Annotated in this window: 52 protein-coding genes (1 of these 52 only partly in view); 21 read left to right on the plus strand and 31 right to left on the minus strand. The window is 69.6% G+C overall.

Features of this window, described 5'->3' with window-relative positions; translation table 11 throughout:
* Window positions 1-454: 454 nt before the first annotated feature.
* The 3 genes from tyrS to GVY64_RS23920 form a co-directional block, all read right to left on the minus strand.
* Entirely contained in the window at window positions 455-1744 is a 1290-nt protein-coding gene (tyrS, locus tag GVY64_RS23910) for a tyrosine--tRNA ligase (RefSeq protein ID WP_159845475.1), read from the minus strand.
* A 660-nt stretch (window positions 1745-2404) separates the two neighbouring features.
* Window positions 2405-3046 carry a DNA-3-methyladenine glycosylase gene (locus GVY64_RS23915; protein WP_159845478.1) on the minus strand — a complete coding sequence of 214 codons (642 nt, stop codon included), beginning with the start codon at window positions 3044-3046 and terminating at the stop codon, window positions 2405-2407.
* Between the two features lie 213 nt (window positions 3047-3259).
* The gene (locus tag GVY64_RS23920; protein WP_159845481.1) at window positions 3260-4405 is read right to left on the minus strand and encodes a low temperature requirement protein A; all 1146 of its coding nucleotides are present in this window, start codon (window positions 4403-4405) and stop codon (window positions 3260-3262) included.
* A gap of 204 nt (window positions 4406-4609) precedes the next feature.
* Here GVY64_RS23920 and GVY64_RS23925 point away from each other — a divergent pair, with 204 nt between their 5' ends.
* The 4 genes from GVY64_RS23925 to GVY64_RS23940 all read left to right on the plus strand — a co-directional run bounded on the left by GVY64_RS23925 (window position 4610) and on the right by GVY64_RS23940 (window position 8375).
* Entirely contained in the window at window positions 4610-6124 is a 1515-nt protein-coding gene (locus GVY64_RS23925; RefSeq protein ID WP_159845488.1) for a multicopper oxidase family protein, read from the plus strand.
* An 87-nt stretch (window positions 6125-6211) separates the two neighbouring features.
* Window positions 6212-6943: an ABC transporter ATP-binding protein gene (locus GVY64_RS23930; protein WP_159845491.1), complete on the plus strand. Its 732-nt coding sequence runs from the start codon at window positions 6212-6214 to the stop codon at window positions 6941-6943.
* Window positions 6940-7734, plus strand: coding sequence for an ABC transporter permease (locus tag GVY64_RS23935; RefSeq protein WP_159845494.1), 795 nt, complete (start codon window positions 6940-6942; stop codon window positions 7732-7734). Before GVY64_RS23930 ends, GVY64_RS23935 begins: the two co-directional genes overlap by 4 nt.
* On the plus strand, window positions 7731-8375 hold the full coding sequence (locus GVY64_RS23940; RefSeq protein ID WP_159845497.1) for a TetR/AcrR family transcriptional regulator: 645 nt from the start codon (window positions 7731-7733) through the stop codon (window positions 8373-8375). Before GVY64_RS23935 ends, GVY64_RS23940 begins: the two co-directional genes overlap by 4 nt.
* A gap of 31 nt (window positions 8376-8406) precedes the next feature.
* Here GVY64_RS23940 and GVY64_RS23945 read toward each other — a convergent pair whose 3' ends face one another.
* The 6 genes from GVY64_RS23945 to GVY64_RS23970 all read right to left on the minus strand — a co-directional run bounded on the left by GVY64_RS23945 (window position 8407) and on the right by GVY64_RS23970 (window position 14917).
* Entirely contained in the window at window positions 8407-8841 is a 435-nt protein-coding gene (locus GVY64_RS23945; RefSeq protein WP_228830084.1) for a L,D-transpeptidase, read from the minus strand.
* Between the two features lie 283 nt (window positions 8842-9124).
* Window positions 9125-9352 carry a Trm112 family protein gene (locus GVY64_RS23950; protein WP_159845503.1) on the minus strand — a complete coding sequence of 76 codons (228 nt, stop codon included), beginning with the start codon at window positions 9350-9352 and terminating at the stop codon, window positions 9125-9127.
* Between the two features lie 9 nt (window positions 9353-9361).
* Complete coding sequence (locus GVY64_RS23955) at window positions 9362-9835, minus strand: GtrA family protein (protein ID WP_328820997.1); 474 nt, start codon at window positions 9833-9835, stop codon at window positions 9362-9364.
* A gap of 98 nt (window positions 9836-9933) precedes the next feature.
* Entirely contained in the window at window positions 9934-12186 is a 2253-nt protein-coding gene (locus tag GVY64_RS23960) for a hypothetical protein (protein ID WP_159845509.1), read from the minus strand.
* Between the two features lie 71 nt (window positions 12187-12257).
* Entirely contained in the window at window positions 12258-12749 is a 492-nt protein-coding gene (locus GVY64_RS23965) for a GtrA family protein (protein ID WP_236567115.1), read from the minus strand.
* Entirely contained in the window at window positions 12746-14917 is a 2172-nt protein-coding gene (locus GVY64_RS23970) for a YfhO family protein (protein WP_236567147.1), read from the minus strand. Before GVY64_RS23970 ends, GVY64_RS23965 begins: the two co-directional genes overlap by 4 nt.
* A gap of 269 nt (window positions 14918-15186) precedes the next feature.
* Here GVY64_RS23970 and GVY64_RS23975 point away from each other — a divergent pair, with 269 nt between their 5' ends.
* Both GVY64_RS23975 and rffA read left to right on the plus strand, forming a co-directional pair.
* A complete protein-coding gene (locus tag GVY64_RS23975) occupies window positions 15187-16287 on the plus strand; it encodes a glycosyltransferase family 2 protein (protein ID WP_159845512.1) in 1101 nt (366 codons plus the stop codon).
* Window positions 16277-17416 carry a dTDP-4-amino-4,6-dideoxygalactose transaminase gene (rffA, locus tag GVY64_RS23980; RefSeq protein WP_159845515.1) on the plus strand — a complete coding sequence of 380 codons (1140 nt, stop codon included), beginning with the start codon at window positions 16277-16279 and terminating at the stop codon, window positions 17414-17416. The genes GVY64_RS23975 and rffA overlap by 11 nt, the downstream gene beginning before the upstream one ends.
* On the opposite strand, the gene GVY64_RS23985 is transcribed toward rffA, so the two are convergent.
* Both GVY64_RS23985 and GVY64_RS23990 read right to left on the minus strand, forming a co-directional pair.
* Window positions 17417-18016: a class I SAM-dependent methyltransferase gene (locus GVY64_RS23985; RefSeq protein WP_159845517.1), complete on the minus strand. Its 600-nt coding sequence runs from the start codon at window positions 18014-18016 to the stop codon at window positions 17417-17419.
* Between the two features lie 57 nt (window positions 18017-18073).
* Window positions 18074-21025: an acyl-CoA synthetase gene (locus GVY64_RS23990; RefSeq protein WP_159845520.1), complete on the minus strand. Its 2952-nt coding sequence runs from the start codon at window positions 21023-21025 to the stop codon at window positions 18074-18076.
* A gap of 782 nt (window positions 21026-21807) precedes the next feature.
* On the opposite strand from GVY64_RS23990, the gene GVY64_RS23995 reads away from it, so the two are divergent.
* The 5 genes from GVY64_RS23995 to GVY64_RS24015 all read left to right on the plus strand — a co-directional run bounded on the left by GVY64_RS23995 (window position 21808) and on the right by GVY64_RS24015 (window position 26880).
* Window positions 21808-23214, plus strand: a complete 1407-nt coding sequence (locus tag GVY64_RS23995; RefSeq protein WP_159845523.1) for a family 2B encapsulin nanocompartment shell protein — start codon at window positions 21808-21810, stop codon at window positions 23212-23214.
* A 14-nt stretch (window positions 23215-23228) separates the two neighbouring features.
* Window positions 23229-24743 (plus strand): family 2 encapsulin nanocompartment cargo protein terpene cyclase, encoded by a 1515-nt coding sequence (locus GVY64_RS24000; RefSeq protein WP_159845526.1) that lies wholly within the window; start codon window positions 23229-23231, stop codon window positions 24741-24743.
* Between the two features lie 55 nt (window positions 24744-24798).
* Window positions 24799-25671 (plus strand): geranyl diphosphate 2-C-methyltransferase, encoded by an 873-nt coding sequence (locus GVY64_RS24005; RefSeq protein ID WP_159845529.1) that lies wholly within the window; start codon window positions 24799-24801, stop codon window positions 25669-25671.
* A complete protein-coding gene (gene idi, locus GVY64_RS24010) occupies window positions 25668-26243 on the plus strand; it encodes an isopentenyl-diphosphate Delta-isomerase (protein ID WP_159845532.1) in 576 nt (191 codons plus the stop codon). The genes GVY64_RS24005 and idi overlap by 4 nt, the downstream gene beginning before the upstream one ends.
* 286 nt (window positions 26244-26529) lie before the next feature.
* Window positions 26530-26880 (plus strand): hypothetical protein, encoded by a 351-nt coding sequence (locus tag GVY64_RS24015; protein WP_159845535.1) that lies wholly within the window; start codon window positions 26530-26532, stop codon window positions 26878-26880.
* A gap of 7 nt (window positions 26881-26887) precedes the next feature.
* Here GVY64_RS24015 and GVY64_RS24020 read toward each other — a convergent pair whose 3' ends face one another.
* The 3 genes from GVY64_RS24020 to GVY64_RS24030 form a co-directional block, all read right to left on the minus strand.
* A complete protein-coding gene (locus tag GVY64_RS24020) occupies window positions 26888-27616 on the minus strand; it encodes an aspartate/glutamate racemase family protein (protein ID WP_159845538.1) in 729 nt (242 codons plus the stop codon).
* Window positions 27616-29103, minus strand: a complete 1488-nt coding sequence (locus GVY64_RS24025) for an NCS1 family nucleobase:cation symporter-1 (RefSeq protein ID WP_159845541.1) — start codon at window positions 29101-29103, stop codon at window positions 27616-27618. The genes GVY64_RS24020 and GVY64_RS24025 overlap by 1 nt, the downstream gene beginning before the upstream one ends.
* An 87-nt stretch (window positions 29104-29190) precedes the next feature.
* Window positions 29191-29913, minus strand: a complete 723-nt coding sequence (locus GVY64_RS24030; RefSeq protein ID WP_159845544.1) for a GntR family transcriptional regulator — start codon at window positions 29911-29913, stop codon at window positions 29191-29193.
* Between the two features lie 187 nt (window positions 29914-30100).
* Here GVY64_RS24030 and GVY64_RS24035 point away from each other — a divergent pair, with 187 nt between their 5' ends.
* Together GVY64_RS24035 and ilvA are read left to right on the plus strand one after the other, a co-directional pair.
* A complete protein-coding gene (locus GVY64_RS24035; protein WP_159845547.1) occupies window positions 30101-31270 on the plus strand; it encodes a serine hydrolase domain-containing protein in 1170 nt (389 codons plus the stop codon).
* 30 nt (window positions 31271-31300) lie between these two features.
* On the plus strand, window positions 31301-32521 hold the full coding sequence (gene ilvA, locus GVY64_RS24040) for a threonine ammonia-lyase (protein ID WP_159845550.1): 1221 nt from the start codon (window positions 31301-31303) through the stop codon (window positions 32519-32521).
* A 97-nt stretch (window positions 32522-32618) separates the two neighbouring features.
* On the opposite strand, the gene GVY64_RS24045 is transcribed toward ilvA, so the two are convergent.
* Complete coding sequence (locus GVY64_RS24045) at window positions 32619-32942, minus strand: DMT family transporter (RefSeq protein WP_159845553.1); 324 nt, start codon at window positions 32940-32942, stop codon at window positions 32619-32621.
* Between the two features lie 122 nt (window positions 32943-33064).
* Here GVY64_RS24045 and GVY64_RS24050 point away from each other — a divergent pair, with 122 nt between their 5' ends.
* On the plus strand, window positions 33065-34327 hold the full coding sequence (locus GVY64_RS24050; RefSeq protein ID WP_159845556.1) for a hypothetical protein: 1263 nt from the start codon (window positions 33065-33067) through the stop codon (window positions 34325-34327).
* Between the two features lie 36 nt (window positions 34328-34363).
* On the opposite strand, the gene argH is transcribed toward GVY64_RS24050, so the two are convergent.
* From argH to GVY64_RS24095, 9 genes are all read right to left on the minus strand, one after another.
* Window positions 34364-35773 carry an argininosuccinate lyase gene (gene argH, locus GVY64_RS24055; protein ID WP_159845559.1) on the minus strand — a complete coding sequence of 470 codons (1410 nt, stop codon included), beginning with the start codon at window positions 35771-35773 and terminating at the stop codon, window positions 34364-34366.
* 483 nt (window positions 35774-36256) lie between these two features.
* Window positions 36257-37459 carry an argininosuccinate synthase gene (locus tag GVY64_RS24060; protein ID WP_159845562.1) on the minus strand — a complete coding sequence of 401 codons (1203 nt, stop codon included), beginning with the start codon at window positions 37457-37459 and terminating at the stop codon, window positions 36257-36259.
* A 284-nt stretch (window positions 37460-37743) separates the two neighbouring features.
* Complete coding sequence (locus GVY64_RS24065) at window positions 37744-38259, minus strand: arginine repressor (protein WP_051020632.1); 516 nt, start codon at window positions 38257-38259, stop codon at window positions 37744-37746.
* Between the two features lie 241 nt (window positions 38260-38500).
* Window positions 38501-39445, minus strand: a complete 945-nt coding sequence (gene argF, locus GVY64_RS24070) for an ornithine carbamoyltransferase (protein WP_159845565.1) — start codon at window positions 39443-39445, stop codon at window positions 38501-38503.
* Entirely contained in the window at window positions 39442-40644 is a 1203-nt protein-coding gene (locus GVY64_RS24075; protein ID WP_159845568.1) for an acetylornithine transaminase, read from the minus strand. Before GVY64_RS24075 ends, argF begins: the two co-directional genes overlap by 4 nt.
* Window positions 40641-41576 (minus strand): acetylglutamate kinase, encoded by a 936-nt coding sequence (gene argB, locus GVY64_RS24080; protein ID WP_159845571.1) that lies wholly within the window; start codon window positions 41574-41576, stop codon window positions 40641-40643. Before argB ends, GVY64_RS24075 begins: the two co-directional genes overlap by 4 nt.
* Entirely contained in the window at window positions 41573-42790 is a 1218-nt protein-coding gene (argJ, locus tag GVY64_RS24085) for a bifunctional glutamate N-acetyltransferase/amino-acid acetyltransferase ArgJ (protein ID WP_159845574.1), read from the minus strand. The genes argB and argJ overlap by 4 nt, the downstream gene beginning before the upstream one ends.
* Window positions 42787-43845, minus strand: a complete 1059-nt coding sequence (gene argC / locus GVY64_RS24090) for an N-acetyl-gamma-glutamyl-phosphate reductase (RefSeq protein ID WP_159845577.1) — start codon at window positions 43843-43845, stop codon at window positions 42787-42789. The genes argJ and argC overlap by 4 nt, the downstream gene beginning before the upstream one ends.
* A gap of 124 nt (window positions 43846-43969) precedes the next feature.
* Window positions 43970-44677, minus strand: a complete 708-nt coding sequence (locus GVY64_RS24095; protein ID WP_159845580.1) for an ArsR/SmtB family transcription factor — start codon at window positions 44675-44677, stop codon at window positions 43970-43972.
* 64 nt (window positions 44678-44741) lie between these two features.
* On the opposite strand from GVY64_RS24095, the gene GVY64_RS24100 reads away from it, so the two are divergent.
* The 4 genes from GVY64_RS24100 to GVY64_RS24115 all read left to right on the plus strand — a co-directional run bounded on the left by GVY64_RS24100 (window position 44742) and on the right by GVY64_RS24115 (window position 47857).
* Window positions 44742-45560 (plus strand): isocitrate lyase/PEP mutase family protein, encoded by an 819-nt coding sequence (locus GVY64_RS24100; RefSeq protein ID WP_159845583.1) that lies wholly within the window; start codon window positions 44742-44744, stop codon window positions 45558-45560.
* A 113-nt stretch (window positions 45561-45673) separates the two neighbouring features.
* Window positions 45674-46258 (plus strand): dihydrofolate reductase family protein, encoded by a 585-nt coding sequence (locus GVY64_RS24105; protein ID WP_159845586.1) that lies wholly within the window; start codon window positions 45674-45676, stop codon window positions 46256-46258.
* A 12-nt stretch (window positions 46259-46270) separates the two neighbouring features.
* Entirely contained in the window at window positions 46271-46609 is a 339-nt protein-coding gene (locus GVY64_RS24110; protein ID WP_159845589.1) for a YciI family protein, read from the plus strand.
* Window positions 46610-47857 carry an RNA polymerase sigma factor gene (locus GVY64_RS24115; RefSeq protein ID WP_201298134.1) on the plus strand — a complete coding sequence of 416 codons (1248 nt, stop codon included), beginning with the start codon at window positions 46610-46612 and terminating at the stop codon, window positions 47855-47857.
* A 10-nt stretch (window positions 47858-47867) separates the two neighbouring features.
* Here the strand turns inward: GVY64_RS24115 and GVY64_RS24120 are convergent, their stop codons facing one another.
* Window positions 47868-48611 (minus strand): SDR family oxidoreductase, encoded by a 744-nt coding sequence (locus GVY64_RS24120; RefSeq protein ID WP_159845592.1) that lies wholly within the window; start codon window positions 48609-48611, stop codon window positions 47868-47870.
* Between the two features lie 106 nt (window positions 48612-48717).
* Between GVY64_RS24120 and GVY64_RS24125 the strand changes: the two genes are divergently transcribed.
* Window positions 48718-49626 carry a LysR family transcriptional regulator gene (locus GVY64_RS24125; protein WP_159845595.1) on the plus strand — a complete coding sequence of 303 codons (909 nt, stop codon included), beginning with the start codon at window positions 48718-48720 and terminating at the stop codon, window positions 49624-49626.
* A 13-nt stretch (window positions 49627-49639) separates the two neighbouring features.
* Here the strand turns inward: GVY64_RS24125 and GVY64_RS24130 are convergent, their stop codons facing one another.
* Window positions 49640-50131, minus strand: coding sequence for a pyridoxamine 5'-phosphate oxidase family protein (locus GVY64_RS24130; RefSeq protein ID WP_159845598.1), 492 nt, complete (start codon window positions 50129-50131; stop codon window positions 49640-49642).
* Window positions 50132-50195: 64 nt separating this feature from the next.
* Here GVY64_RS24130 and GVY64_RS24135 point away from each other — a divergent pair, with 64 nt between their 5' ends.
* A complete protein-coding gene (locus GVY64_RS24135; protein ID WP_159845601.1) occupies window positions 50196-51167 on the plus strand; it encodes a helix-turn-helix transcriptional regulator in 972 nt (323 codons plus the stop codon).
* Window positions 51168-51191: 24 nt separating this feature from the next.
* Here the strand turns inward: GVY64_RS24135 and GVY64_RS24140 are convergent, their stop codons facing one another.
* Window positions 51192-52376, minus strand: coding sequence for an epoxide hydrolase family protein (locus GVY64_RS24140; RefSeq protein WP_159845604.1), 1185 nt, complete (start codon window positions 52374-52376; stop codon window positions 51192-51194).
* A gap of 62 nt (window positions 52377-52438) precedes the next feature.
* On the opposite strand from GVY64_RS24140, the gene GVY64_RS24145 reads away from it, so the two are divergent.
* A complete protein-coding gene (locus GVY64_RS24145) occupies window positions 52439-53407 on the plus strand; it encodes a helix-turn-helix transcriptional regulator (RefSeq protein ID WP_159845607.1) in 969 nt (322 codons plus the stop codon).
* A gap of 7 nt (window positions 53408-53414) precedes the next feature.
* Here the strand turns inward: GVY64_RS24145 and GVY64_RS24150 are convergent, their stop codons facing one another.
* The 4 genes from GVY64_RS24150 to ppc form a co-directional block, all read right to left on the minus strand.
* Window positions 53415-54518, minus strand: coding sequence for an FAD-dependent monooxygenase (locus GVY64_RS24150; protein WP_159845610.1), 1104 nt, complete (start codon window positions 54516-54518; stop codon window positions 53415-53417).
* A gap of 163 nt (window positions 54519-54681) precedes the next feature.
* Window positions 54682-54912: a hypothetical protein gene (locus GVY64_RS24155; RefSeq protein WP_159845613.1), complete on the minus strand. Its 231-nt coding sequence runs from the start codon at window positions 54910-54912 to the stop codon at window positions 54682-54684.
* A gap of 44 nt (window positions 54913-54956) precedes the next feature.
* Window positions 54957-56249 carry an amino acid deaminase gene (locus tag GVY64_RS24160; protein ID WP_442939626.1) on the minus strand — a complete coding sequence of 431 codons (1293 nt, stop codon included), beginning with the start codon at window positions 56247-56249 and terminating at the stop codon, window positions 54957-54959.
* A gap of 41 nt (window positions 56250-56290) precedes the next feature.
* Window positions 56291-57309, minus strand: partial view of a phosphoenolpyruvate carboxylase gene (ppc, locus tag GVY64_RS24165; RefSeq protein WP_442939622.1) — the 3' portion only. It continues 1753 nt past the right edge of the window; the window shows 1019 of its 2772 coding nt (coding positions 1754-2772); its start codon lies off the right edge, out of view; it ends in the stop codon at window positions 56291-56293.

Genomic DNA, 57309 nt, shown 5'->3' on the forward strand with positions numbered 1-57309 from the left:
GAAAATTAGCTGACAAAAAATGTCCGACCCTCCACACGGGGAGCGGAAGAGCCGGAACCAAAATAATATTTGGCACTGACATTCATCGACACACTATTGAGTTCTCAAAGAACACACGCACACACATCCGGGCCAGTATCGACCAGACCTTCCGTGAGGCAACTTTCCCAGTCTAACCAAGCAGTCAACCGAAGTCAAGACTATCGGAAGATCCGCGTTGGACTGGGCTACCAGGCGCTCCTCGTCCTACCTCGTTTCCCGGTCCCGCTTGGCGTCTCCGCCTCGCTTCGGCTCCGGGTTGGTGTCCGTGTCGCTCTGACTTGGACTAAGTTACGCGGCGGAAAACGCTACGTCAAATCGCCTGGACCACCCGGCGTTTCCGCTGGTCAGAGGCCCGCGATCGCTGTGAAGGCCGGCTTGAATCACACGGATGTGATTCAAGCCACCGCGATCGTCACACGCCTGCCCGCAGCACCCCGGCGAGGTTCTTCTTGCCGCGCCGCAGCACCAGCCAGCGTCCGTGCAGGTAGTCGGCGTCTTCCGGGGTCCACTCGATATCGGAGATCTTCACGTTGTTCACCGCGGCGCCACCTTCGTTCACCGCGCGCCTGGCGGCGCCGCGGCTCTCGGACAGGCCGGTCGCGACGAGCAGGTCCACGATGGTGTTCGGCTCGCCGGCCTTGATCTGCGCGACCTCACCGTCGATCGCCGCTTCGCGCAACGCCGCGCCGAGGGTCGCCTCGTCGAGCTCGCGCAGTTCGCCGCGACCGAACAGCGCCTGACTGGCCAACTGGACCGCGCGGGTGTGGGACTCCCCGTGCACCAAGGTGGTCATCTCGGCGGCGAGCCTGCGCTGCGCTTCCCTGGCGTGCGGGCGCTCCGCGGTCGCGCGCTCGAGCTCGTCGAGTTCCGCGCGCGACAAGAAGGTGAACCAGCGCAGGTAGCGCACCACGTCGGCGTCCGCCGTGTTCACGAAGTACTGGTACCAGGCGTATGGGCTGGTCATCTCGGGATCGAGCCACAGGCTGCCGCCGCCGGTGGACTTGCCGAACTTCTTGCCGTCCGCGGAGGTCACCAGGGGAACGGTCAGGGCATGCACGGACGCGCCGTCCACCCGGCGGTTGAGTTCGACCCCCGCGATGATGTTGCCCCACTGGTCGGAGCCGCCGACCTGCAGGGTGCAGCCGTACTTGCGGCGCAACTGCAGGTAGTCGTTGGCCTGCAGCAGCATGTAGCTGAACTCGGTGTAGGAGATGCCCTCGCCGTCCAGGCGCCGCTTGACGGTGTCGCGCGCCAGCATGACGTTCACCGAGAAGTGCTTGCCGACATCGCGCAGGAAGTCGACGGCGCTCAGCGGGCCGGTCCAGTCCATGTTGTTCGCGATGACCGCTCCGGTCGGCGAGTCGTCCAGGTCCACGAAGCGCTCCAGCTGGGAGCGAATGCGATCGGCCCAGCTCGCGACCGTGTCGGTGGAGTTCATGGTCCGTTCGCCGACGTCGCGCGGGTCGCCGATGAGGCCGGTGGCCCCACCGGCCAGCACGATCGGGCGGTGGCCGGCGCGCTGGAACCGTTTCAGCGCGAGCAACGGCACCAGGTGACCGGCGTGCAAGCTGGCCGCGGTGGGATCGAAACCGGCATACAAGGTCAGCGGCCCGGCGGCCGCCGCCGCACGCAAGGCATCCAGGTCGGTGGACTGCGCGATCAGACCGCGCCAGGTCAGTTCGTCGATGATGTCGCCGCTCACGATGTCCTATCTTTCCGCACGAGGTCCGGGGCCTCGTGTGCACCTCAGTGTCACGGTGCGGTGCGGGTGGGTCGAACGATTTCGGCGAGTCGGTCCGCGATGTCGGCGGGAATCGTTCGCACAGTCGACACGGGGGGCGATCGCGGTCGAGTACCGCTGTCGAGACGGCGCAAGGCTGCCTACGAGCGGCACAGCAGCGATCAGGACGTCGGGGCACTGTCGCGCGAGCCGAAGTTCGCCGGTGAACGAGAACCTCGGTCACCGGTGGCGGCCCCGGCTGGGCTGGTCGCGGGCCATGAGCTCGCCCGGGTTCGATACGACCGAGCGCCGACCAGCGAGCGCGGCGCACGACCTCCACGAGTGCTCGGCAGGCGCACCGATCCGAACGGCCCAGGTGTCTGCGGATCGCCCCAACGCCGGTGACCGAAGTCCACCGGCCGTCCGCGTTGCACGTGCGGTCAGCTCGACAGCGTTTCTCCACCGCAGAGAGGCCACAGGGTGCGATCGAGCACCTTGCCCGGACGAACTACTGCGATGCGTTTCCGGCGATGGCGGTCATCCCTCTGTCCTTCAGCTCGATCGCGCCGGGTCGATGGCACGTTCCTCCGATGGGACGAGCCGCCGCGCACGTCGAGCGGCGGCGGAACTTCCTCCGCCTCGTCAGGCCGACTTCGTCGCGGGCAGCGGAGCACGCGGGCTGCGCCGGTAGACCGACACCGCTCGCGACTCCGGCAGCCAGAAACGCCACGGCACATCCGCCGCGCTGCTGACGCCGACCCGCGGACCGCTCGCGATCTCGGCCGTCCGCACCGGACTGCGCAGCTCCAGCCGGATCGATGACGACGGGTCGAACAGGCGAGTTCCGTAGTCGTTCAAAGTGATTCCCAGCGCGCTGCCGAGATTGCCAGGGCCCCGGGCCAAGTCGAGATCGGATCGAGCCCCCGGCCGCCGCGCGCGCACTGCTTCGAGGCCCTCGATGACCTCGCCGGAGCGGATCAGCGCAGCACTGGCGACTCCGTCCGGCCCGCTCGTCACATTGATGCAGGTGTGCATGCCGTAGCTGAGATAGACGTACAGCACACCGGCCGGGCCGAACATCACGTCATTGCGCTTGGTCCGCCCGCGACCGGAATGCGAAGCCGGATCGGGCCACGGCCCCGCCGGGTCTCCCCCGTAGGCCTCTACTTCGACGATCCGCACACCGACCGGACCCGACCACAAGGTCGCCCCGAGCAAGCGCCGGGCGGCGGCCGGCGGTTCGACGGCAAGTTCCTCGACAGAGTGGGCACACACAGCCGCCATTCTCCTCGACGGCTACGACAAGGGTTCGCCCAGCCGCTCGGCGACCGCTCCCCTTTCGGCGTGGCCGGTCGCGCCACGAGAAGCGACACCGAGGTACGCCACACCCGTGGTCGCCCTTTTGCTGTCGGCATGACCGGTAGCGCCACGAGAAGCCACACCGACGTACGACGCATTCGTGTTCGATCTCGCTATCGGTACATCGACCGAACGCGGTCAGAAGTACGCGCTGTGCTCGCCGGACCGCAGGGTGAGCAGATCGTCGGCGATCACGGCGACGTAGCCCACGACGACGATCGCGGCCAATTGCGCCCAGGACACCCAGTAGACGCCGATCGGCGTGGTCGCCGCGACCGCGAGCGCCGCGAGCAGGCGTGCCCAGGGGCGCGGCAGTCGCAGGACGAGACGGAACGAGAACTGGCCGAGGAAGTACAGCGCGACGCCGCCGGAGAGCGCCGCGGCCACGGCGACCGAGGTCGCTTCGTGACCGTGGGCGATGCTCATCTGGATGCCCGCCGCGGCCACGATGACGCCGACCAGCAACGGGTACAGGGCATAGCCGTAGGCCAGCACGGCAGGCCGGGAGCGTTCCCGGTCCGGCACCGCGGCCAGGGCGTGCTCCCCTCGCTCGTCGTCGACGCCGAAGTACGCCCACCACAGGACGTAGGCCAGGCCGAGGCCCAGCCCCACGGTGGCGATGAGCTGCACGGTGATCTGTTCACCGGCCAGACCGGCGCCGATGGCGACGATGGATTCGCCGATCGCGACGATCACGACCAGGCCGTGGCGCTCGCAGAAGTGACTGGCGCGGACCACGAAGTCCCCGGTGTCGACGAGGTAGGGGCTGATCACCTGGACCACGAAGGCGGTCCCCCAGCACGCGTACTGCGCCCAGCCGTGCACGAATCCGCCCGCCAGCACGAGGGCGGCGGCCACCGCGTTCAGTGGACCGATCCGCCGGATGGCGTTCGTCGCCGATGCGCCGCCCGCCGAGGCGAACAGCGCGGTGTGCACGGCGTTGACCAGGACGTATCCGAACCCGAAGGCGATGCCGGTGCCGTGGAACGCGTCGGGGATCGCCAGGGCCAGCACGAAGAACGCGAACATGCCGACCAGCAGCCAGGTGCGCCGGGTCGTGCTGTTCGGCGCGACCTCGTTGGTGAGCCAGACGTAGCCGGAGTACATCCACCAGATCAACCCGAACAACAGCGCCACCTGGGCGAGCGCCTGCCAGCCCGGATGGTGTGTGTAGACGTGCGACAGCTGAGTGATGGTGAGGACGAAGACGAGATCGAAGAACAGTTCGAGCGTCGAGGCCCGCACCTGGCCGCCGTCGGCGGACAGGGCGCTCTGGTTGGTCACGGCTGGGAGCCTAGAACGGCCGTCGCCGCGCCGCTGGAAGACCGGCCAGTCTGTTCCATTCGGCAGGAGATGGACCGAGGGCGCCGATGGTTCGACTGCCGGCACACCCCGAAAGGTCACGCCACCGGCCTCGGGGGCGTATCGGGGAGGAAATCGGGATGGTTCCGGATGTGGTGCGGGAGTGCGGATTTCTACCGTCGGTCCATGTCTTCGGATGCCCGGCCGCGCAGGCGGCTGCTCGTGGTTGTCGTCTGCCTCGCGACCTTGCCGATCCTGATCATCGGCGGCGTCGCCTGGATATACGCCGGTGCGGTCGTATCCACCGTCGGCGAGACGGAATTCCGGAACGAACTCGCCATCCCTCCGCTGGCTCCGTCGCGGGTCGGCGCCGACGGCACGCGCACGTTCGAACTCGACATGCGCGCCGGGCAGCGCGAATTCCTCCCCGGCCGCGCCACGCCGACCTGGGGGTTCAACGGCGACTACCTCGGTCCGACGCTGCGGGCGCGGCGCGGGGAGACGGTAGCGGTCACCGTGCGCAACACGCTGCCGGAGGCTTCCACCGTGCACTGGCACGGCATGCACCTGCCCGCGGCGATGGACGGCGGGCCGCACCAGATGGTGGCGCCCGGCACCACTTGGACGCCGCAATGGACCGTCGACCAACCCGCCGCGACGCTGTGGTACCACCCCCATCCGCACGGCGCGACCGAAGCCCACGTGCGCCGGGGACTGGCGGGCATTTTCCTGCTCGACGACGACGTGTCCAGCACGCTCGCCCTTCCCTCGCATTACGGCGTGGACGACCTGCCGGTGATCGTGCAGGACGTGAAATTCGACGGCGCGGCCTTCGACTCCGCGCATGAGATATTCCGCGACGTCGGGTTCCTCGGCGATCGGACCATGGTCAACGGAACGTTCGCGCCGTACCGGAACGTCGGCGACGAGCTGGTCCGGCTGCGCCTGCTCAACGCATCCACCGCACGGGTCTACACCTTCGAATTCGCCGGCGGGCGACCGTTCGCGCTCGTCGCCACCGACGGCGGCCTGCTGGAACGACCGAGCACGCAGGATCGGTTGCGGCTGTCGCCGGGTGAGCGGGCCGAGATCGTGGTGCGGATGCGGCCGGGCGAGCGCACCGTGCTCCGCAGCGGCGAACTCGACGCCGGACTCGACTTCTGGACCCAGCGTTTCGCCGGCGGCGACGACACCTTCGACGTCCTCGAATTACGCGCGGCCGATACGCTGCGGCCGTCACCGGAACTGCCCGCGCTCTTGGCCTCGTCCGCGCCGCCGGACGGCGGTGACGCGGTCCGGGAACGGCAATTCGACCTGAATCTGGCCGGGATCAACGGCACCCCGATGGCCATGGATCGCATCGATTTCGCGGTCACGCGCGGCGCCACGGAGATCTGGGTGGTGCGCAACAACGACGGCATGCCGCACAACTTCCACATCCACGACGTGCAATTCCGTGTGCTCGCGGTGGACGACGGCCCGGTGCCCGCGGCATCGACCGGTCCGAAGGACACCGTTTTCCTGCCGCCGAACGGCACGGTGCGACTGGCCATGCGGTTCGACGGCCCGGCCGATCCGGACGCCCCGTACATGTACCACTGTCATCTGCTCTGGCACGAGGACCTCGGAATGATGGGCCAATTCGTGGTCGTGGAGCCCGGACAGACCCCGGGAACGCCACCCGCGCACCACGGCCACTGATTCCGCGCACATCGCTCTTGCCTGTTCCGCGCGGGCGCGCTAAATTCATCGCATAGTGAATTCAACACTCGATGAATTGAGGCGACCGTGTCGCAAGCCACCCCATCCCCCGCCGTCGAGGTGAAGAATCTGCGGGTCCACCGCGGCGGCCGCGAAGTACTGCACGACGTCTCGCTCACCATCCCGCGCGGATCGATCACCGGCCTGCTCGGCCCGTCCGGATGCGGCAAGACCACGCTGATGCGTGCCATCGTCGGCACTCAGATCATCGAATCGGGCGATGTCAGCGCACTCGGGCGCCCGGCGGGCTCGGCCGCCCTGCGCCACCTGATCGGCTATGTCACCCAGGCGCCGAGCATCTACAACGACATCAGCGTCCGCGAGAACGTCGCGTACTTCGCCGCGCTCTACGGCCGCGACCGCGCCGACGTCGACGACGCGATCACGGCGGTCGGCCTGACCGACCACGCCCAGCAGCGCGGTGACGAGCTGTCCGGCGGGCAGAAGACCCGCGCGTCCCTGGCCTGCGCGCTGGTCGCCCAGCCGCAACTGCTGGTGCTGGACGAGCCGACGGTCGGCCTGGATCCGGTGCTGCGCGTCGAATTGTGGAAGCAGTTCCACGAGCTGGCCGCGAACGGGACCACGCTGCTGGTGTCCAGTCACGTCATGGACGAGGCCGAGCACTGCGACCGGCTGCTGCTGATGCGCGAGGGGCAGTTGCTCGCCCAGCTCAGTCCCGACGAACTGCGCACGCAGACCGGTGAGCAGAACCTCGAGACCGCCTTCCTCACCCTGATCACGATGGGACAGAACGCATGACCGCCCTCTCCGAAGCCGCGCCCCGGCGGACGCCGACGGTGCGCCCCTACGCCGCGACCACCGGCCGCATCCTGCGGCAGCTGCGCAACGACCACCGCACCGTCGCGATGATCCTCGTGGTCCCCGCACTGCTGATGGCGCTGCTGTATTTCATCTACAAGGACACGCCGACCAATCCGCTGAACCCGGTCTCGCTGTTCGATCGGGTGGGCATCAGCATGCTGGGCATCCTGCCGTTCATCGTGATGTTCCTGATCACCGCGATCGCCATGCAACGCGAGCGGACCTCCGGCACGCTGGAGCGGCTGCTGTCCACGCCGCTGACGAAACTCGACCTGCTCGCCGGATACGGCACCGCGTTCTCGCTGGCCGCCGCCGCGCAGGCGGTCGTCGCCTGCCTGGTTTCGTTCGGCTTGCTCGGGCTCGACGCGGCGGGCAGCCCGAGCTGGGTGGTGCTGATCGCGGTGATCGACGCGGTGTGCGGTGTGGCGCTGGGGCTGCTGGCAAGCGCCTTCGCGCGCACCGAATTCCAGGCCGTACAGTTCATGCCGGTCGTGGTCGCGCCGCAAATCTTCCTGTGCGGCTTACTCGTTCCCCGCGGCCAGCTGCCCGATTGGCTGGAGGTGATCAGCAACGTGATGCCGCTGAGCTACGCGGTCGACGCGCTGCAACAAGTTTCGACGCATCCGGAGGTCACCGGCGAGATGTGGCGCGATCTGGCCATCGTCGCCGGATTCGCGATCGTCGCCTTGTGCCTGGGCGCGGCCACGCTACGACGGCGGACCACATGACGGCAGGCCATGGTTCCGGCGGCGCCGAGCGGCCTGCCCGCACGGGCCGCCGACCGGGGCAATCCGGCGCCCGCGAGGCCATCCTCGCGGCCGCCCGCGCGCGTTTCGCCGACGTGGGCTTCGACAAGACGTCGGTGCGCGCCGTCGCCACCGACGCCGGGGTGGATCCTGCGCTGGTGCACCACTACTTCGGCACCAAACAGCAGCTCTTCGCCGCAGTGGTGGACTTCCCGGTGGACCCCGAGGCGACACTGCGCACCATCGAGGCCGCGCCGTTGGACAACTTGGGCGAGACCATCATTCGTGCGGTGCTCGGGGTGTGGGATTCGCCCGCAGGGCCGGGTGTGGTCGCCGTGGTGCGCAGCATCCTGGCAGGCAACGACGACCCGTCCCTGGCCAGGAGGTTTCTGTTGGAGGTCGTTCTGGAACGCGTCCGCGTGCGCATCGCCACCCCGCAGGACGACGGCCGGGTCCGGATCGGCCTGGTCGCGTCCCAGATGATCGGCGTGCTGGTGGGACGCAAGATCGTCGGGGTGGAACCCCTGGCCTCGATGCCCGCCGCCGACCTGGTCGCGGCGGTGGGCCCGACGCTGCAGCGCTATCTGACCGGCGACATCGGCGCGGAGTCGACACCCCGCTGACCGCGCCGCTCACCGTGGCGCGCCGGGGCCGTTACTCCACGACTTCGACGACGTCACCAGGCCACAGGTACTCGTAGAACGCCTTGGCTCCCTCGTGGGTCATCCGGACGCAGCCGTGCGACTTCTTTTCGATCGGGCCGACGTGGAAGGCGATGTCACCGTTGAAGAAGGTCGCGTACGGCATCGGAGCGTTGTGCATCGTGCTCCAGTGGAACTCTTTCTTGAACGACACGTGGAAAACCCCGGGCGGCGTCTCGTATCCAGGCATTCCGTGCGAAATCGGCGTGGGGCCGTAGACCACCTTGCCCTCGTCCATCAGCCAGGCCTCGTCGGTGGACAGCCGCATGCACGCACGGGCCGCCGTGGAGCACGGCGCGACGGGAGGCGGGGGCGGAATCAACGCGGGCATACCGGGGATGTCCGGGCCACCGGGCCAGAGCGGTTCGGCCTGGGCGGGCACCGCCATGGTGAATCCCGCCGCCGCGACTCCGAAGGCAATCGCACATCGAGCTGTCCAGTTACGTAAACGCGTATCGCTCATTACGTTCCCGACCTCTCTCCCATCGCCACTCGTGCCGCTCGTCCGACCGGCCGCGTCACCCCTTCGCTTGAGCGAGCGGACCGTTCCGAGGTGCAAATGATCATGGCGGAGCCGGTTCGGAACGGTCAATGGACGCAAAACGACCGTGACGGATCCGTTGCCGGGCGACGGGCGAGTCGTGAGCGAAGCCGGACGGCAGGGCGGTGGGTCAGGCGTCGGCCTGCGCGGTGAACGCGTCGTGCTCGGCGTCGGTGACATCCCTGGCTTCGTCGACGAGCAGGACCGGGATGCCGTTCTCGATCGGGTATGCCCGGCGCAGGCGCGGGTTGTAGAGCAGCGCGCTGCCGTCGGCGGCACGGACCAGGCGCAGCGGGCCTTTGTCCTGCGGGCAGGCCAACAGGCTCAGCAATGTGGCATCCAAGGTGTGCTCAGGCATACGAGAAACCTACCTTCCGGCCGGGCCGGTCCGAGAACCGTCCGTATCGACCGCGGGTGTCCGGCGGAACGAGATGTGGCGATGACCGAAGAAGCTCGCGCCCGCCACCAGCGCCATCACCGCGACCGCCGACGGGATGCTCGGCAGATGCAGTAGCGAGACCCCCAGCTGGAGCAACACCATGTTGAGCGCCAAGCCGCCGGAATTCACCGCGACGAACGCGAGGAAATCCCGCACCAGGCGCCCGCGCACCCGGAACACTAGGGTTCGGTGCAGGACGAACGCCACGACCACGCTGATGCTGTAGGCCAGGGCGGGTGCGAGCGCGGCGGGCGCCCGGTTGCCGAGCACCGCCAACCACAGCACCGTCAGGGCCATGCCCAGGCCGGTGTTCACCATGCCGACGATCGCGAACGCGATCTCCTGGCGATGCACCATGCGCAGCAGCGGGCCGGGGTCGGCGGGAAGCGCCGCGGGCTCCACGCCTTCGGCATCCGTCTCGAAGGCCCGGGCCGCACCCGGGCTCCCGGCATCGGACCGCCGGACAGCCGGCGCACCCGGTCGATCCGCCGCGCCCGCGCTCATCGGACGGCGTCGGCCAAATGGGTGTCCGGGGTCGCGGCCGTGTCGCGCGGCGACGGCGCGTCACTCGCTTCGGCCGACCCGTCGAGCCGCCGCCTGCCGCGCAGGTAGGCCCACTCCAGCACACCGACGCCGAGCAGCCCGACCAGGGCCGCGGCGACGCCGATCCGCCAGCCCGGCGGTTGCCAGGACAGCACCAGCTCACCGGACGTACCAGCCGGAACATCGACGGCCACAAAGGTTTTGGCGACCAGCGCGGAAGGGATCGCTCGGCCGTCGATGGTCACCCGGTACCCGGGCCAGCCGAGCCGGGCGAACACGATCCGCCCGCCTTCCGGGGAGCTCACCCGCACCCGGCTGGTCGTGTCCGATTCGGCGACCGACGTGGCCGTCACGCCCTGGGTGGCCGCGATCCGGCCGTCCCGGCCCGAGATCGGACCGTCGACGCGTTCGAGCACGGAGATGTACTTCTCGTGCCCCGGGTAGTCGACCCATCTCCAGCCGGACGGCGCGGATTGGTCGCGCGCGTCCGGGTAGAGAGCGCGCTGCAGCACGACCCGGTCGACCTTCATCAGATCGACGATGGTCCGGCCGGTAGTCGGTTCGGTGCCGAACGCACGCCGGTAGGCATCGGGGCAGACGCTGGTGTCCCAGCGCATGCACAACGTCTCGCCGAACCAGTAGTGGCCGTTGGGGGTGTACCCGCTGACGTAGGTCAGCTCGAGATCCTTGGCGTAGTTGCCGAAGACCAGCGATCCGTACGCGCCGGAAAGGGTGCGTTCCGCAGGCGGAATCAGCATGCGGTCCGCCAGTTGCAGCGTGGTGCCGGGAAAATCGGGGAACGCTGCCTTCATCTCCGACCGGTTCTCCGGGAGATTCCAGCCCATCGGAGTCGGTTGCGCCGCCCATACCTGCAGATACGCGATCGGGAATACCGAAACGACGATCAGCGCACACGCGGCGGCCGCGCCACGGCTGCGCCCGAGCCGGACGGCGGCGGCGCCGAGCGCGGCCACACCCAGCGCCGCGACGACATGCCGGATCACCTCGTGGGGCGCGGCCGAGAAGGAACGCGCCCACAACAGACCGATGAGCACCGCGGCCGCGACGCCACGCCGCCGCCAGTCCTGGACGGTGGCGAAGCGGCCCAGCAGCACGCACACCAGCACCAGCAGGCCCAAAGCCACCATCGGGAGCACCCGCGCAGGCCAGCGCAACGGGCCGACAGCGCCGGGACCGGCCGTCCACATCAACGCCATCACCGCGAACAGCGCGGGCGCGACGAGTTCGCGCGCCGCGCCGAGCGCCTTGCGCCAGTCGACGAAGGCCAGCGCCGGAACCAGGAACCAGGCGATGTAGACCACCGGCATCGGCTGCACGTAGCCCCACCAGGAGCTGAACGCGGGCAGCGTGCTGGGCAGACTGGCGTTCAGCGACTCCGACCACGGCACGGTGAGGAACTGATCGTTGTTGATCTGCGCGGTGCCACGCCAGGTCACCTTCGCCGACAGCATGCTCGGCAGGTAGGTCGCCAACCCGGCCAGCGCGGCACACGCGGCGACCGCCAGCAGGCGCAGCGCCGGACGCCACGCCTTCTGATACACGAGTTCGCCGACAGCGACGGCGCCCACCATCAGACCGGCTTCCACCGCGGGGAAGATGTACTGCACCGAGATGGCCAGATAAAGGAAGACGAAGGTGGGAATCGGCCCGCCGCGCCCGCGGGCGTACCGCACGCCGGAGGCCCACGCGTGGGCCATCCACGCGGTGCCGGTGAAAGCGGTCATCCAGCTGGCTTCATCGAAGAACAGCAGCCAGCCGGTGAACGGGATGGCGGCGCCCGCGACCGCCGCCCAGGGCGCCTTCGCGCCGTAGGCCAGGCAGATCCGGTAGACGCCGAGCGCGAGGACGATGGCGAAGATCAGTTTCACCACGGTGGCGTACAACGCGAGGTTGTCCACCGACGGCGCGATCAGATCGATCAGCAGCTGCGGCGGATTGAGCAGTCCGGCTTCTTCGATGGTGTAGTTGCCCGCCATCCAGTGTTCGGGGACGAGCGCAGGCAGCCGCCCTTCACGCAGGTACCGGCCGAGCATCACCCATAGCGGCGCGTACTGCGATTCCGTGTCGTCGGTGTAGAAATGCCGGACGTTGGCGGCTAGCACCGCACCGTATCCCGCGACCACCCCGAGCGCCGTGATGACGCCCCATGTCCAGACTTCGCGGGAAGGAAAGGTGCTACGTTCGGCCACGAGTCCCAGACCCTACCGTCAACGCGGTGCCGCACGGGCAAGCCAGTGCCGGAATGCCGTCCTGGAAGGCGCTATCGCGCAGCGCCTCGGGTCCCGGCCTCCGGCTCACGGTGAAACGAGATGTAGCGGTGGCCGAAGAAACTGGCGACGGCCACCAGGCCCATCACCACGACCGCCGACGGGATCCGCGGCAGGTGCAGCACCGAGACGGCCAGCGACAACAGCACCGTATTCAACAGCAGACCACCGGAATTCACCACCACGAAGCCCGCGAAGTCGCGCAGCAGGCGGCCACGGACCCGGAATACGAGCGTCCGGTGCAAGACGAAGGCGACGACGATGCCGATGGCGTAGGCAAGCACCACCGCGACGGCGGGCGGCCACGCGTCGCCCAGCACCGCCAGCCACGCGACGGTCAGCGCGATGCCCAGCAGGGTGTTGCCCGCGCCGACCACCGCGAACGCGACCTCCTGTCGCCGGAACACCCGCACCAGGAGTCCCGGCGCTGGCCCGTCACCCATGGCCGCGGCCTCCGCGGCGACCGGACGCGCGTTCGTCCTCACGAAACGACGTCCGCCAGCTCACGGTCCGGCTCGGTGCGCTCGGCGTCGTCCGCCTCCTCCGGCTGCTCGCGGCGCCGGGACCGGACCTGCAGCCACTGCAGCACCCCGAGCCCGAGCACGCCCGCCACGGCGGCGGCGATGCCGATCTTCCAGCCGGGCGGACGCCAGGTCAGCACGAGTTCGGCGTTCTGGGTGCCCGCGGGGACGTCGACGGCGATGAAGGACTTGGCGACCGTGGTGATCGGCAGCGACTTGCCGTCCAGCGTGACCCGGTATCCCGGCCAGCCCAATCGGGCGAACACCACCCGGCCGCCTTCGGCGGAGGACACGCGCACCCGGCTGGTGGTGTCGGTTTCGGAGATCGACGTCGCGCTCACCTTCTCGGCATCGGTGACGCGGCCGTTCGTCGTCGAGACGAGTCCGCCCACGCGTTCCAGCACCGCGATATAGCGCTCGTGGCCGGGGTAGTCCGCCCACTTCCACCCCTCGGGCGCCGGTTGGCCGGGCGCGTCGGGGAACAACGCACGCTGCAGCACCACACGATCCAGATTCATCAGATCGACCAGCGGCCGCCCGATGGTCGGTTCAGGCGCGAACATCCGCCGGTAGGCGTCGGGGCAGACGCTGCCGTCCCAGCGCATGCACAGCAGCTCACCGAAATAGAAGTGGCCGCTGGGGGTGTACCCGTTGACGTAGTCGAGCTCGAGACCCCGGGCGTAGTTGCCGAAGACCAGCGACCCGTACGCACCCTCGACGCTCTTGTCCTGCGGCTGCAGTAGTCCGCGATCGCCCAGCTGGATGGTGTTGCCCGCAAAATCCGGGAACGCCGCCTTCGCTTGCGAACGCTTCGTGGGCAGATTCCACGACATCGGCGTCGGTTGCGCGGCATCGACCTGGAAGTACGCGATCGGGAACATCGCGACGATGGTCAGCGCGCACGCCGCCGCGGTCCCCTTGGTGCGCCCCAGCCACACCGCCGCCGCGACCAGCGCCGCCAGCGCGAGCGCCGCGATCACGTGCCAGATCACGTCGTGCGGGTCGGCGGAGAACGAGCGCACCCACAGCAGCAGGATCAGCACGCCCGCCGCGATGCCGCGGCTCTTCGGATCCCGCACCGTGCCGTAGCGCCCCAGCAGCACGCACACCAGGATCAGCAGCCCGATGGCCAGCATCGGCAGCACACGCGCGGGCCAGCGCAGCGGTCCGACCGAACCGGGGCCCGCGGTCCACATCAGCATCATCATCGCGAAGATCGCGACCGCGCTCAGCTCCCGCCACGCCTCCCGGGCGCGACGCCAATCGATGAACGCGAGGGCGGGGATCAGGAACCAGGCGATGTAGGTGACCGGCAGCGGCTGCACGTAACCCCACCACGACGTGAAGGCGGGCAGCGAGCTGGGCAGACTGGCGTTCAGCGACTCCGACCACGGCACCGTGAGGAACTGATCGTTGTTGATCTGCGCGGTGCCACGCCAGGTCACCTTCGCCGACAGCATCGACGGCAGGAAGGTCAGCAGGCCCGCGAGCCCGGCGCAGCCCGCCGCGAGCGTCAGCCGCAGCACCGGCTGCCACTTGCGCTGGTACACGAGTTCGCCCACCGCCACGGCCAGCAGCATCAGCACGGCTTCCACCGCGGGGAAGATGTACTGCGTCGAGATGGTCAGGTACAGGTAGACGAACACCGGGATGGGTCCGCCGAGACCACGCGTATAGCGCACCGACGCCGCCCAGGCGTGCACCATCCAGGCGGTGCCGGTGAGCGCGGTCATCCAGCTGGCTTCGTCGAAGAAGAGGAAGAAGCCCGACAGCGGCAGCGCGATGCCGGCCACCGCCGACCAGGCGGGCCTGCCGCCGTAGACGAGGCATACGCGGTACACGCCGAGCGCGGCGATGATCGAGAAGATCAGCTTCACGACGGTGGCGTACAGCGCGACGTTGTCCACCGAGGGCGCGATCAGATCGATCAGCAGCTGCGGCGGGTTGAACAGGCCCGCGTCGTCCATGGTGTTGTTGCCCGACATCCACTGCTCGGGCACCATGACCGGGAATTCGCCCGCGCGCAGCGCGCGGCCCAGACCCACCCACAGCGAGGTGTACTGGGATTCGGTGTCGTCGGTGAAGAAATGCCGGGCATTGGCGAGCAGGACAGCGAGGTAACCCGCGATCACTCCGAGCGCGGTGATGACCCCCCACCGGTAGACATCTCGCCGCGAATAGACATCCGGCCGCGAGCCGGGCACTGCACTGTCCGTCACGAGTTCCAAACCCTACAGGGCAGCCCTGCGCTTGGCATCGGTCGCGGACGCCACCAAGATGAGGGCATGATCAGCTGCTCCGGTAGCCGCCCTGCGCCCCGTGCTAGAGTCCACACCGGTTCGGGCTCTGCAGTCCTGCGACGAGTACCGGCACGCACCGTCATCGAAAGTCGAACCAGCTGATGCCGATTCCCCCCGCCCGCACACTCCGTTCCGGCGCCCCCGCGACGAACGGTGCACCGGCACGGCCCGGCGTGGACCGGCCGCACACGGTGTCGGTGGTCGTGCCGGTGTACCGGGGTGAGGACACGATCGCCGGCCTGGTCGCCGAGCTGCACGAGCTCACGCGCGCCTGCGAGACTCCCGGCGGCACGGCGTTCACCGTCACCGAGATCATTCTGGTGCACGACCACGGCCCGGACCGCTCCGACGTGGTCCTGCAGGAACTGCAGCGGACCTACCCCGCGGTGCGCACCGTCTGGCTCAGCCGGAACTTCGGCCAGGACGCCGCCACGATCGCCGGGATGTCGGTCGCCGCCGGTGACTGGATCGTCACCATGGACGAGGACGGCCAGCACGATCCTCGCTTCATCAGCACGTTCCTGGACACGGCGCTGGCACAGCGCGCCGATCTCGTCTATTCCAAGCCCAGCAACACCAGGCCGCACGGATTTCTGCGCAATCTGACCTCGCGCGGAGCCAAGCTGGTCCTCGCGACGCTGTTCGCGTTCCCGGATTCCACCCGGTTCGAGAGCTACCGGCTGATCCGCGGGGACATCGGCAGGCAGCTCGCCGAGGTCGCCTCCAACGGCGTCTACCTGGACGTCGCGCTGACCTGGGTGGTCGGCGCCGTCGCGCAGGCGCCGGTGGTGCTGCGCGCCGAAGGCAGGGAGGAGTCCGGCTACAACTACCGCCGCCTGTTCTCCCTGTTCTGGAAGATGGTGCTGTGCAGCGGCACCCGCGGACTGCGGTTGGTCAGCCTGCTCGGCGTCACCCTGGCGCTGGCCGGTGGCGTGATGGCCGCGATCGTCGTGTTCGAAGCGCTGACCACGGACGGCTGGGCACCCGAAGGCTGGGCCTCCACCATCGTGGTGCTGCTGCTGTGCTCCGGCGCCGTGCTGTTCTCGCTCGGGCTCATCGCCGAGTACCTGGGCGTCGCGTTGCACATCCTGGTGGGCAAACCCCTCTATCTCACCGTCGAGACGCCGACGCCGCGTCCGGCCGACATTTCGCCACCGACCGCCACCACCGCCAGCAGGGGGACCGACCGGGTTGAGCACTGACCGCGTCATCTTCAGCCGTCCGTACCGGGCGCGCCGGGAACTAGCGAATCTGGAGGCCGTGCTGGCCTCCGACCACAGCCATGGCGACGGACAGTTCACCGCGTCGGCCACCGCGAAGCTGAAGGCGATCACGGGCGCACCGCACGCCCTGCTCACCACCTCCTGCACGTCCGCGCTGGAAATGGCGGGCCTGCTGCTGGAGCTGGGTCCCGACGACGAGGTGATCGTGCCCAGTTTCGCCTTCACCTCCACCGCCACCTCGATGGCGCTGCGGGGGGCGACCTGTGTCTTCGCCGATATCGATCCGGCCACCGGCAACCTCGATCCGGAGTCGGTGGCGGCCGTGCTCACCGAGCGCACGAAGGCCGTGGTGGCCATCCACTACGGGGGCGTCGCCGCCGACATGGCCGGATTGCTGGAGCTGGCCAACGCGCACGGCGTCGCCGTCGTGGAGGACAACGCGCACGGGCTCGGCGGCGCCTGGCGCGGCAGGAAGCTCGGCACCATCGGCACGATGGGCACGCTCAGCTTCCACGACACCAAGAACGTGCACTGCGGCGAGGGCGGCGCGCTGCTGCTCACCGATGAGATCCTGATGGCCCGCGCCGAGATCATCCGGGAGAAGGGCACCGACCGGGCCCGGTTCCTGCGCGGAGCCGTGGACAAGTACTCCTGGCAGGACATCGGTTCCAGCTACTTGCCGAGCGAGCTGAACGCGGCGGTGCTGGACGCGCAGCTGGACGAGTTCGACGCCATCCAGGCCGGACGCCACCGGGTGTGGGACGCCTACGCCGCCGCCCTGCCGGACTGGGCCCGGCGCAACGACGTGCGCCTGATGTCGGTGCCCTCCGATCGCGAGCACACCGCGCACCTGTACTACCTGCGTACCCCGACCGAGCGCCGCCGCGACGACCTCATCGCGCACCTGGCCGCACAGGGCATCTCCGCGCCGTTCCACTACATTCCGCTGGATTCCAGCCCGGCCGGCTTCAAGCTCGGCCGCACGCCGCGCGCGTGCGCCCGCAGCGCCGAGTTCTCCGCGACCGTCGTGCGCCTGCCGCTCTGGCCGGATCTCACCGACGCGCAGGTGGCCCGGGTGGTGGACGCGGTCACCGCGTTCACCGTCTGATCACGCGGTGAGCACGTAGAGCTTCTCCCGGCCGCCCGCGATCAGCGACCGGCGGGCTACCCGTGGGCCGTACGCCGTGAAGAGCTCGTCCAGCGACTGCTCGGTGAAGCGGTGCGCCTGCTCGCCGTCGCCCGCGTCGGTGAACCGTTTGCCGATCGTGGCGAGGACCGGGTTGTCGCTGGTCGCCAAGTTGCGGACGGGCTCGGCGACGATGACCTGTGCGGTGGCCGCCGTGAGCATCCGATCGAGGAGGGGGCGCGGCTCGGGCAGGAAGTGATAGAGGCTGGCCTGCATGATGACGTAATCGGCCTCGGGCAGCGCGTCGCCGGAACGCAGGTTCCACACTCTGCCCCGACCGCCGGCTTCGTTCACGCGCGCGACGAAACGCTCGTTCAGATCGAGCCCCGTGTAGTCGACCGACTTGTGGCGCAAGTAGCGGGTGTAGAGCGTCGCGGGTCCGCAGCACAGATCGACTACGCTCGCACCCGCGGGCACGAGCTCAGCGATCGCGCGATACCGAGCCGTGTAGTGCCTGCCGTACAACCCGCGCATCAGAACCTCGTAGACGGTCCCGTTGCGGTAGATGAGGCTCGTTCTCACAGGCACTCACTATGCCATCGGTCGGTGAATCCGGCGCTTCGGCAATGTGTATCGCGTTCAGTCGCCGAACAGCGTGCGCGCCTGGTCCTCGGTGAGGATCTCGTAGGCATCCGAAGCTCGGTTGTACCACCAGGTGTCCGGTCCCGGCTCCGGCCGCCCGGCCGCTTGCACCGCGCGGGACGACGGACGGAACGACGGGCTGCGCGGGATGTCGTCCACCACGTACACCACGTCGGGGCGCTGATCCGGATCCAGTACCCGCAACGCCTCGGTGATGTCCTTGGGGTCCAGGCGGAAGCCTTTGCGCACGCTCACCGCGGCCACCGCTATGCAGTGGTCGCCGACGTTGAGCCCGTAGGCGACTTCCATGTCGACGGCGGTGACGTCGTTGAGCACGTCGACCATCGGCTGGCCGAAGACCGGCCCGCGCCGGGTGTGGATCACCGTGTCGGTGCGGTCGATCAGCCAGTAGTCGCCGTCACTGTCGCGGCGGAACAGATTCTCCGTCGGCATCCAGGAGTCGCCCGCCGCGAAGACGCCGCGCAGGCCGCCCGCGGAGAGGTCGACGCCGTCGGACGCTTTGCCGATCAACAGGCCCACCTCGTTGTCCGCGCAGCGGCGGGCGAAGCCGGAGCCGTCGACCAGGATGCGTTCGGTCAGCGGATCGAACGCGACCAGCTCCACCTTCGCCGTGCCGGGGACCGGCCTGCCTTTGCAGCCGCGCTTCACCCCGGCCACATTCGCCAGCACCACGTCGCCCTCGATCGAGGCGTAGAACTCCAGCACGCGGGCCGGGTCGAACTGCTCGACGGTGCGCCGCCACAGTCCGGCGGGCATACCGGAGCCGATGAACAACCGGATCGGGTGGCGATGACCGGCCGGGAACACCTCGGCGTCGAGAATGTCACGCAACATGGTCCAGGTGTAGGTGACCACGGTGACGCCGTAGCGGTGCACCTCCTCGGCGAAGCGCTCCGGGTCCAGCGACCGGGCCAGCGCGATCCGGCTCCCGCCCGCGACCGCCCCGCCGAGGCTGACCAGCAGCCCGGACGAATGGTGCAGCGGCGCAAGGCAGTACACGGTGTCCCTGCGGTTGAGATCGGCCGTGGTCGCGGTGCCGAACGCGGACAGCGCCCAGCGATGGTTGCTGATGTACTTGGTCTCCAGCCGCTCGCCGGTGCCGGTGACGAGCACGAACGCCAGTTCGCGAGCGAGGCCGGGGTCGGGCCGGTACCACGCGGGCACGTGCACCCGCGCCGGATCGATCTGTTCCAGGTCGATCAAGCGGTCGCTCACGGGCAGCGCCAGCTCGCGCGTGTCGCCACCGCCGAGCACCAGCACCTTGGCGCCGGTCGCGGCGGCCTGTCGCAGGTTCTCCGGATCGGAGATCAGCGTCTCCACGCCGGTCAGCTCGATCGCACGGCTCAAATCGCTGTTCGGGGCCAGCAGGACCGCCACCGCGCCCAGCCGCGACAGCGCCGCGACGGAAGCCAGCGCGCTGGGCCGGGTCTCCATCACCACGCCGACCCGCATGGCGGGGCGCACGCCGACGGAGATCAGTCCGCGCACCACGTTGTCGATGCGCTCGTTGACCGCCGCGTTGGTGTGCACGCGGTCGTCGAACAAGAACAGGTCCCGCTGCGGCGCGCGCCGCGCCTGCTCGGCGAGCAATCGGCCGAGCGATATCCGGGTGTGCGGCTGGATCATGCCCAGACGGGTCAGCCTGGGCAGCGCCCGCGCCGCTTCGCCTGCCAGTTCGATCGAACCCCGCACGGTGTTGTTCGCGATGCCCTCGAGCGCCTTGCCCACCCCGGTGCCCGCCTCCGCCAGTGTCGCGGCCGTGTGCACCACCCGGGTCGCCGCCGACCGAGGGCGATTGCTCGCCACGTGCTCGGCCATCGGCACGATCTCCGCGGGCAGCGGTTTGTCGCCGTTCATCCATTCGACCCACTGCCGCACCAGCGGCCAGGTGTGGTTGGTGGCCATGCTTCCGGCCACCAAGCCGAAGTGGCCCGCGACCAGCGTCGCTTCGTAGACCTCCGCGTTCGGCGCGGCCCGCACGATGCCGCGCACCGCGGCGGGTTGTCCGATGTCGTCGACCTCGCCGACGAACGCAAGGATCGGGCACTTCAGCTCGGCCAGCGAGATCGGGTGGTCGCGGATGACGAAACCGCCGAGCATCAGCCGGTTGTGCGCGACGAACTGCTTGAGCAGGTCCGCCGCGGCCGGTCCGGCGTAACCGACCCAGCCGTCGCTGTTGAGGAAGCGACGCTGCCGCTCCTTCGGCAGCAGCGCTTCCCGGTCGTGCAACTGACGCAGGAAATCGATCCTGGACTTGGCCGTCTTCACCGGGTCGAGCAGTTGGAAGCCGATCCGCACCATCGAGTCGGTGATCGGCAGCCGGGTGACCACGTGGTCGGCCAGGAAGTCCGCGACGTCGGAGACCATGCCGTAGGGCAGCCCGAACGGCATGCCCGCGACGATGTCGACCGGGCTGCCGAAGGTGACGATGCTGTCCACGCCCTTGCCGTAGCGGTAGGCGGCGGTCTGATAGGCGAACATGCCGCCCTGCGAGTAGCCCATCAGGTGCACGCCGGAGCCGGTGGCCTCGTTGACGGTGTCGATGGCGCTGTTGACGGCCAGCACGTGGTCGGCGAGGTCGCGCTGCCAGCCGCCCTCCTCGCTCGCGGGCGAGCCGAAGTCCACCACCCAGCAGTCGACGCCGCCGCGGTGCAGGATCCCCACGGCGCCGTCCTCGGCGTTCACATCCCAGATGTCGGCGTTGACCATCAGCGGCGGGACCAGCAAGGCCACCGGACGCCCGGGGGTCGCGTCGTCGGGGAAGTAATGGCGCAGCCGGTACATGCGTCTGCGTTCCACGACCTCGAACGGCGAGGACGCGACGTCATGGGTCAGCCCGCCGAAGCGGATGACCTCCAGGCCGTTCTGCGCGGTTGCCATCAACCGCTGCACCGAGCCCACCACAACCTTCGCATTCAACTTCACCATCGCTCCTGGCCCTACCCTAGAACGTGACCCGCATCACACACCGCGAGGTGTTCGAACGAGCTTCCCACACCATCTGTCCATTATGTGTCCGCTGTGACACGTCACATGCCAGGATGCCGCGGTCGGCCTCCCCGGCGTCCACCTATCGGCTCGAGTACATCGCGGTCGCCGCTCCGGCAACGAGGAGCCGAACAGCCCTTCCGACATCGACCGCCCCCACTCCGCGCACGGATCCAGGACGAGACACGGTCATGTCTCCGCTCGGAAGCACGGACGGAGTCCGCTCGACTCAGCGTAGGCGACCCGGCACGGAACACAGCATGCCCGTCGCGGCGGCGTCGGCGGGTATCGGGAGCGGCGGAGCCGGTTCCGGTGGATCAGTGCGGCTTCCGGTCGCGGTGAACGCACGAGAAGCAGCGAACCGCGCCGGGCGCGAGTGAGCGCCCGGCGACAGCTAATCCTTCGCGACCAGAAGGCAATCCGAAGACGACCCAGCGACGCCACCCACCGTTTCCGGAATCGACCGCGTGTCGTGACCATCCGCCGGGCCACGAGACGATCTTCGAAATTTTCCTGTGCTCAGCCGCTTTCGGCGTCTACCATTAATCGTGTCTGGAACGCCGTGGCGCGTAGGCAATTTCGTTCGATGAGCTCTGTGCGGGCATGCCCGCTGCTGTTTGATGTGAACACCCAGCGACTCTGAACTATCGGCGACCCTCAATCCACTCTGCTTCACAACCCGTCACCATGTCCCGGTGGCCGTCTCAAGGTGAGGACCACGCATGACCATTGAAATGCCAGTCCAAACGGAAAACAACGTGCGCAAGAGCCTGAGCACCAGCACGGCGGGGTTGCTCGCGCACACCACCAAATCCGAACCGCAGATGCAGGGCATCAGTTCTCGGTGGCTCACTCGCGCGCTGCCGTGGACGCAGGTCAACGGTGGTGTGTACCGGGTGAACCGCCGCCTGACCCACACCGTGGGCAACGGCGAGGTGGAATTCGTCATCGACGGTTCCACCGCGCGAGTGATTCCGCTGGAATTGCAGGAGCTTCCGGCACTGCGCGGATTCGACGACGAGGAAGTTCTGCGCGGCCTCGCGGATCGTTTCGAACAACGCGATCTCGAACCCGGCACCGTCGTAGCGGAATTCGGCAATCCCATGGATCAGGTGCTGCTGATCGTGCACGGCAAATTGAGCAAAATCGGGTCGGGTGAATACGGCGAGCAGACGAAGCTCGGCATCCTGGGCGGCGGCGATTTCTTCGGCGACACCATATTCACCGAGCCGTCGGCGATCTGGCCGGTCACCATCAAGACGGTCACGCGCACGACTGTCCTGGTCCTCCCGCGGCAATCGCTGACGGAGTTCGTCGACAACACTCCGGCGCTGCGAGAGCAACTCGACCGCGTCGCCGCCGCACCCAGCCGTCCGCAGAACAACAAGGGCGAGGCCGATATCACGATCTCCTCGGGCCACGCGGGCGAGCCGTTGCTGGAAGGCACCTTCGTCGACTACGACGCCTCACCGCGCCAATACGAGCTCAGCCTCGCGCAGAGCGTGCTGCGGGTGCACACCCGGGTAGCCGACCTGTTCAACGATCCGATGAACCAGGTCGAGCAGCAATTGCGCCTGACCATCGAAGCTCTGTATGAACGGCGCGAATACGACCTGGTCAACAATCCCGATTTCGGTCTGCTGCACAACTGCGATCTGAAACAGCGCATCTACACCGAGTCCGGCGCGCCCACCCCGGACGACTTCGACGAACTGCTCAGCATGCGCCGCAGCACGAGATTGTTCCTCGCTCACCCGAAGGCCATCGCCGCGTTCGGACGCGAATGCACCAAGCGCGGGATCTACCCGGATCCGATCGAGGTGGACGGGCACCGTGTCCCCGCATGGCGTGGCGTACCGATCTTCCCGTGCGGCAAGATCCCGATCAGCGACACCCAGACCACCTCGATCCTGGCCATGCGCACCGGCGAAAAGGATCAGGGCGTGATCGGGCTGCACCAGACCGGGATCCCGGACGAATACGAGCCGAGCCTGAACGTGCGCTTCAAGGGCATCGATGACCAGTCGATCATCTCCTACCTGATCAGCTGCTACTACTCGGCGGCGGTGCTGGTGCCGGATGCACTGGGCGTGCTCGACAACGTCTCGGTCGCCCGGCAAGCCGACTGACCGGGGTGATGGGCATGTCGGTGCTCTCCCGCGCCGGGGCGGCGCATGCGACCGATGAGGTGGCTGCCGCCGTCGTCGCGCTACTCACCAACACCCGGACGTCCGCTCCGGCCGAGCCTTTCGCAACCAAAGCACCTGCTTCGTACGGTCTTTCGATCCGGGGTGCACCGGAGGGCGGGAAGCCCGGCCGGTTGCTCGGTCCCTCCGGGCTGGGCGCCGCAGCACTACTGCTTCCGGATCGCGGAACCACGTCCACCACCGCGACACCCTCCCCCGCCATCGGCGGCACCAGCACTCCTCCGCCGGCCTTCGGCAGCGCTCGAGTGCCGATCCCGGCGGCGGGGCGAACGCAGTCGCCGACAGCGCCACGCATCCCCGCAGCACCCACCGGACTCGGCACGGCATCGGCGTTGTCGGGAATCCATGGCCTCGCCACACTGCCGCGCACGGCCGAGCCCACACCGCTTCGGCGAGCCGAATCGGACGGCGCGGGGGATGCGGCGGGGTCGGCCGGAACGGGCACGGCGCATCCCGATCGCTCCGATCCGATCCCGCCGCTGTACTGCCCGCCGCCGCTGCGTGACGATCCGGCGCTCGCCGAGGCCGTCAACGCCGGCATCGTCGACTGGGCCAGGGACATCGGGTTGTACGAAGGCCGGCTGGACGAATTGCGCGACGCCGACTTCGGACGGTTGATCATGCTCGCCCACCCGGACTGCGACAACGCCGACCTGCTGCTGGCGGCGGCGAAATGCGCGGTCTCGGAATGGTCCGTGGACGACTACTACTGCGAGGAGGACGCCGACGACCGGGCTCCGGACGGCACCCCCTCCAGCGCCGAGGCGGAGCTGGGGCCCCGGCTCGAATTGGCGGCCGCCGCCATGGACCCGGTGCACCTTCCCGCGCGCTACGTCGGGCAGCTCGAGGCTGCCCTCGACGCCGACCCGATCCTGCGCGCTTTCCGCACGTCCTTCGAGCACCTCGCCCGTTACGCGCGTCCGGCGCAACTGGCCCGGCTGCGCACCGAGATCGCGGGCTGGTTCATCGCGCTAGGTGCGGAAGCGGGTTGGCGGGCCGCGGGGCGGATGCCACCGGTTTGGGAGTACCTCACCAACCGGCAACCGCACAGTTTCCTGCCGTGCATGGCGCCGACCGACGTGGTCGGCGGCTATGAATTGCAGGCCGCGGAATACACCGACCCCGCGGTCCGCCGTGTGGTCACCACGGCGGCACTGGCCAGCCAGATGGTCAACGACCTGTACTCGATGGCGCGCGAGGACCTCTCCAACGGCAGGGAGTTCAATCTGCCGACCGTCCTGGCCGCCGAGGAGCGCTGCTCGCGCCGCGAGGCCGTGCTGCGCACCGCCGAGGTGCACGACGAACTGGTGCACCGGTTCGAACGAGAGGCGGCCCCTTTGGCCGCGCTGGGTTCACCGGAATTACGCCGCTTCCTCACGGGCCTGTGGGCCTGGATGGGAGGCAACCGCGCCTGGCACGCGGACAGCAAACGCTATCGCGACCCGCACTGAAGCTACCCGCAAGTGAGCAATGAAGCAGTACCGCACCGAGAGAGGATGATCGCGCATGACCATGCTCAACCCGGAGACCGGGACCGTTCTGCGTACCAGCTACCAGAAATCCGTCGCCGCGTACTGGAACAACAACCCGAACGACGACCGGGTCAACACCAAACTCGGTGAGGTCGACGGGCTCTATCACCACCACTACGGCATCGGCGACCCGGACCTGTCCGTGCTGACCGGCCCGGAGGACACTCGCGAGGAGCGCATCGTCACCGAGTTGCACCGGCTGGAGACCGCGCAGGCGGATTTCCTGCTCGACCACCTCGGCGACATCCGTCCCGGCGACCGGCTGATGGACGGCGGCTCCGGTCGCGGCGGCACCAGCTTCATGGCCAACCAGCGCTTCGGCTGCCAGGTCGACGGCGTCACCATCTCCGAGTACCAGGTCGGCTTCGCCAACGACCAGGCCGTCCACCGCGGCGTCGCGGACAAGGTGCGCTTCCACTTCCGCAACATGCTGGACACCGGATTCGAGAGCGGCTCCATGCGCGGAATCTGGACCAACGAGACCACCATGTACGTGGACCTGTTCGATCTGTTCCGCGAGTTCTCCCGCCTCTTGGAGCCGGGTGGGCGCTACGTGTGCGTCACCGGTTGCTCCAACGACGTAACCGGCGGTCGCTCGTCCTCGGTGAGCTGGATCGACGCACACTACGGCTGCATGATCCATCCGCGCAGCGAGTACTTCCGCGCCATGGCCGAGAACGACCTCGTGCCCATCGCCGTGACCGAACTCACCGCCGCGACCATCCCGTACTGGGAGCTGCGCACGAAATCCGAGCTCGCCACCGGTGTCGAGAAGCCGTTCCTGACCGCGTACCGGGAGGGCAGCTTCCACTACCTGCTCATCGCCGCCGATAAGGTGGGCAGGTGACCGACACCCTCGTCCCGCCGTACACCGACCGCGAGGCCCTGCCCGTCGAGCTCGTCGACGACGCGGGCCGCGCGGTCGGCGCGTGCTCGGTCGCCGAGGCCCACCAGGCCCCGGGGCGACTACACCGCGCGTTCTCCGTGTTGCTGTTCGACTCGGCCGGCCGGGTCCTGTTACAGCAGCGCGCGGCGGTGAAGACCAGGTTCCCGTCGCTGTGGGCCAATACCTGCTGCGGCCACCCCGCCCCGGGCGAACCCGTCGCAACCGCGGCGGGGCTGCGCCTGGCGGAGGAGATGGGCCTGACGATCGCGCTCACCGAGGCGGGGGTCTACCGCTACCACGCGGCGGACCTCCGTACCGGCCGTGTCGAGTCCGAATGGGATCACGTGCTGATCGGGCGCCTGGACATAGGCACGCCTCGGCCGGACCCGGCCGAAGTCGCCGACTTCGCCTGGATCCAACCGGACGCATTACGCGACGCCCTGGCCGACAATCCGGATGCCTACACGCCGTGGCTGGCGGGTGTGCTCGACGTCGCGGAGCACGCGCACGTCACGCGGCCTACCGCACCCTGATCGTCGCGTTCTCTCGCTCTGGTCCGAGGCAGCGAAGCGCATCATCGGCTCCACCGCTGCCTCGATCCAGCCCGCGAGGTCGCGACGGCCTCCCTTCCCGGCTGTAGTACGGCTCGACAGGCGCGCTCGCCGCTGCGGCCGCCGGGCAGGTCACATGATCGAATGCGCATATCCGTGTAACACCATGAAGTCAACCTGAGAGAACTCATAGGAACGGCACAGGCTGCGGCCAGGACCGTTCTGCATCGTTGACGTTGTACGAGTTCTCGGTGAAGTGAGGTGCGTGATGGTCGAATTCGAGGTCACCGAAACGAGGGTGACGGTGCACGTGCTCGGCGCACATCAAGTGCTGGCGCTGCGCGACCACCTGACCTTCGATTTGTCCGACATCACCGCGCTCGGCCTGGCCGGAGTCGACCGCCGCCCGCCGTGGGTGCGCGCGCCCGGCGCCTTCTTCCCCGGCGTGATCGCAGCAGGGACATTCCGTGGCAAGGGCCGCAAGGAATTCTGGGACACACGCTTCGACGGACACGCCATCCGTATCGACTTGGCGGGCGCCGATGTCACACGCCTGGTGGTCGACGTCGCCGACCCGGACGCCGAGCTGCGCAAGCTCGCCATCGCGGTAGCCGCCTGAGCCTCGCTCAGGTGCCGAACGATCGCAGCGAGCCGGTGTACGGCTTCGGCGGCGGCGCGGCGAATTCGCCCCGTCCGGACTTGCGCAGACCGAGCGTGAGCAGCGATTGGACGGTCAGGGTCGCCGCCGCCACACCGTCCACCACCGGCACGCCGACCTCGGCGCGCACCTGCGCGGCCAGATCGGTCATCCCCGCGCAGCCCAGAACGATGGCATCGGACCGGTCCGCCTCGACCGCTTCCCTGCACGCTTCGGTGACGATCTTGCGCGCGTCCGGATCGCTGTCGAGGGCGAGCACGGGAATCTCACAGGCGTGGATACCGCGGCAGAAGCGCCGCATCCCGTAGCGCTCCGCCAGATCGGCCGCCCGGCCGACGGTCCGGCCCAGGGTGGTGACCACGCTGAACCCACGACCGAGATGAGCGGCCGCACGCATGGCGGCCTCGGCGATCCCGATCACCGGTCCCCCGGCCAGCTCGCGCGCGGCGTCGAGACCGGGGTCGCCGAAGCAGGCCAGCACGTAGCCGTCGACCCCTTCGGCCTCCCCGCGCCGGATCGCGGCGAGCAGGCCGGGAACGCTGAGCGCTTCGTCGTAGTGACTTTCGATCGAGGCCGGTCCCATCTCCGAGGTCACCGCGTCGAGCAGGGTGCCAGGACCAGCGACGGCCCTGGCAGACCGCTCGATCGTGTCGGTCATCGCCCGGGAGGTATTGGGGTTGACCACGCGAATACGCATCAGGCCGCGCTCTCCCGCACCGCCGGCCGGGTGCGCGTGGCCAGGACGTAGTAGGCCACGAAGCCGAGTCCGCAACCGACGAACCAGCTGTACTGGGCCGCGGTGTACATACCGGTGACGTCCTTGGCCAGCACGGGGATCACCGCGACCAGCGCGCCGACGACCGTCGCGATCACCGCGGCCGGGTTGTATCCGCCGCGATACCAATAGCGCCCGCTGCTGGACATCGTGAACAGGTCGTCCACCACCACGCGTTGCTTGCGCACCAGGTAGTAATCGGCGATGAGCACCCCGAACAGAGGGCCGATGAAGGCGCCGAGCACCTCCAGTGTGTAGTGGATGACCTCCGGGTTGTTGTAGAGATTCCACGGCGTGATCAGCACCGAGCCCACCGCGGCGATCATGCCGCCCGCGCGCCAGCTGACGCGCTGCGGATTCACGTGCGAGAAGTCGAAGGCCGGCGAGATGAAGTTCGCGACGATGTTGATGCCGATGGTGGCGACAGTGAAGGTCAGTGCGCCGAGCACGATCGCGAAGGTGCTGTCGATGCGCGCCACCGTGGCGACCGGGTCGGTGATCAGCTCGCCGTAGACCGGCACCGTCAGCGAGGCGGTGATCACCACCAGCAACGAGAACAGCAGGAAGTTCAGCGGGAGACCGAGCAGGTTGCCCCGGCGCACCACGGCGAAGGACTTGCCGTACCGGGAGAAGTCGCCGAAATTCAACATCGGCCCGGAGAAGTAGGAGACCACGAGCGCGATGGCGCCCAGCATCACCGGCACCGAGTCCCATCCGGTGTACCGCACCGCGCCCAGGTTCAGATCGATCGCGCCCCAGCCGGCCTTCGCGATCAGGTAACCGCACAACAGGAACATCACCACGTACACCGCGGGCCCGCAGAAGTCGATGAACCGGCGAATGGACTCCATGCCCTGCCAGAAAACACAGGCCTGCACCACCCACAGCGTCAGATAGCTGCCCCAGCCGAGCAGCGACAGACCGAGGAACCCGTAGTCGCCTGCCACCGCGTAGGGCCCGAGGGACGGAAACAGCTTCACCAATACGACATCCAGTGCCGCCGAAGCGAGAAACGTCTGAATGCCGCACCAGGCCACCGCGATCAGCCCGCGGATGATCGCGGGGATATTGGCGCCGAGCACGCCGAACGCACTGCGGCAGATGACCGGGTACGGCACGCCGGTCATCTGACTCGGCTTGGCGACCAGATTGCAGAAGAAATACACCAGGGTGATCCCGATCAGCAGGGCCACCAGTACCTGCCAGCTGGCCAAGCCGAGCGCGAACAAGCTGCCCGCGGTGACATAGCCACCGACGCTGTGCACGTCCGACATCCAGAACGCGAAGATGTTGTAAGAGCCCCAGTTCTGCTTGCGCAGCGGCGCGAGATCGTCGTTGGTCAGCCGTGGGTCGTAGCCGGCGGGGGCGATCCGCTCGGGAGCGGGTGCCGCGGCGATGGTTTCGGTCATGGTGTTTTCCCATCCGAAGGGTGAAACGGTGATCGAAACGACGGTAGGAATCTGCTATTGCCCGTCCATTGCGCGGTTATTGCCCGGCTATTGCGCGGCAGATATATCTTCCGGCGCGAGCAGACCAGTATCGGTGGGCAAGGTCGCGATCACGGACTCCAGCCTGCGATGGTGATGTTCGGCGACGAGCAGCAGGCGCGCGACATCCCGGGCCAGGAACGCGTCCAGCATCAACGCGTGGTCGGTGTGCAGCCGCACTCGGTCGGCCCGGCCGATGTGCACCATCGACTGCACCGGCTCGGTGACGTTCCACGCCGCTTCGAGCATGTGCATCAGTCGAAACATGCGTGACGGCCGGGTCAGCGCCACATGGAAGGTGCGCGACCCACGGTGGTAGGCGGCCGGGTCGTCGTCGCGAATCGCCTGTTCCAGGGCCTCGTTCACATCCAGCAGTTCGGCGCGGTCGGCGGCGGAGTGGTTCATGGCGGCCGCGGCGAGCGAGGCCGTCTCCAAGGTCTGCCGCACGATGTACATCTCGCGCAACTCGGCGGCGGTCAGTTGCGCCACCGTGTACCCCGCGTGCGGCTCGTGGGTGACCAGTCCCTCCCCGATCAGTGTCTTGAGCGCCTCGCGCACCGGAATATGGCTCACGCCGAACAGTTCCGCCACCTCGCGCAGCGGGATGACGGTGCGGGGCGGCACCGCCCCGTCGAGGATCACACGGCGCAGTTCGCCGAGGATGATCTGCGGGCGGCCGGGTGTGTCGACGACCAACCTCGCGAGCAGCGCCGAACGTCGTCTCGGGGGCATGACAACACGCTAGGGGCAGCGTGTTGCGTTCCCGGTCACCCGTGTGACGGTCAGGAAACGTCTTCTCACAGTACCGACCGGTCGCGTGGTGGGTGCGAGTCCCGGCCACCGGTCTCGAGCGAAACGAGACACCTAGCATGGGGTTGTTCGCGACGCCGCAGGCGCTGAAAGACAGGCACAGGTTCCGATGACAGTTTCGGCAGGACAGTTCGTGGATCGCCGTTTCGCGCGCCTGGTGGCGGAGTTCGACCGGCTGTTCCGGCGTCCGTCCGACGGCGGCGGCGCGCTGGCGGTCTACCTGCACGGCGAGCCGGTGGTCGACGTCTGGGCCGGATACGCGCACCCCGACGTCCCGTGGGCGCACGACACGATCGCGATGGCCTACTCCACCGGCAAGGGGATCGCCAGCACGCTGGTGCATCGTTTGGCCGAGCGCGGCCTGATCGACTACGACGAGCCGGTCGCGACGTACTGGCCGGAGTTCGCGGCAGCGGGCAAGGAACGCATCAGCGTGCGGGCGATGCTGACCCACCGGGCCGGGCTGCACCGCCTGCGCGGGCTGCTGCCCGGCCCCGTCGAGCGATTCTTCGACGACGCCGCGGTCACCGCGGCGCTCGCGGCCGCCGCGCCCGATCCACGGCACAAGGTGACCAGCGGCTACCACGGCATCACCTACGGGCACCTCACCGCCGAACTGGTGCGGCGGGTGACCGGAGCGGAATTCACCGACGTGCTGCGCACCGAGATCGCGGAACCGCTCGCGGCCGAGGACCTCTGGTTCCGGGTCCCGGCGTCCGAGCGCAGGCGTATCGCCACCAATTTCCCGCGCCTGACGGTCGCGGGCATGAGCTGGGAGCGTAGCTCGCGGCTGCTCGCCCGGACCCGTTTCGCGGCCGCCGCCGACACCACCCCGGTGGGATTCGCCGAGCTGGTGGCCGATCCACGCCTGTACGACTCGGTGATGCCCGGCCTCAACGGCGTCTTCTCCGCCCGCGCGCTGGCCCGCGTGTACGGCGCGCTCGCCAACGGCGGGCAGCTGGACGGCCACCGGCTGCTGAGCCCGGACACCATCGAGCAGATGACCCGGCGGCAGGTGTTCACCCCGGACTACGTGCTGGCCTTCCGCATCCCTTGGGCCCTCGGTTACCACGGCGTGCCGATGAAGCCGTCCAAGGCCGAACCGGTCTCGGCCTTCGGCCATTTCGGCCTCGGCGGCTCCGGCGGTTTCGCCGACCCGGTGACCGGGATGTCGCTCGGCTTCGTCACCAATCGCCTCGGCAGCAGGATCACACCGCTCGGTGACGCACGCCTGGCCCGGTTGGGCGCGCTGGCTCACAACCTCGCCAGAGCGGCCTGACCTCGCCCGCCCGAGTGGCAGCATGGCGGTATGGAATCGGTCGATATGGCCCGGATCGAGGCGGCCGGGCGGCTACTCGCCCCCGTGATCCGGCGCACGCCGCTGCTGGCCTCGCGAGTGCTGTCCGAACGCGTGGGCGCCGAGGTGTGGCTGAAGTGCGAGAACTTGCAGCGCACCGGTTCGTTCAAGCCGCGCGGCGCCTACAACCGGATCGCGAATCTGCCGCGGGAGGCGCGCGAGCGCGGCGTCGTGGCCGCGAGCGCCGGTAACCATGCGCAGGGCGTGGCGTGGTCGGCGTCGTCGCTCGGCATCGCGTCGACGGTGTTCATGCCGGTCGGGGCGTCGCTGCCGAAACTGATGGCGACCAAGGCGTACGGCGCGCAGGTCCGCCAGGTCGGCGAGACCATCGACGAATCACTGGACGCCGCTCTGGATTTCGCCGACCGGTCCGGCGCGACGCTGATCCACCCGTTCGACCATCCCGATATCGTGGCCGGTCAGGCCACCGTCGGCACGGAGATCGCAGAGCAGTTGCCCGAGGTGGGCACGGTGCTCGTGCCCACCGGCGGCGGCGGCCTGTTGGCCGGAGTCGCGGTCGCGCTGCGGCAGCTGGCGCCGGACGTGCGCGTCATCGGGGTGCAAGCGGCCGAAGCCGCCGCCTGGCCGGACTCGCTGGCGGCGGGCCGCCCGGTGCGGGTCGAGCGGATGGCGACGATGGCCGACGGCATCGCGGTCGGGCGTCCCGGTACCGTGCCGTTCGATCATGTGGCGCAGCATGTTTCGCGCATCGTCACGGTGGACGAGGAAGCGCTGTCGCAGGCGTTGCTGCTGTGCCTGGAACGCGCGAAACTGATCGTCGAGCCGGCGGGCGCCGCCGCGGTTGCCGCCCTGACCAGTCACGCGCCGGAGGAACTCGGCTTGCGCGGGCCGGTCTGCGCGATCCTGTCCGGCGGCAACATCGACCCGCTGCTGCTGACCCGGGTGATCGGGCACGGCCTGAGCGCGGCAGGCCGATATCTGGCCGTGCGGGTGACCATTTCCGATCGTCCCGGAGCGCTGGGGTCGCTGCTCGCGGTGATCGGGAAGACGAGCGCCAGTGTGGTCGACGTGGCACATTCGCGGACCGGGACCTGGCTGGCGGTCGACGAGGTCGAGGTGGCCCTCACCCTGGAGACACGAGGCCGCGACCATCGCGACGACGTGCTCACCGCTCTCACGAACGCGGGATACGCGGTCCGCGTCTCGGATTGACCGGACGTCCCTATCACACCTTCCTCGAGTGGCACACCACCGAGGAACCTACTCGCGAAATGCCGCGACCATGTGCCGCTCGTGCGCGTGGGAGGGGTTAGCGTGCGCCGCCGAGTTCCAGGGCGAGTACGCCGAGGATCACGAGCGCGATGCCGCCGACCTGGACGACGGTGAGCCGCTCCTCGAGGAACAGGACGCCTATCACCGCGATCGCGGCGACGCCGACCGCCGACCAGATGCCGTAGGCCACTCCGATCGGCATGCCCCGCTTCAACGCCTGGGCCAGGAAGAAGAACGCCGCGCAATAGCCGACAACCACCACGACGGAAGGGACGACCTTGGCGAATCCGTCCGACAGTTTCAGCGAAACGGTGGCGGTCACCTCGGAAGCGATGGCCAAAGCGAGCAGGAGCAAGGTCATTTTCGCAGCGTAGCCACAGCCGCGCGAGCGCACACCGGTCGGCGATCGCCTTCCCGACCGCTCCCCAGCACCGGGAATCCACGGCACGGCGACCACGGCCGACGCGTCGATACCATCGCGCCATGCGTTGCTCGGCCGTTGCGGTAACCGATTTTCCCTTCGATGAGGTGACGTGCAACGAGTTGCCGTACGCCGAGCGCGATGAGCGGTATCGGCGGTTGCACGAGTGGCCGGAGCCGAGCTATGCGCACCGCTGCGGGCTGCGCATGATCTGGAAGTACGCCGACGTGCGTGAGGTGCTGGACGCGACGACGCCCGGCATTTCCAATACGAATTCGCTGGACCCGCTGGTCGGTTACGCGCGTATCGCGGCGACACCGCGAGCCATACCGCATTTCGTTCGGCATCTGGTTCCGCCACCCGCGAAGGCCACCGCCAACCTCGCCGACGATCGGCTGCACAAGCGCGTGTGGAACACCATGGCCGGGCCGGAGGGGCACTTCACGATTTCCGCGGCGGATCGGCCCGCTCGGGCCGCGCAGATGGCCGAGCACTTCCACGAGGCGGTGCGAGACGCGGGATTCCGCGCCGGGTCGCCGTTGGACGTGACCGCCCTCGCCATCGGCTACGCCGCCCGGACCGTCGGCGCGGCGGTCGGCCTGCCCGCGGCGGACTGGCCGCACGTGGCCGCGTGGAGCGGAGCGCAATCGGGACTGCTCGGACGGGTGATGCGTGGACGCGAACTGGCCGACGCGGTGAGCGCGCTGGGGTGGTTGTTCACGGTCAGCGGCAGAGCGGTGCGGGAAGGCCGGGGCAGCGAGGCGGCCGGGTTCGCGCGCAAGCTCCGCGACGCCGGGCTCTCCCATCGGATCGCGGTGTCGGCCATGGCGAATTCCCTCGCCGCCGGGGTGCACACGGTGAGCGGCAGCATCCAGCAAGGCGTCCAGCGGTTGCTCGCCGATCCGGACCGGAACTGGTGGAACCTCCTGACCGAACCGGAGGGCGGGACACGGGTCGCCGCGAAAATCCTGCAACTGGATCCCGGGCTGGTGGCATGGAAGCGCCGAGCCAGGACGCCGGTCGTGCTCTCCAGTGGCACGCGGCTGCCCGCCGGACCGCTGCTCGTGCTGTTCGCCGCGGCCAACCGCGATCCGGAAGTCTTCCCCGACTGCCTGGCGCTGGACGGGACCGGCAAGTTGCCGTTGACCTTCGGCTTCGGCAGGCACGTCTGCCCCGGCAAGAGCATGGCCACGCTGGCCGTCGAGGTATTCCTCCGGCAGTTGCGCGAGCTGGCGCCGGAGGCCGAAGCGGTGCCGGAGGCCGATGGCACCCGGCGCCGCAGCGATCTGCTGTTCAGCGGCGCCGACATCACCATCGTCGGCTAGGCCGACCCGTTCTCGGCAGCGGTCACCGAAACGGCTTCAGTCCAGCCATGCCCGCGCCGCGGCCGCCGCCTCGCGCACCTCCGCCAGCTGCGCCGCGACCTGAACACCGGCCGTACCGCCCCGGGCATCCCGGGACGCGATGGACCCTTGCACGGTGAGCACCTCGCGTACCTTCCCGGTCAGCGCCGGGTCGACGGCGGCGAACTCCTCGTCGGTGAGTTCGTCCAAGCCGACGCCGCGAGATTCCGCGACGCGCACGCACGCACCCGCCGCCTCGTGCGCGACCCGGAACGGAACACCCTGGCGGACCAGCCATTCGGCGATGTCGGTGGCCAGCGTGAAGCCGGCGGGCGCGAGTTCGGCCATGCGATCGGTGTGGAAAGTCAGGGTCGAGACCAGGCCGGCGATGGCCGGGAGCAGCAGTTCGAGTTGCGCGACCGAGTCGAACAGCGGCTCCTTGTCCTCCTGCAGGTCACGGTTGTAGGCCAGGGGTTGCGCCTTGAGCGTGGCCAGCAGCCCGGTGAGGTTGCCGATCAGCCGGCCCGCCTTGCCGCGAGTCAGCTCGGACACGTCCGGGTTCTTCTTCTGCGGCATGATCGACGACCCCGTCGACCAGGCGTCCGCCAGGGTGACGTAACCGAACTCCGGTGTGCTCCAGAGAATGACTTCCTCGGCCATCCGGCTCAGGTCGACGCCGATCATGGCGAGCACGAACGCGGCCTCGGCGGCGAAATCCCGCGCCGAGGTGGCGTCGATCGAGTTGGCGGCCGCCGAGTCGAAATCCAGCTCCGCCGCGATCGCCTCCGGGTCGAGTCCGAGCGAGGAACCCGCCAGCGCACCGGAACCGTAGGGCGACACCGCCGCGCGGCGATCGAAATCGCGCAGCCGGTCCAGGTCGCGCAGCAGCGGGTGAGCGTGCGCGAGCAGATGATGGGCCAGCAGCACCGGCTGCGCCGCCTGCAAGTGGGTCTTGCCCGGCATGACCGCGTCCGGATGCGCGGCGGCCTGCTCCACCAGCGCGTCGACCACCGCGAGCACGCCCGCGGCCACCCGGCGCACGCCGTCACGCAGCCACATCCGGAACAGCGTCGCGACCTGGTCGTTGCGCGAACGCCCCGCCCGCAACCGGCCACCGAGCTCCGGGCCGACCTGTTCGATCAGGCCGCGTTCCAGCGCGCCGTGCACGTCCTCGTCGGAGTCGGCGGGACCGAACGCGCCGGATGCGACGTCCGCCGCGAGGCGATCCAGGCCGTCCAGCATGCCGGACAGATCGGCGTCGGACAGCAGCCCCGCTTTGTGCAGCACCCGTGCGTGCGCCTTCGAGGCGCGGATGTCGTAGGGAGCCAGCGCCCAATCGAAGTGGGTCGACTTGCTCAGCGCGGCCATGGCCTCGGCCGGGCCGGAGGCGAATCGCCCGCCCCAGAGCGCACCTTGGTTCGTGCTCATGCTGTTCCGCCTCTCCGGGTATTCAGGCTCCCCCGCCTCTCCGGGCCTTCAGGCCATACAAGTCGGGACGGGGCTGCTTCACGTTCAGGTCCTGCGTTGGGTGACCGTCGGGTCCTGGGCGTACCCGGTAAGTTACCCATGTTCTTGCGAAATCAGTTGGTGCGTTGATTCGTGAGATCGGTCGTGCGCTGGCTTGGGGATCAGTTGGGCGTGGCTTGCGACCCAGTCGTTCCGTTGGCCCGCGGAACCAGTTGTTGCGTCGGCGCGCGAGTCGAGTCGTTTTGCCCGACGCAGCTGGGCGTTCGGTGGCTGCTCGACATTATCTGCCGACAGCGGCCTTGTGCGCGTGGGAGAAGGCGTTCGCAGTCTGCTGTCCGGGCGTACTGCGGCCTGTCAGCCTGCTCGGAACGACGATTCGAGAGTACGACCCAGCGGGAGGCGTCGGCGTGCCGGTGCTCGTTCGGGCACCGGCACGCCTGTGGCCTACTTCTGGTTCAGGTCGCGGCGGGCGGCGACCTTGGAGGACAGGCCGTGGATCTGGACGAAACCCTTGGCCAGGGACTGGTCGAAGGTGTCGCCCTCGTCGTAGGTAGCCAGGTTGAAGTCGTAGAGCGACTGCTCCGAGCGGCGGCCGTTGACGACGGCCGAGCCGCCGTGCAGGACCATCCGGATGTCGCCGGAGACGTGCTGCTGCGTATCGAGGACAAAGGCGTCCAGGGCGCGCTTGAGCGGGGAGAACCACAGGCCGTCGTAGGCCAGCTCGCCCCAGCGCTGCTCGACCTGCCGCTTGTAGCGGCCCAGCTCGCGCTCGATGGTGACGTGCTCCAGCGCCTGGTGCGCGGTGATCAGCGCGATGGCGCCGGGCGCCTCGTAGATCTCCCGGCTCTTGATACCGACCAGGCGGTCCTCGACCATGTCCAGTCGGCCGACGCCCTGGCGGCCCGCGCGCTTGTTCAGCTCGACGATCGCTTCCAGCACGCTGACCTGGCGGCCGTCGATGGCCACCGGCACACCCTTGTCGAAGGTGATGATCAGTTCGTCCGGCGCCTCGAAGTTCACCGTCGGGTCGGAGGTGTAGTCGTAGACGTCCTTGGTCGGGGCGTTCCACAGGTCCTCGAGGAACCCGGTCTCCACCGCGCGGCCCCAGACGTTCTGGTCGATGGAGAACGGCGACTTCTTGGTGACGTTGATCGGCAGCGCGTTCTCCTCCGCGAAGGCGATCGCCTTCTCGCGGGTCCACGCGTAGTCCCGGACCGGGGCGATCACGTTGAGGTCGGGCGCGAGCGCGCCGATGCCGACCTCGAAGCGGACCTGGTCGTTGCCCTTGCCGGTGCAGCCGTGCGCGACGGTGCTCGCGCCGTGGAACTTGGCGGCCTCGACCAGGTGCTTGACGATCAGTGGACGGCTGATCGCCGACACCAGCGGGTACTGACCCATGTACAGCGCGTTGGCCTGGATGGTGGGCAGGCAGTACTGGTCGGCGAACTCGTCGCGGGCGTCGATCACGATCGCCTCGACGGCGCCGCAGTCCAGGGCGCGCTGGCGCACCACGTTCATGTCCTCGCCGCCCTGGCCGAGGTCGATGGCCACGGCCACCACTTCGGCGCCGGTCTCCTTGCCGATCCAGCTGATCGCGACGGAGGTGTCCAGCCCACCGGAGTAGGCGAGTACGACGCGCTCGGACATGTTCTGTGTGCTCCTCGATGTATCGGTGCTCGTCTGCGTGATACGGACCGGCTTCCCGCCACAGCGGCCCGCACGTCCTACAAATGATTATGCACGACGATGCAAGCCCATTCATAATCGGGTGGGGCCAACCCTGAGCTGGGCCGACACCCTCCCCTCTACCCTCTCAGAAGCACGGGCGCACCGTCTGCCCACGGCAGGAAACACGCCCGTTCGTCGCCGCGTTCCGGCATCCCGGCGAGTCACCCGTGTTCGTACGAGACCGGTCGCCGCGTTCGCGACGATCAGGCTAGTTGTTCGATCTTCGCGGCCACTTCCGCGCCGGTCAGCGGCTCGCGGGCGATGACGGCGATGGTGTCGTCGCCCGCGATGGTGCCGACTATGTAGGGCAGGGCGGCGCGGTCCAAGGCGCTGGCCAGGTAGTGGGCCGCGCCGGGCGGGGTGCGCAGGACCGCGATGTTGCCGCTGGCGTCGGTGGAGACCAGCAGGTCGCCGAGCAGTTTTGACAGGCGGTCGGTGCCGCCGGTCACGCCGCGCACGGGGCTGCCGTCCTCGGGGACGACGTAGACGCCCGCGCCGCCGTCGGCGGCGCGCAGTTTCACCGCGCCCAGTTCGTCCAGGTCGCGCGAGAGCGTCGCCTGCGTGGTCTCGATGCCCTCGGCCGCGAGTAACGCCGCCAGTTCGGTCTGGCTGCGTACCGCGTGCGCCGACAGCAGCTCGATGATGCGCGACTGCCGCCCGGCGCGGGTGCGCGCGATGGCCGGGCCGCTTCGCCCCGATTCCGACTGCGAGACGCTCACGGCCGCGCCTCGCTGGGGCGCGGGATCGTCGTGCGCTGCTGAGCGCGGCGCACGCGCTGACACTGGCTCACCGCCGCACCTCGCTGGTCCAGCGCGGGCCGGGGGCGTCGAGGACCGATTCGCCCGCTGGGCACAGATGAACACGGGTCATGCCGGGTGATACGCACACCCTCGCTCACGCTGAACCTTCCGGCACCAGCGGAGCCGGTCACGCTCCGCCGCCGGCCGCTGACCCGACCGCTCACGCCGCTCCCCCGTATCGTCGTTCCAGCAGCCAGACCAGCAGCGCCTTCTGCGCGTGCAGGCGGTTCTCCGCCTCGTCCCACACCACACTGTGCGGCCCGTCGAGCACCTCGTCGGTGATCTCTTCGCCGCGGTGCGCCGGCAGGCAGTGCAGCACGACCGCGTCCGGCTTGGCGTGGGCGAGCAAGTCGGTGTTGAGCTGGAACGGGCGGAACGGGCCGACCCGGTCCAGGCCGTCGTTCTCCTGTCCCATGGAGGTCCAGGTGTCGGTGACCAGCGCGTCGGCGCCCCATGCCGCGGCGACCGGGTCGGCGGTCACCGTGACGGTGGCGCCGGTCTCGGCGGCCCGCTTGCGCGCGGCCTCCAGCACCCACGGCTGCGGCTCGAAACCGACGGGCGCGGCGATGGTCACGTTCAGCCCCGCCGTGACGCCGCCGAGCAGCAGCGAGTGCGCCATGTTGTTCGCGCCGTCGCCGAAGTAGGCCAGTTCGCGTCCGGTCAGCTCGCCCTTGTGCTCGGCGAGCGTCTGCAGGTCGGCGAGCACCTGACAGGGATGGAACTCGTTGGACAGCGCGTTGATCACCGGCACCGTGGCGGTGGCGGCCATCTCGTCCAGCCGGGACTGCTCGAAGGTGCGCCACACGATGGCGTCCACATACCGGGACAGCACCCGGCCGGTGTCGCCGAGCGTCTCCTCCCGGCCGAGCTGGGTGTCCCGGCCGTCCACGACGACCGCGTGCCCGCCGAGCTGGGCGATGCCCATCTCGAAGGAGAACCGGGTGCGGGTGGAGTTCTTCTCGAAGATCACGCCGACGCCGCGCGGGCCGTCCAGCGGACGCCGCGCGAACGGTGCTTTCTTGAGTTCGGCCGCGAGCGCGAGGATCTCGGCCTGCTCGGCCGGGCTGACGTCGTCGTCCCGCAGGAAGTGCCGTACGGAGGTCATTGCGCCGCAGCCCCTTTCGCGTCCGCAAGCGCGGCGTCGAGGATCTCCGGCAGGTCGGCGACGAAATTGTCGGCTTGGGTCTCGGTGAGCACCAGCGGCGGCGCCAGCCGGATCACGTCGGGCTTGGCCGGGTTGACCAGGTAGCCCGCCTCCCGCGCCCGCGCCTCGACCTGCGCGGACACCTCGTCGGTGAGCACGATGCCCAGCAGCAGGCCCGCACCGCGCACCTGATCGATGAGCGGATGCTGCAGCAGTTCGATGCCGTCGCTGAGCCGCTTGCCCACCGACTCGACGTGCGCGAGCAGGTCGGTCTCGTCGATGGTCCGCAGCACCGCGAGCGCCGCCGCCGCACAGACCGGGTTGCCGCCGAACGTGGTGCCGTGCAGGCCGGGGGTGAGCAGTTCGGCCGCCCGCCCGGTGGCCAGCACCGCGCCGATCGGCATCCCGCCGCCGAGACCCTTGGCCAGCGTGATGACGTCGGGCACGATGCCGACGGCCTGGTGAGCGTAGAACTTCCCGGTCCGTCCGATGCCCGTCTGCACCTCGTCGAGCACCAGCAGCGCCCCGCTGCGCGCGGTGATCTGGCGCGCCTTGGCGAGGTAGTCCAACGGCGGAACCACCACGCCGCTCTCCCCCATCATCGGCTCCAGGAACACCGCGGCGGTGTCCTCGTCGACCACGGCTTCCAGCGCCGCGGCGTCGCCATAGGGCACGTGCACGACGCCGGGGGGCATCGGCTCGAACGGGGTCCGCTTGGACGGCTGCCCGGTGAGGGCGAGCGCGCCCATGGTGCGGCCGTGGAACGCCTCCTCACAGGCGACGATCTTGGGCCGCCCGGTCAACCGGGCGATCTTGAACGCCGCTTCGATCGCCTCGGTGCCGGAGTTGCAGAAGAACGCGCGGCCCTCCCCGTCGCCGAAGTGCGCGAGCAACCGCTCGGCCAACTCGATGACCGGCTCGCTGGCGTACAGATTCGACACGTGCCCGAGCGTGCCGAGCTGCTGGGTGACCGCCTCCAGGATCGCCGGGTGGGCGTGGCCGAGGCTGTTGACCGCGATGCCGCCGAGGAAGTCGACGTAGCGCTTGCCGTCCGCGTCGTAGACCACGGCCCCCGCGCCGCGCACCAGCGCGACCTTCGGTGTGCCGTAGTTGTTCATCAGCGCGGCGGACCACCGCTTCTGCAGTTCAGCTGTGCTCATTGTTTCGTTCCGTTCGGTGCGCCGGACCCGTTCGGGATGAGCGGGGCGGGAGTCACCATCGTTCCGATTCCTTCTCCGGTGAACAGTTCCAGCAGCACGGCGTGCGGGACCCGGCCGTCGATGACATGCGCGGTCGGCACCCCGGCCGTCACGGCGCGCAGGCAGGCTTCCATCTTGGGCACCATGCCCGCATCGAGGCGGGGGAGCAACTCGGCCAGTGCGGTCGTATCGATGCTGGAGGTGAGCGAGGACCGGTCCGGCCAGTCGGTGTAGAGGCCCTCGACGTCGGTGAGCATCACCAGTTTCTCCGCGCCGATGCCCTCGGCCAGCGCCGCGGCGGCGGTGTCGGCGTTGATGTTGTGCACCACGCCTTCGGCGTCCGGCGCGATGGTCGACACCACGGGGATGCGTCCGGCGCCGATCAGGTCGAGCACCGCGTCCGGGTTCACCTCGGTGACGTCGCCGACCAGGCCGATGTCGGTGGGCTCGCCGTCGACCTCGACGGTGCGGCGGGTCGCGGTGAACAGTCCGGCGTCCTCGCCGGAGATGCCGACCGCGTACGGGCCGTGCGTGTTGATCAGGCCGACCAGCTCGCGGCCGACCTGGCCGAACAGCACCATCCGCACCACGTCCATCACCTCGGGCGTGGTCACCCGGAAGCCGCCGCGGAATTCGCCTTGCAAGCCGAGCCTTTTCAGCATCGCGCTGATCTGCGGGCCGCCGCCGTGCACCACCACCGGGTGCACGCCGACGGTGCGCAGGAACGCCATGTCGGCGGCGAAGGCCTGCTTGAGGTCGTCGTCGATCATGGCGTTGCCGCCGTACTTCACGACGACGATCTTGTCCCGGAACTTCTGCAACCACGGCAGGGCGCCGGCCAGGACGTGCGCCTTGTCCAGCGCGGACAGCGTGTGCAGCACCTCGCTGGTCATGAGCTGTAGGCCGAGTTCTCTTCGACGTAACCGTGCGAGAGGTCGGTGGTGCGGATGGTCGCGCGCGCCGAACCGACGTTCAGCTCGATCAGCACCTCGATGTCGGTGCCGGACAGGTCGACCGCGCGAGCGCCGGGCGCGCCGACGCCGTCGACGCACACCGGTTTGCCGTTGAACGACACCGAGATCCGGTTCGGATCCAGCGTCACCGGCGCCATGCCGACCGCCGCCAGCACGCGGCCCCAGTTCGGGTCGGAACCGAACAGCGCCGTTTTGACCAGGCTGTCGCGGGCGACGGTGCGTGCCGCGGCCACGGCCTCGTCCTCGGTGGCCGCGCCCGCGACGGTGACCAGCACCCGTTTGGTGACGCCCTCGGCGTCGGCCATCAACTGGGCGGCCAGATCGTCGCAGACCGCGAGCACGGCCGCGTCCAGCTCCTCCTGGCTCGGGGTGACCTCGCTGGCGCCGTTGGCCAGCAGCAGCACGGTGTCGTTGGTGGAGCAGGAGCCATCCACGTCGAGCCGGTCGAAGGTGCGCGCGGTGGCGTTGCGCAGCGCCTGGTCGAGCTGGTCGGCGGTGACCGCCGCGTCGGTGGTGAGCACCACCAGCATGGTCGCCAGCGACGGGGCCAGCATGCCCGCGCCCTTGGCCATACCGCCGACGTTCCACTTGTCGCGGTGGTGGAACGCCGCCTCCTTGGGCACGGTGTCGGTGGTCATGATGGCCCAGGCGGCGTCCGAGCCGCCGGACAGACCGCCGCCCATCTCGTGCACGATCTCGGTGACGGCGGGGATGAGTTTGTCCATCGGAAGCCGGTCGCCGATCAGCCCGGTCGAGCAGACCGCGATTTCCCCGGCTCCGGTCTCGGTGCCCCAATTGCTCAGCGCTGCGGCGAGTTCCTCGGCGGTCTTGTGCGTGTCCTGGAATCCGTCCGGGCCGGTGCACGCGTTCGCGCCGCCGGAGTTCAGGATCACCGCGCGCAGCCGCTTGCCGGTGAGCACCTGCTGTGACCACAGCACCGGAGCGGCCTTCACCTTGTTGCGGGTGAACACCCCCGCGGCCGGGTATTCCGGCCCCTCGTTGAACACCAGCGCCAGATCCGGCTTGCCGCTGGCCTTGATGCCCGCGGCGATGCCCGCCGCGCGGAAGCCGAGCGGTGCGGTCACGCCCTGGGTGCGGACCAGCTTGCCGTCGGCGAGATCGGCTGTCGTCACGGTGCCACTCCTACGGTGGAAAGTCCTGCGGTCTCCTCGAATCCGAGGGCCAGGTTCATCGATTGCACCGCGGCGCCCGCGGTGCCCTTGGTCAAGTTGTCGATCGCGCCGATCACCACGAGCAGACCCGCGTCGGCGTCCACCGCGACCTGCAGGGTGACGGCGTTGGAGCCGAGCACCGAACCGGTCTGCGGCAATACGCCTTCCGGCAGCAGGTGCACGAAAGGCTCGTCGGCATAGGCCTTCTCGTAGACGGCGCGCGCCTGTGCGGCGTCGACGCGGGTCGGCGCGGTGCAGGTGGCGAGGATGCCGCGCGGCATCGGCGCGAGCACCGGCGTGAACGACACCGCGACGTCCGTGCCACCCGCCGCCGCGAGGTTCTGCGCGATCTCCGGGGTGTGCCGGTGCGCGCCCGCGATGCCGTAGGCCCGCGCCGAGCCCATCACCTCCGAGCCCAGCAGCCCGATGTCGAGCTTGCGGCCGGTGCCGGAGGCACCGCTCACGGCGACCACGTGCACGGCGGGCTCGACGATGCCCGCGGCGACGGCGGGAGCCAGCGCGAGGCTGGCGACGGTGGGATAGCAGCCGGGGACGGCGATCCGCGTCGCGGCGCGCAGCTTCTCCCGGCCGCCGGGCAGCTCGGGCAGGCCGTAGGGCCAGCTGCCCGCGTGCGGGCTGCCGTAGTATTTCTCCCAGGCCTTCGGGTCGGTGAGCCGGAAGTCGGCGCCGCAGTCGATGATCACCGTGGACTCGGGCAGCTCGGCGGCGATGGCCGAGGACTGGCCGTGCGGCAGGCCGAGGAAGACCACGTCGTGGCCGGCCAGTTCGGCGGCCGTGGTGGGCGCCAGCACCCGATCGGCCAGCGGCAGCAGATGCGGCTGCAACTCCCCCAGCGCGGTGCCCGCGTTCGAGCCGGCGGTCAGCGCCCCGATGACGAGGCGCCCGGTTCGGTAGGCGGGATGCCCCAGCAGCAGTCGCAACACTTCGCCGCCCGCGTACCCGCTGGCACCGGCTACCGCGACCCGCACGACGGGTCCGACCGAGGAATCAACCATGTGATGATTATGCATGACTGTGCAAGCTCATTCACAGCCTGGTCGCCGCGAGCGTGGTCACGAGCACCTCATACCCCTCAGATCTGCGCGCAAACGACGGGCCGCGCAGCGGGTCCGGGATAAGTCAGCGCAGTGCCGAACAGTCGATGTGCAGCGCCTCGGCCAGCCCCGCTCGGCCCAGCGCGGTGACGCGTACCGCGCGCCCACTGCCGACACCTTCGATCCACGTGAGCTCTTTCAGGCGGCGGCACAGCTGCGCGCCCGCCGAGCCGCCCAGATGGACTCGCCGTTCCGTCCAATCGAGACACGGCCTGGCCACCGGCCGCCGCGTGCCGCGCAGCGCCGCCGGGTCGACGCCCATCGGTCCGGTGAGCCACGCCAGACCGGGCTCGGTCAGCGCGAAACCACCGTCGGCACTCATCAGGCCGCGCGCGATCATCGCGTCGGTGACGGCCACGCCCAACCGGCCCGCGAGATGGTCGTAGCAGGTGCGACCGCGGGCCAGCGCCGCCGCGACGGTGGCGGTGCGCAGCCCGCTCACCGCGGCGGCGGGCGGGTCGAGCTGGGCGACCATGGTTTCGAGCAGGTCCGCCACGTGCGGGCCCGCCAGCCGCAGATAGCGATGCCTGCCCTGCCGGTGCTCGACCACCAGCCCGCCGTCGCGCAGGCGGTCCAGATGCTCGGTCGCGGTGGACGGCGCGACCCCGGTGTGGCGGGCGAGCTCGCCCGCGGTCCAGGCCCGGCCGTCCACCAGCGCCAGGCAGATGTCGGCGCGGGTGCGGTCGGCGAGCAGAGCGGCCAGGGCCGCCAATCGGGCTCCTCTGGTCGGCATCCCACCATGATGGCGGGTCGTCGTTTCGGCGGTCGCCGAAACGTCCCGTCGCTACGGTCGCGGCATGACTTCGCCTCCTGCGGTGACGCCGCCGCCGACCGATTTCGACATCTTCCGCGGTCTGCATCACCGCGACCGTCCCCTGGTCCTGCCGAACGCCTGGGACTTCGCCTCGGCCGCCCTGCTGGCCGACGGAGGATTCCCGGCGATCGGCACCACCAGCCTGGGCGTCGCCGCCGCGGCCGGACGCACCGACGGCGCGGGTGTCACCAAGGCGGAGACCTTCGCGGCCGCTCGCCGCATGGCCGGGCTGCCGATCCCGGTCACCGTCGATATCGAGGGCGGTTTCGACGAGCGGCCCGGCGCGGTGGCTGACTTCGCCGAACAACTCGCCGCCTGCGGGATCGCGGGCGTCAACCTGGAAGACGGCCGACGCGGGTCGGCGCTGGCCGCACCGGAGCAGCAGGCCGCGCTGATCGCCGCGGTCAAGGAACGAACGCCGGAACTGTTCGTCAATGCCCGCGTGGACACCCATTGGCTGGGTCTGGAGCACGCCTCCACCCACGACCGCGTGCGGCGGTACGCCGCGGCCGGAGCCGACGGTGTCTTCGTCCCCGGTCTGACCGACCCGGCGCGTATCGAGCAGGTCGTGGCGTGCAGCGAAGTACCGGTCAATGTGCTCTATTCGCCCACGGGCCCGGGCCTCGCGACCCTGACCGAGCTCGGAGTACGCCGGATCAGCACCGGATCGCTGCTGTACCGCGCGGCGCTGTCGGCCGCGCTGGACGTCGCGCGCGCCGTACGGCAGGACACTGCCGTTCCGTCGGGCATCGTGAGCTATTCCGAGATCCAACTCCTCTTGCCCGCCCAGCTGCCGTCCTGATCGGGAGACGCCGGAATATCCGCCCAAAAATCTCGGCGATGCTGTCGATCCGCCGGAGGCCCGTTCGTGTAGGTGGTGAGACCGGCACCGGCCCGGTCGCGGAAGGAGCGGAAATGAGCAAGATCATCGCGGTGGAGCACCTGACCTTGGACGGCGTCATGCAGGCGCCGGGGCGGGCGGACGACGACAGCAGAGACGGATTCGCCCACGGCGGCTGGGCGCACCGGCACGACGACCCGGTGCAGGCCGAGGTCATGGGCAGGCACATGGCGGCCCACCGCGGCGCGCTGCTGCTCGGCAGGCGCACCTACGAGGACTTCGCGGGATACTGGCCACGGCAAGTCGGCAATCCGATGGCCGAGGCGCTGGACAAGACCGAGAAGATCGTCGCCTCCCGCACCGGGAGCGGGCCGCTGCCCTGGCAGAACTCGACCTGGCTCGGCGGCGACGCGGTGACCGCGGTGCCCGAGTTGCGGCGGCGGCACCCGGAGCGGAATCTGGTGGTTCTGGGCAGCGGTGACCTGTTGCGCTCGCTGATGCGCCACGATCTGGTGGACGAGTTCCTGTTGCTGATCCACCCCTTGGTGCTCGGCTCGGGTCGCCGCCTGTTCGACGGCGTGGCGTTGGGCCGGCTGCGGTCGGCCGACACCGTGACGACCGGTACCGGTGTCGTCATCACCACCTACCGGCGCGGATGAGGAGGACCAGCGATGAAGCACTACCTGCTCGGCATCTACCAGCCCGACGAAGGCGTGCCGGAGAACCTGGCCGAGATCATGCGCGAGCTCGGCGCGCTGAACGACGAGATGCGGGCGGCGGGGGCCTGGGTGTTCGCCGCCGGCCTGCACGCGCCCGGCACCGCGACCGTGCTGCACGCCCGTGGCGACGACGTGCTCGTCACCGACGGCCCCTACATCGAGGGCAAGGAGCACATCGGCGGGTTCACCGTCATCCGCGCCGCCGATCTGGACGAGGCGCTGGACTGGGGCCGCAAGCTCACCACCGTGGTCGGCCTGCCCATCGAGGTCCGTCCGATCCGGGACGAGTAGATGGACGAACCCGTGACGGGCTCGGTGATCGAAGCGGTTTTCGCCGAGCACTACGGCCGGGCGGTCGCCGGTCTCATCCGCGTCTTCGGTGACATCGGCGTCGCCGAGGACGCGGTGCAGGACGCGTTCACCGCCGCCGTCCAGCGCTGGCCCGCCGACGGTCTCCCGCCGAGCCCGCCGGGCTGGATCATCACCACCGCCCGGAACCGGGCGATCGACCGCCTGCGCCGCGAGGCCTCCCGCGCGGACCGGCACGCGCAGGCCGCCCTCCTGCGTGCCGAGGACGAACCGGAGGAGGCGGTGAGCAGCGTGCGCGACGACCGCCTCCGGTTGATCTTCACCTGCTGCCATCCAGCTCTCGCACCGCAAGCGCAGGTGGCGCTGACTCTCCGGCTGCTCGGCGGGCTGAGTACCTCGGAGATCGCGCGAGCCTTCCTGGTCACGGAAACGACCATGGCGCAACGCTTGGTCCGCGCCAAAGGCAAGATTCGCGATGCCCGCATTCCCTATCGGGTGCCCGCCGACGCGGAGCTGCCCGGCCGGCTGCGCGCGGTGCTGGCCGTCGTGTATCTGATCTTCACCGAGGGGCACACGGCGTCCTCCGGCGCGCGGCTGGTCCGGACCGACCTCTGTGCCGAGGCGATTCGCCTCGGCCGTCTGCTGGCCCAGCTGATGCCGGACGAGCCGGAGGTGACCGGCCTGCTCGCGCTGATGGTGCTGAGCGAGTCCCGCCGTGCGGCCCGTACCGGCGCCGACGGCGCGCTGATCCCCCTCGCGGACCAGGATCGCGGTCGCTGGGACCGCGACCTGATCACCGAAGGGCACGCGCTGGTCCGGCAGTGCCTGCGCCGCGACCGGCCGGGGCCGTACCAGATCCAGGCGGCGATCAACGCGGTGCATGCCGACGCTCCCGTCGCCGCGGCTACCGACTGGGGTCAGATCGTGCGGCTGTACGACCAGCTGGCCGCGCTCACTCCGAACCCGGTCGTCGCGCTCAATCGCGCCGTGGCGGTCGCCGAGGTACGCGGTCCGGCAACGGCATTGGAACAGGTGGACGCCCTGCCGCTGGCGGGGTACCACCTGTTCCATGCCATCCGCGCCGACCTGCTGACCCGCCTCGGCCGCACCCAGGAGGCCGTTGCCGCCTACGACGACGCCATCGCCCGCACGGAGAACGCGGCCGAACGGAACTTGCTGATGCGCAGGCGCGCCGAGCTCGGCGGACAACCGCCGCGCCGGTGCGATTGACGGCCCGTGCTCAGGCCAGGCGACCGCCGCCGTCGACGTGCAAGGTGGTGCCGGTCATGAACGGGTTGGTCAACGCCAGCAGCGCGGCGGCGGAGATATCGGCGGCGCTGCCGACCCGGCGCGCCGGATTGCGGGCCGCCACCTCCTCGAAGAAGCGATCTTTCCGCTCGCCCAGGCCGTCCCAGGCACCCGAGTCGACGATGCCCGGCGACAGTGCGTTCACCCGGACCGGCGCCAGCTCGACCGCCAGCGCTTCGGCGAGAAACCGCACCGCGCCGTTGGCCACCGCCATCACCGTCCGTCCCGGCGCGGGCCGCCACGCGGCCACCCCGGAGAACAGCAGCAGCGCACCGCCCGGCCTGAACCGGGCGCCGAAGTGCTTGCCGAGCAGGATCGGACCGACCACCTTGGCATCGAAGGCCCGCACGACCGCCGCCCGGTCCAGCTCGGTCACGGGACCGTTCGCGTGCGCCGCCGCCACCGACACCAGATAGTCGAGTTCACCGAGCGCCTCGGCCGCCCGGGCGATGGAATCCTCGTCACCGAGATCGATGCGCAAGGCTTCGATCGCCGCGCGACCGCGTGTCGCGTCCACCACCTGCCGCCGCGCGGCGGCGACGGCGTCCTCGTCCCGGCCGGCGAGTACCACGTCCGCGCCCTCGGCAGCGGCGTCTCGCGCGATCCGTCGTGCGATGCCCGATGCGCCGCCGACGATGACGAGTTTCTTGCCCCGCATCGTGCCTGTGCCTGTCATCAATTGCCTCCTTGTCAGCCACCCCGTCGATATGCAACAAGCAGGGAGAACACGAGGCATCCCGTCGTGGCATCGATGTTTTCTTGTGCTCCCATAAAATTTTCGAATGCCTACCTTGCGTGCGCTCGAGTGTCTGGTCGCCGTGCTGGACTCCGGATCGGTGACGGAGGCCGCCGCCCGATTGCATCTTTCGCAGCCGGCGCTGTCCCATCAGATCGCCGCGCTGGAACGAGAACTCGGCACGCCCGTGCTGGAGCGCCTGCCGCGCGGTGTACGAGCCACCGCGGCGGGCCGCGCTGTCGCCGCGGACGCGCGCGCCGCTGTGGCCGCCGCCGAACGGGTGGTCGCGGGCGGCCGGGCCGTCGCCGCGGGCGCGCAAGGACAGCTGCGGATCGCCTGCGCGGACAGCATGTCCGCGAGCCTGCTCGCGCCTGTGCTGCGCGCCTGGCATCGCCGCCGTCCCGGGATACACCTCGTCCTGGCCGAATCGTCCAGCGCAGACGCCATGGCCGAGATGGTGTCCAGGGGGACGGCCGATCTCGCCCTCGGGCCGCGGCCGTCGCGCTGGGAAGGTCACCTCGTGGTGATCGGGACCGAGGAGATCGTCGCGGTATCGCCGCCGGATGCCGCAAAGCGCCCGGCGACGGTGACCCTCGCGGATATCGCCGCACGACCGGTGGTGCACTACCACTCCGACAACGGACTCGGCGCCTGGCTCGACGACGTCGCGGCACGCCGGGGCGTTGTGCTCACCGCGGCAACCAGGACCCGTCAGGCCACCACGGCCGCCCAGCTGGCCGCCGCCGGGCTCGGCACCGCACTGGTACCGACGAGCGCCCTGCCTGCCACGTTCTCCGGCGTCGTGCGCAGCCTGCGGCCGACCTTGGTGCGCGAGGTCGTCGGCATCACCGCGACCCCGAGCGATCCGCTCGTCCGCCGTTTCCTGGAAGACCTGCGCCGCCGCGGTATCCCCGTCCCGAGCCCGATCGCCGTCCAGTTGACCGCCCGGGAGTGAGAGTGGCGCCGGCTCAATGCTTGCGCACGACGCGCTCGCCCTCGCCCGGCTTCCAGATGGTGATGTCGAGGTGGTCGCCAGCGACCTCGACCGTCGAGGCCCCGGTGAGATCGGCGACGTAGAAGTGGTCGAACTCCCGGCCCCGGATGTCGAACCCGGTCGCGTCGAACAGGTGCTGGGCGAAGCGGGCGTGCAGGTCCCGGTCGGGATTGTCGACGACGGCGCCGAAGAGTTTGGCGTCGCCGTCGGAGACGTTCGTGTCGACGGTGGCGGTGTGCAGGCAGAAGCGCGGGTCCCGGGCGAGATCGCGGAACTTGGTCGTGCCCGGCATTCCCGCGATCACGAGCGACTCTTCGAAGATCCGCGGCTCGATCGGACTGATGCGCGGGGATCCGTCGGATCGGATCGTGCCGAGCAGGCAGAGATTGCCTGCGGCGCGATGCCTGCGCAGGAAGACCTCGGCGATGTGCGGTGCTTCGTCGGCGAATCGGCTCCAAGTGGTCATGCCGAGGACGGTACGGCGAAAACCGGCCTTCCTGTGTCAAGGTTTGCGGCTAGTGTCGCGGTACATGCGGGCTGGTCGATTGGTGCAACTGCTGCTGCTCCTGCAGACCCGGGGCAGGCTCACCGCACCCGAGCTGGCCCGGGAACTGGAGGTGTCGGTGCGCACCGTCTACCGCGACGTCGAGGCTCTCTCGGCGGCCGGCGTCCCGATCTACAGCGAGCCGGGCCGGGCCGGTGGCGTGCGGCTGGTGGACGGCTATCGCACCAGGCTCACCGGCCTCACCACCGACGAGGCGGACGCGGTGCTGCTGACCGGCCTGCCCGGCGCCGCCGCCGATCTCGGACTCGGCACCGTGCTGGCCACCGCGCAGCTGAAGGTGCTCGCCGCGCTGCCGCCGGAACTGCGCGGGCGGGCGACGCGCATCGCCGAGCGGGTGTACGTCGACGCCCCGGGCTGGTTCCACCAGCCGGACGAGACGCCGACACTCGCGACGATCACCGACGCGCTCTGGCACGACCGTCGGTTGCGCGTGCGCTACGGCCGCAAGGACAAGGTGGTCGAGCGCCTGCTCGACCCGCTCGGCCTGGTGCTCAAGGCGGGCACCTGGTACCTCGTGGCCCGCAGCGGATCCACCCCGCGCTCGTACCGGGTGGGCCGTCTCGTCGCCGCCGAACCGACCGGCGAAACGTTCCTCCGTCCAGCGCAATTCGACCTGCGGGCGCACTGGGCCGAGGCCGCCGACGAGTTCGCGCGATCCATGCTGCGGGTGCGGGCGCGCTGCCGGATCGCCGCCACCCATCTGCGCTTGCTGCGGCTGACGAACGATCCGGCGGCGGTCGCGGAGGCGCTGGCCTCCGCCGGACCGCCCGACGCCGAGGGATGGGTGGAGGTGGTGGTGCCGTCGGAGTCCTACGAGGTGCTGGCCCACGGCCTGCTGCCGCTCGGCGAGCACGTCGAAGTGCTGGAACCGCCCCACCTGCGCGCGCGGCTCGCGGCGACCGCCGCCGCCATGCACGCGCGTTACTCCGGAAACTAGGCCACAGCAGGCAGGCACACCTTCTCAGCGCAACGTGCGGAAGAACTCCCGCACGTCCCCGATCAACAGATCCGGCGCTTCCATCGCCGCGAAATGCCCGCCGCGCTCGTACTCGGTCCATCGGACGATGTTGTGCGCGTCCTCGGCGAGTTTGCGCACGGACATGTCCCCGGGAAAGATCGCCGCCGCGGTCGGCACCTCGGACTTCCGCGCCGGCGCGCCCCATACCGCGGATTCGCTGTAGAGCCGCAGCGAGGAGGCGAAGGTTCCGGTGAACCAGTAGAGGCTGACGTTCGTCAGCAGCGCGTCCCGGCCCACCGCGTCCTCCGGCGCCTCGATCGCCGGGTTGGTGAACTGCCGGAACAGGTCGGTGATCCAGGACAGCAATCCGGCGGGCGAGTCCTGGAGGCCGATGGCCAGCGTCTGCGGACGGTGCGCCTGCACGGTCGCGTAGTCGTAGCGGGAGTAGCTCTCCGCGCCGGTCAGCGTCGCCAGTTTCGCCTGGTCCTCCGCAGACCACTGCGCCTCGGACGCGTCCGTGCCACCCCAGGATTCGCCGTCTTCGCTGTCCCAGGAAGGGATCGTGATCGGGCCGTTCACATGCAGGCCGACCACGTGTTCGCGGGCGATATGGCCCAGCCGAGCGGCGACGAAGTACCCCGCGTCGCCGCCCTGTACGCCGTAGCGGTCGTAGCCCAGGCGCGCCATGAGTGCCGCGACCACGTCCGCGAACCGCTCGGTCGAACCCGCACCCGGTTCCGGGGACACCTCGGAGAACGCGAACCCCGGCAGGGAGGGCACGACGAGGTGGAAGGCGTCGGCCGGATCGCCCCCGTGCGCCCGCGGATCGCTGAGCGGCCCGAGCACCTCCAGGAATTCGGCGAACGACGCGGGCCAGCCGTGCCCGAGCACCAGCGGCAGAGCATTCGGCTCCGGCGAGCGGACGTGCAGGAAGTGCACTTGCCGCCCGTCGATCGCGGTGACGAACTGCGGCAGCTCGTTCAGCTTCGCTTCCACCGCGCGCCAATCGAATTCGGTCCGCCAGTATTCGGCCAGCGGCCGCAGGTAGGACACGCGCATGCCCTTGTCCCACCCGACGCCGGGCAGGTCGCTCGGCCACACCGTGGCGGCGAGGCGGCGGCGCAGATCGTCGATCTTCTCCTGCGGAATGGCGATGCGGAACGGGCGGATATCGGATGCGGTAGTCATGCCCGCCACCGTAGGAAGCGCTTAGGACGAGATCGTTCCTAACTCTCCGGCATGCTGGCGGCATGCTCGAAACGTCGGCCCGCCTGCTGGAATTGCTGACTCTGCTGCAGACCCGCCCCGACTGGACGGGGCCCGAACTGGCCGCGCGGCTCGGCGTCACCGGCCGTACGGTCCGCCGTGATGTCGATCGGCTGCGCGAACTCGGTTACCCGGTGCACGCCACCCGGGGCGCCGCGGGGTACCGCCTCGGCGCGGGAGCCGCGCTGCCGCCGCTGCTGCTCGACGACGAGGAAGCGGTCGCGGTGGCGGTCGGGTTGCGCGGCGCCTCCGGCGGCGCCGCGAACGGACTCGAAGAGGCGTCGCTGCGCGCGCTGACCAAGCTGGAGCAGGTGTTGCCGTCCCGCTTGCGGCATCGGGTGCGCACCCTGCGCGGCGCCACCTTGCGGGTCGGCGCGCCGGTGCCGCAGGTTCGTCCGGACACGCTCATGGCCATCGCCGAGACGTGCCAGCGCCACGAACGACTGCGGTTCGACTATCGCGCGCACGGCGGCGCGCTCGGCCTGCGCACCGTGGAGCCGCACACCCTCGTGCACTTCAGCAGGCACTGGTACCTGGTGGCATGGGACGTGGATCGCACCGACTGGCGCACCTTCCGGGTGGACCGGATCACCCCCCGGATCCCGACCGGACCACGCTTCACACCCCGGGAGCCGCCGGAAGGCGATATCGCGGGATATCTTTCGATGCGGCTGTCGGCGCGCGCCTGGCCACAGCAGGCGACGGTGCTGTTGCACCACTCGGCCGACGACGCCGCCGACCGGGTGTGGCCCGGGATGGGCGTCCTGGAAGCGGTCGACGAGCACAGCTGCCGCCTGCACGTCGGCAGTGACTCGCCCGAACAGCTGGTGTGGATGATCACCTCGGTCGATCTGGACTTCACCTTGCTCACGGGTCCGCCGGAACTCGCCGACGCCCTCCGCACCCAGGCCGCCCGCTGCGAGCGGGCCGTGCGCGCCTTCCCCGCGCCGTGAACGTCGGCTAGCAGCGCCAGTCCAGGACACCGGCCAGCGATCGGACTTGCACCGAGTCGGGGACCGCGCGCACCAAGGCGTCGCGGATCGCCACCGCGGGCGGGAACGACAGTTGCCCCAGCGCGCCGAGTCGGCGCGAGCGGGCGGCGATCATCCGGGTGCGCGGCCGGCGTTCCCGGTCGTAGCCGCTCAGGTCACCGCCGCGCGCGGCCACCTCGGCCAGCACCACGGCGTCCTCCAGCGCCTGGCAGGCGCCTTGCCCGAGAGTCGGCATCATCGCGTGCGCCGCGTCGCCGACGAGCGCTGTCCGGCCTGCCACATAGGTTTTCAGTGGCGGCAGGTCGTAGAGGTCGTGCCGCAGCACCTCGGCGTCCCCGGCCGCCGCGGCGAGCAGGGCGGGAATCGGCTCGTGCCAGCCGCCGAATCGGTTGCGCAACTCGGCGAGTCCGTCGCCCGCCGTTCCCGCGGGCATGTTCGCGGTGGCGAAGCAGTAGACCCGGCCGTCGGCGAGCGGAACGTAGCCGAAACGCTCGCCGCGGCCCCAGCTTTCACCCATCTCGGTCACCGGCTGGTGCGGTGTGACCACGACGCGCCACGCGATGTAGCCGCCGTAACGCGGTCGTATCTCGCCGCAGACGGCACGGCGTACGACGCTGCGGATGCCGTCGGCGCCGACGACGACATCTCCGCCGGACGTCCCGGCCGAGTGCACCACAGTGCCGTCCGCCCCCGCCTCGGTCACGGTGATGCCGGTGCGCAGCGCCGCCGCGGGGATCGCGGAGCGCAGGATGTGCAGCAGATCGGCGCGGTGCAGCATGATCGGGCTGCCGTACCGTGCCCGGATCGCGTCGGTGTCCATCCTGGTCAGCCACCGTCCCGTGCGGTCGCGGATGCCCGCGGCGCCCTGCTCGACGGCTCGGGCTCGCACGTCGTCACCCACGCCGAGCGTGTCGAGAGCGCGCAGGGCGTTCGGCCACAGGGACAGCCCCGCGCCGACCTCGGTGAACTCGGCCGCGCGCTCTAGCACTTCGACACGCCAGCCCCGCCGCAGGAAGGCCACCGCGGTCGCCAACCCACCGATGCCACCACCCACGATGAGCGCCTCGGGCATCGCTTCCCCTCTCTCCGGACCGCTCGGCGAGCAGTTACCATGCACGATACTACAAACGTAGTAGACGAAAACGTGCCCGAAGCATGGATCCCTACCGCTGCAACGAGAGACACTCACCGGTCCGCGGGGGCGCGGCCCGGTCACGTCCGCCGGTGTGGGCCAACTAGGAGCGCGCTACCGCTCCGAACGATCGACGTAGGAATTCCTGGGCGTCGATGCCGCGACGGCAATGGCACATGGGGTTCTTGATCGCGGCGAGGGTGGTGGGATCTTCGCCGCCGAGCGGGGCAGCAGCGCTGACAAGCAGATCGGGGTGGGAACCGACCACACCGCCCGCGCGAGCGTCCGCATCGCCATGGGCGCGATGCGTGTGCCAGAACTCGGAGGTGGCCACGAATCGCCGGGCGCGGCGTCGAACCCGAACGCGGTCAGTACGCGTCAGAAGAACGTGTGCAGCAGATCCACCACCCGCGGCGTCGGGGCGTCGGCGTCATCGATCACCGGGATCAGCCGCCATTTGTCGAAGGCGGTGCACGGATGCGAGAGACCGAGCCGTACGACCGAGCCGAGGGGCAATTCGGCGTCGTCGGGCAACCGGAGGAAAGCGTGCTGGTCGTTCAGCGCGGTGACCGTCGCATCCGAGTCCAGCGCGCCGCCGTGCGGTCCGGCGACGCGCTGCGGAATCGGAAGTCCCTCATCGAACGGCAGATCACGTCTGCCGGCATCCAGCAACGCGAGCCCGGGTTCCGGGCGGGAGAGGGCGCGGGCCCAACCGTGCATCGCCGAGCGCAGCGGCCGCGCGCACTCGGGAGCCGACAGCGGCGACATGCTCGCGTAGAAGCCGTCGTCGTGGATGACATACGCGCCCGAGCGCAGCACGACCGTCGTCGCGACGCCCCGCCGTCCCTGTTCGTCGGACAACGGGGCGAGGTACTCCAGCGCCAGTTCCGGATAGGCGCTGCCACCGGCGGTGACGACGGCCGCACCGCGATATCGCCCCGCCGCCAGCAGTTCCCGGTGCAGGCGGGCGAGTTCGCCGAGGTAATCGCGCACCGCGCGGACACCGGTCGCCGTGCGGTCGTGGGCGAGCGCTCCCTCGTAACCGCCGACCCCGGCGAGCGTCAGCCGCGCCGCCGCGTCGACAGCCGCCGCCACGGCATGCGCCTGTTCCACCGTGCGCGCGCCGGTTCTGCCGTGCGGGCCACCGAGTTCCACCAGTACCCGGATCGGCGTCGCGTCCGGGACCCCGCGCAGATGCGCGTCCATCAGCGCGACGGTTTCGACACTGTCGGCCCAGCAGAAGAACTCGAACGACGGGTCGCGCGCCGATTCCCCCGCCACCCAGCGCAATCCGACCGGATCGACCAGCGCGTTGGCCAGCAATACCCGCGCGACGCCGAAGGACCGCGCCACCTGCGCCTGCCAGATGGTCGCCAGGGTGATGCCCCACGAGCCCGCGGCCAGCTGCTCGGCCCACACCTGTGGCGCCATCGTGGTCTTGCCGTGCGGCGCCAACCGCACCCCGGCCGCGCGCACCCAGTCGGCCATGACCGCGATGTTCGCCGTCAGGGCCGCGCGGTCGACGGTGAGCACCGGCGTCTCCAGCTCGTCGAGGGCCGGCGCGGCGCCGCGCAGTTCCCGCACGCTCCGCCCCCAGAACGCGGGTGACATGCCCTTGTGTTCGGGACCGATCCGGCGGTCCGCGAGCGCCGCCACCGCTGCTTCGTCGATCGACACGACCTTCCTTCCTCCCGGCCCGGGCCGTTCGAAGGCTAACCCGAGTTACGCAGGGCGGTGGCCAAGCCGTTCATGGTCAGCAGGATGCCGCGCTTGACCAGTTCGGAGTCGTCCCCGGCGCGCAGGCGGCGCAGCAGCTCCACCTGCATCTGGTTCAGCGGCTCCAGGTAGGGGAAACGGTTGTGGATGGACTCGGCCAGCGACGGATTGTCCGCCAGCAGATGATCGTTTCCGGTGATCGCGGCGTGCATGCGCACCGTCCGGGCGTGCTCGTCGCGGATCATGCCGAAGATCTGCTCGCGCAACGCCACGTCGTCCACGAGTTCGGCGTAGCGGGCGGCGATGTCCAGATCGCTCTTGGCCATCACCTGCGCCAGGTTGGACAACACCGTGCGGAAGAAGGGCCAGCGCCGGTACAGATCCGCCAGGGTGGCCAGGCGCTCCGGGTCGCCGCCGATCCACTCCTCGAGCGCCGTTCCGGTGCCGTACCAGCCCGGCAGCATCACCCGCGCCTGACTCCACGACATCACCCACGGGATGGCGCGCAGGTCCGCCACCGTATTCGTCGGCTTGCGCGAGGCGGGCCTGCTGCCGATGTTCAGGTCGCCCACCTCGGCGACCGGCGTGGACTGCCGGAAATACGCGACGAAACCGGGGGTCTCGTGCACCAGCCGCGCGTACGCGGCGCGGGCACGGGCAGCCAGGTCGTCCATGATGCCGTAGGACGGCTCGGCGTCGGCGCCGAGTCCCTCCACGTCCAGCAAGGTCGACTCCAGGGTGCCCGCGATCAGCGACTCCAGATTGCGGTGCGCCGTACCGAGTTCGGCGTATTTCGCGGCGATCACCTCCCCCTGCTCGGTGAGCCGCAACGAGCCGCGCACCGCCCCGGCAGGCTGCGCGAGGATCGCGTCGTAGCTGCGGCCGCCGCCACGGCCGACCGTGCCGCCGCGGCCGTGGAACAGCCGCAGCCGGATGCCGGTCTTGCGAGCGACCTCGACGAGATCCAGTTCGGCCCGGTACAGCGCCCAGTTCGCCGCCAGGTACCCGCCGTCCT

It is taken from the genome of Nocardia sp. CY41 (genome assembly GCF_009829325.1).
Taxonomy (GTDB): Bacteria; Actinomycetota; Actinomycetes; order Mycobacteriales; family Mycobacteriaceae; genus Nocardia.

What these genes read in the sequence shown, in the direction of transcription:
- GVY64_RS23915 (WP_159845478.1), bottom strand. Translation starts at nt 3,046, where the DNA reads ATGGCGGCTGTGTGTGCCCACTCTGTCGAGGAACTTGCCGTCGAACCG.
- GVY64_RS23925 (WP_159845488.1), top strand. Translation starts at nt 4,610, where the DNA reads ATGTCTTCGGATGCCCGGCCGCGCAGGCGGCTGCTCGTGGTTGTCGTC.
- GVY64_RS23935 (WP_159845494.1), top strand. Translation starts at nt 6,940, where the DNA reads ATGACCGCCCTCTCCGAAGCCGCGCCCCGGCGGACGCCGACGGTGCGC.
- GVY64_RS23940 (WP_159845497.1), top strand. Translation starts at nt 7,731, where the DNA reads ATGACGGCAGGCCATGGTTCCGGCGGCGCCGAGCGGCCTGCCCGCACG.
- GVY64_RS23945 (WP_228830084.1), bottom strand. Translation starts at nt 8,841, where the DNA reads ATGGCGGTGCCCGCCCAGGCCGAACCGCTCTGGCCCGGTGGCCCGGAC.
- GVY64_RS23950 (WP_159845503.1), bottom strand. Translation starts at nt 9,352, where the DNA reads ATGCCTGAGCACACCTTGGATGCCACATTGCTGAGCCTGTTGGCCTGC.
- GVY64_RS23975 (WP_159845512.1), top strand. Translation starts at nt 15,187, where the DNA reads ATGCCGATTCCCCCCGCCCGCACACTCCGTTCCGGCGCCCCCGCGACG.
- GVY64_RS23990 (WP_159845520.1), bottom strand. Translation starts at nt 21,025, where the DNA reads ATGGTGAAGTTGAATGCGAAGGTTGTGGTGGGCTCGGTGCAGCGGTTG.
- GVY64_RS23995 (WP_159845523.1), top strand. Translation starts at nt 21,808, where the DNA reads ATGACCATTGAAATGCCAGTCCAAACGGAAAACAACGTGCGCAAGAGC.
- GVY64_RS24000 (WP_159845526.1), top strand. Translation starts at nt 23,229, where the DNA reads ATGTCGGTGCTCTCCCGCGCCGGGGCGGCGCATGCGACCGATGAGGTG.
- GVY64_RS24005 (WP_159845529.1), top strand. Translation starts at nt 24,799, where the DNA reads ATGACCATGCTCAACCCGGAGACCGGGACCGTTCTGCGTACCAGCTAC.
- GVY64_RS24015 (WP_159845535.1), top strand. Translation starts at nt 26,530, where the DNA reads ATGGTCGAATTCGAGGTCACCGAAACGAGGGTGACGGTGCACGTGCTC.
- GVY64_RS24020 (WP_159845538.1), bottom strand. Translation starts at nt 27,616, where the DNA reads ATGCGTATTCGCGTGGTCAACCCCAATACCTCCCGGGCGATGACCGAC.
- GVY64_RS24025 (WP_159845541.1), bottom strand. Translation starts at nt 29,103, where the DNA reads ATGACCGAAACCATCGCCGCGGCACCCGCTCCCGAGCGGATCGCCCCC.
- GVY64_RS24030 (WP_159845544.1), bottom strand. Translation starts at nt 29,913, where the DNA reads ATGCCCCCGAGACGACGTTCGGCGCTGCTCGCGAGGTTGGTCGTCGAC.
- GVY64_RS24035 (WP_159845547.1), top strand. Translation starts at nt 30,101, where the DNA reads ATGACAGTTTCGGCAGGACAGTTCGTGGATCGCCGTTTCGCGCGCCTG.
- ilvA (WP_159845550.1), top strand. Translation starts at nt 31,301, where the DNA reads ATGGAATCGGTCGATATGGCCCGGATCGAGGCGGCCGGGCGGCTACTC.
- GVY64_RS24045 (WP_159845553.1), bottom strand. Translation starts at nt 32,942, where the DNA reads ATGACCTTGCTCCTGCTCGCTTTGGCCATCGCTTCCGAGGTGACCGCC.
- GVY64_RS24050 (WP_159845556.1), top strand. Translation starts at nt 33,065, where the DNA reads ATGCGTTGCTCGGCCGTTGCGGTAACCGATTTTCCCTTCGATGAGGTG.
- argH (WP_159845559.1), bottom strand. Translation starts at nt 35,773, where the DNA reads ATGAGCACGAACCAAGGTGCGCTCTGGGGCGGGCGATTCGCCTCCGGC.
- GVY64_RS24060 (WP_159845562.1), bottom strand. Translation starts at nt 37,459, where the DNA reads ATGTCCGAGCGCGTCGTACTCGCCTACTCCGGTGGGCTGGACACCTCC.
- argF (WP_159845565.1), bottom strand. Translation starts at nt 39,445, where the DNA reads ATGACCTCCGTACGGCACTTCCTGCGGGACGACGACGTCAGCCCGGCC.
- GVY64_RS24075 (WP_159845568.1), bottom strand. Translation starts at nt 40,644, where the DNA reads ATGAGCACAGCTGAACTGCAGAAGCGGTGGTCCGCCGCGCTGATGAAC.
- argB (WP_159845571.1), bottom strand. Translation starts at nt 41,576, where the DNA reads ATGACCAGCGAGGTGCTGCACACGCTGTCCGCGCTGGACAAGGCGCAC.
- argC (WP_159845577.1), bottom strand. Translation starts at nt 43,845, where the DNA reads ATGGTTGATTCCTCGGTCGGACCCGTCGTGCGGGTCGCGGTAGCCGGT.
- GVY64_RS24095 (WP_159845580.1), bottom strand. Translation starts at nt 44,677, where the DNA reads ATGCCGACCAGAGGAGCCCGATTGGCGGCCCTGGCCGCTCTGCTCGCC.
- GVY64_RS24100 (WP_159845583.1), top strand. Translation starts at nt 44,742, where the DNA reads ATGACTTCGCCTCCTGCGGTGACGCCGCCGCCGACCGATTTCGACATC.
- GVY64_RS24105 (WP_159845586.1), top strand. Translation starts at nt 45,674, where the DNA reads ATGAGCAAGATCATCGCGGTGGAGCACCTGACCTTGGACGGCGTCATG.
- GVY64_RS24110 (WP_159845589.1), top strand. Translation starts at nt 46,271, where the DNA reads ATGAAGCACTACCTGCTCGGCATCTACCAGCCCGACGAAGGCGTGCCG.
- GVY64_RS24115 (WP_201298134.1), top strand. Translation starts at nt 46,610, where the DNA reads ATGGACGAACCCGTGACGGGCTCGGTGATCGAAGCGGTTTTCGCCGAG.
- GVY64_RS24120 (WP_159845592.1), bottom strand. Translation starts at nt 48,611, where the DNA reads ATGACAGGCACAGGCACGATGCGGGGCAAGAAACTCGTCATCGTCGGC.
- GVY64_RS24125 (WP_159845595.1), top strand. Translation starts at nt 48,718, where the DNA reads ATGCCTACCTTGCGTGCGCTCGAGTGTCTGGTCGCCGTGCTGGACTCC.
- GVY64_RS24130 (WP_159845598.1), bottom strand. Translation starts at nt 50,131, where the DNA reads ATGACCACTTGGAGCCGATTCGCCGACGAAGCACCGCACATCGCCGAG.
- GVY64_RS24135 (WP_159845601.1), top strand. Translation starts at nt 50,196, where the DNA reads ATGCGGGCTGGTCGATTGGTGCAACTGCTGCTGCTCCTGCAGACCCGG.
- GVY64_RS24140 (WP_159845604.1), bottom strand. Translation starts at nt 52,376, where the DNA reads ATGACTACCGCATCCGATATCCGCCCGTTCCGCATCGCCATTCCGCAG.
- GVY64_RS24145 (WP_159845607.1), top strand. Translation starts at nt 52,439, where the DNA reads ATGCTCGAAACGTCGGCCCGCCTGCTGGAATTGCTGACTCTGCTGCAG.
- GVY64_RS24150 (WP_159845610.1), bottom strand. Translation starts at nt 54,518, where the DNA reads ATGCCCGAGGCGCTCATCGTGGGTGGTGGCATCGGTGGGTTGGCGACC.